The 57671-nt window shown below is 48.0% G+C and carries 53 protein-coding genes and 1 rRNA gene (2 of these 54 cut by a window edge); 11 read left to right on the forward strand and 43 right to left on the reverse strand.

The features are described 5' to 3' along the window. From AC0J5I_RS02330 to AC0J5I_RS02375, 10 genes are all read right to left on the reverse strand, one after another. Positions 1–428, reverse strand: a 16S ribosomal RNA gene (locus tag AC0J5I_RS02330) (it extends 1131 nt beyond the left edge of the window). A 534-nt stretch (positions 429–962) separates the two neighbouring features. After that, positions 963–1280, reverse strand: coding sequence for a PTS lactose/cellobiose transporter subunit IIA (locus AC0J5I_RS02335; RefSeq protein ID WP_068561593.1), 318 nt, complete (start codon positions 1278–1280; stop codon positions 963–965). Between the two features lie 25 nt (positions 1281–1305). Further along, positions 1306–1626: a PTS sugar transporter subunit IIB gene (locus AC0J5I_RS02340; RefSeq protein WP_086986658.1), complete on the reverse strand. Its 321-nt coding sequence runs from the start codon at positions 1624–1626 to the stop codon at positions 1306–1308. A 139-nt stretch (positions 1627–1765) separates the two neighbouring features. Beyond that, a complete protein-coding gene (locus AC0J5I_RS02345) occupies positions 1766–3202 on the reverse strand; it encodes a glycoside hydrolase family 1 protein (protein WP_475303112.1) in 1437 nt (478 codons plus the stop codon). Between the two features lie 105 nt (positions 3203–3307). After that, positions 3308–3625, reverse strand: a complete 318-nt coding sequence (locus tag AC0J5I_RS02350; protein WP_475303116.1) for a PTS lactose/cellobiose transporter subunit IIA — start codon at positions 3623–3625, stop codon at positions 3308–3310. Positions 3626–3650: 25 nt separating this feature from the next. Next, entirely contained in the window at positions 3651–3971 is a 321-nt protein-coding gene (locus AC0J5I_RS02355) for a PTS sugar transporter subunit IIB (RefSeq protein ID WP_106450372.1), read from the reverse strand. A 67-nt stretch (positions 3972–4038) separates the two neighbouring features. Then, the gene (locus AC0J5I_RS02360) at positions 4039–5349 is read right to left on the reverse strand and encodes a PTS sugar transporter subunit IIC (RefSeq protein WP_475303122.1); all 1311 of its coding nucleotides are present in this window, start codon (positions 5347–5349) and stop codon (positions 4039–4041) included. Between the two features lie 195 nt (positions 5350–5544). After that, a complete protein-coding gene (locus AC0J5I_RS02365) occupies positions 5545–6945 on the reverse strand; it encodes a glycoside hydrolase family 1 protein (RefSeq protein ID WP_475303125.1) in 1401 nt (466 codons plus the stop codon). Positions 6946–7200: 255 nt separating this feature from the next. Further along, positions 7201–7956, reverse strand: coding sequence for a MurR/RpiR family transcriptional regulator (locus AC0J5I_RS02370; protein ID WP_475303128.1), 756 nt, complete (start codon positions 7954–7956; stop codon positions 7201–7203). A 176-nt stretch (positions 7957–8132) separates the two neighbouring features. After that, positions 8133–9170 carry a DUF7309 domain-containing protein gene (locus AC0J5I_RS02375; RefSeq protein ID WP_475303131.1) on the reverse strand — a complete coding sequence of 346 codons (1038 nt, stop codon included), beginning with the start codon at positions 9168–9170 and terminating at the stop codon, positions 8133–8135. A gap of 195 nt (positions 9171–9365) precedes the next feature. On the opposite strand from AC0J5I_RS02375, the gene AC0J5I_RS02380 reads away from it, so the two are divergent. Continuing rightward, complete coding sequence (locus tag AC0J5I_RS02380; protein WP_475303134.1) at positions 9366–10127, forward strand: GNAT family N-acetyltransferase; 762 nt, start codon at positions 9366–9368, stop codon at positions 10125–10127. Positions 10128–10188: 61 nt separating this feature from the next. Here AC0J5I_RS02380 and AC0J5I_RS02385 read toward each other — a convergent pair whose 3' ends face one another. The 10 genes from AC0J5I_RS02385 to AC0J5I_RS02430 form a co-directional block, all read right to left on the reverse strand. After that, a complete protein-coding gene (locus tag AC0J5I_RS02385; protein WP_475303137.1) occupies positions 10189–10467 on the reverse strand; it encodes a DUF503 domain-containing protein in 279 nt (92 codons plus the stop codon). A 256-nt stretch (positions 10468–10723) separates the two neighbouring features. Beyond that, the gene (hisIE, locus tag AC0J5I_RS02390) at positions 10724–11365 is read right to left on the reverse strand and encodes a bifunctional phosphoribosyl-AMP cyclohydrolase/phosphoribosyl-ATP diphosphatase HisIE (RefSeq protein ID WP_475303141.1); all 642 of its coding nucleotides are present in this window, start codon (positions 11363–11365) and stop codon (positions 10724–10726) included. Further along, the gene (gene hisF, locus AC0J5I_RS02395) at positions 11358–12122 is read right to left on the reverse strand and encodes an imidazole glycerol phosphate synthase subunit HisF (RefSeq protein WP_475303144.1); all 765 of its coding nucleotides are present in this window, start codon (positions 12120–12122) and stop codon (positions 11358–11360) included. The genes hisIE and hisF overlap by 8 nt, the downstream gene beginning before the upstream one ends. Further along, the gene (gene hisA / locus AC0J5I_RS02400; RefSeq protein WP_475303149.1) at positions 12119–12823 is read right to left on the reverse strand and encodes a 1-(5-phosphoribosyl)-5-((5-phosphoribosylamino)methylideneamino)imidazole-4-carboxamide isomerase; all 705 of its coding nucleotides are present in this window, start codon (positions 12821–12823) and stop codon (positions 12119–12121) included. The genes hisF and hisA overlap by 4 nt, the downstream gene beginning before the upstream one ends. Next, a complete protein-coding gene (gene hisH / locus AC0J5I_RS02405; RefSeq protein WP_475303154.1) occupies positions 12824–13399 on the reverse strand; it encodes an imidazole glycerol phosphate synthase subunit HisH in 576 nt (191 codons plus the stop codon). Next, positions 13396–13974, reverse strand: a complete 579-nt coding sequence (gene hisB, locus AC0J5I_RS02410; protein WP_475303156.1) for an imidazoleglycerol-phosphate dehydratase HisB — start codon at positions 13972–13974, stop codon at positions 13396–13398. The genes hisH and hisB overlap by 4 nt, the downstream gene beginning before the upstream one ends. Next, complete coding sequence (locus AC0J5I_RS02415; RefSeq protein ID WP_475303158.1) at positions 13971–14969, reverse strand: pyridoxal phosphate-dependent aminotransferase; 999 nt, start codon at positions 14967–14969, stop codon at positions 13971–13973. The genes hisB and AC0J5I_RS02415 overlap by 4 nt, the downstream gene beginning before the upstream one ends. After that, positions 14966–16216, reverse strand: a complete 1251-nt coding sequence (gene hisD, locus AC0J5I_RS02420; RefSeq protein ID WP_475303160.1) for a histidinol dehydrogenase — start codon at positions 16214–16216, stop codon at positions 14966–14968. The genes AC0J5I_RS02415 and hisD overlap by 4 nt, the downstream gene beginning before the upstream one ends. Beyond that, positions 16203–16820 (reverse strand): ATP phosphoribosyltransferase, encoded by a 618-nt coding sequence (gene hisG / locus AC0J5I_RS02425; protein ID WP_475303162.1) that lies wholly within the window; start codon positions 16818–16820, stop codon positions 16203–16205. Before hisG ends, hisD begins: the two co-directional genes overlap by 14 nt. Positions 16821–16832: 12 nt before the next feature. Further along, positions 16833–17654 (reverse strand): ATP phosphoribosyltransferase regulatory subunit, encoded by an 822-nt coding sequence (locus tag AC0J5I_RS02430; protein WP_475305461.1) that lies wholly within the window; start codon positions 17652–17654, stop codon positions 16833–16835. A 159-nt stretch (positions 17655–17813) separates the two neighbouring features. On the opposite strand from AC0J5I_RS02430, the gene hisJ reads away from it, so the two are divergent. The 3 genes from hisJ (at position 17814) to AC0J5I_RS02445 (ending at position 20207) form a co-directional block, all read left to right on the forward strand. Beyond that, positions 17814–18620, forward strand: coding sequence for a histidinol-phosphatase HisJ (gene hisJ, locus AC0J5I_RS02435; RefSeq protein WP_475303167.1), 807 nt, complete (start codon positions 17814–17816; stop codon positions 18618–18620). Between the two features lie 161 nt (positions 18621–18781). After that, on the forward strand, positions 18782–19357 hold the full coding sequence (locus AC0J5I_RS02440; RefSeq protein ID WP_475303170.1) for a DUF1836 domain-containing protein: 576 nt from the start codon (positions 18782–18784) through the stop codon (positions 19355–19357). Next, complete coding sequence (locus tag AC0J5I_RS02445; protein WP_475303173.1) at positions 19344–20207, forward strand: DegV family protein; 864 nt, start codon at positions 19344–19346, stop codon at positions 20205–20207. The genes AC0J5I_RS02440 and AC0J5I_RS02445 overlap by 14 nt, the downstream gene beginning before the upstream one ends. A gap of 389 nt (positions 20208–20596) precedes the next feature. Here the strand turns inward: AC0J5I_RS02445 and AC0J5I_RS02450 are convergent, their stop codons facing one another. Next, complete coding sequence (locus AC0J5I_RS02450) at positions 20597–21994, reverse strand: 6-phospho-beta-glucosidase (protein ID WP_475303178.1); 1398 nt, start codon at positions 21992–21994, stop codon at positions 20597–20599. A gap of 271 nt (positions 21995–22265) precedes the next feature. Then, on the reverse strand, positions 22266–23165 hold the full coding sequence (locus tag AC0J5I_RS02455; protein ID WP_475303183.1) for an aldo/keto reductase: 900 nt from the start codon (positions 23163–23165) through the stop codon (positions 22266–22268). 230 nt (positions 23166–23395) lie between these two features. Between AC0J5I_RS02455 and AC0J5I_RS02460 the strand changes: the two genes are divergently transcribed. Beyond that, complete coding sequence (locus AC0J5I_RS02460; protein WP_475303187.1) at positions 23396–24373, forward strand: aldo/keto reductase family protein; 978 nt, start codon at positions 23396–23398, stop codon at positions 24371–24373. A 290-nt stretch (positions 24374–24663) separates the two neighbouring features. Here AC0J5I_RS02460 and aroD read toward each other — a convergent pair whose 3' ends face one another. The 12 genes from aroD to arfA form a co-directional block, all read right to left on the reverse strand. Further along, positions 24664–25443 (reverse strand): type I 3-dehydroquinate dehydratase, encoded by a 780-nt coding sequence (gene aroD / locus AC0J5I_RS02465; RefSeq protein WP_475303191.1) that lies wholly within the window; start codon positions 25441–25443, stop codon positions 24664–24666. A 145-nt stretch (positions 25444–25588) separates the two neighbouring features. Then, positions 25589–26860: an alpha-galactosidase gene (locus tag AC0J5I_RS02470; protein WP_475303195.1), complete on the reverse strand. Its 1272-nt coding sequence runs from the start codon at positions 26858–26860 to the stop codon at positions 25589–25591. Further along, entirely contained in the window at positions 26853–28841 is a 1989-nt protein-coding gene (locus AC0J5I_RS02475) for a glycoside hydrolase family 127 protein (protein WP_475303199.1), read from the reverse strand. The genes AC0J5I_RS02470 and AC0J5I_RS02475 overlap by 8 nt, the downstream gene beginning before the upstream one ends. A 131-nt stretch (positions 28842–28972) precedes the next feature. Then, positions 28973–29209, reverse strand: a complete 237-nt coding sequence (locus AC0J5I_RS02480) for a DUF6171 family protein (protein WP_475303202.1) — start codon at positions 29207–29209, stop codon at positions 28973–28975. 1 nt (position 29210) lies between these two features. Next, positions 29211–30662 carry an alpha-N-arabinofuranosidase gene (locus tag AC0J5I_RS02485; RefSeq protein WP_475303207.1) on the reverse strand — a complete coding sequence of 484 codons (1452 nt, stop codon included), beginning with the start codon at positions 30660–30662 and terminating at the stop codon, positions 29211–29213. A gap of 17 nt (positions 30663–30679) precedes the next feature. Further along, a complete protein-coding gene (locus tag AC0J5I_RS02490) occupies positions 30680–31633 on the reverse strand; it encodes a glycoside hydrolase family 43 protein (RefSeq protein ID WP_475305465.1) in 954 nt (317 codons plus the stop codon). A 37-nt stretch (positions 31634–31670) separates the two neighbouring features. After that, entirely contained in the window at positions 31671–33140 is a 1470-nt protein-coding gene (locus AC0J5I_RS02495; RefSeq protein WP_475303211.1) for a glycoside hydrolase family 43 protein, read from the reverse strand. Positions 33141–33166: 26 nt separating this feature from the next. Next, on the reverse strand, positions 33167–33583 hold the full coding sequence (locus AC0J5I_RS02500) for a hypothetical protein (RefSeq protein WP_475303216.1): 417 nt from the start codon (positions 33581–33583) through the stop codon (positions 33167–33169). A gap of 10 nt (positions 33584–33593) precedes the next feature. Next, entirely contained in the window at positions 33594–34433 is an 840-nt protein-coding gene (locus tag AC0J5I_RS02505) for a carbohydrate ABC transporter permease (protein ID WP_475303220.1), read from the reverse strand. Between the two features lie 5 nt (positions 34434–34438). Next, entirely contained in the window at positions 34439–35362 is a 924-nt protein-coding gene (locus AC0J5I_RS02510) for a carbohydrate ABC transporter permease (RefSeq protein ID WP_475303223.1), read from the reverse strand. 97 nt (positions 35363–35459) lie between these two features. Continuing rightward, positions 35460–36689, reverse strand: coding sequence for an extracellular solute-binding protein (locus tag AC0J5I_RS02515; RefSeq protein ID WP_475303226.1), 1230 nt, complete (start codon positions 36687–36689; stop codon positions 35460–35462). A 16-nt stretch (positions 36690–36705) separates the two neighbouring features. Next, positions 36706–38205, reverse strand: coding sequence for an arabinosylfuranosidase ArfA (arfA, locus tag AC0J5I_RS02520; RefSeq protein WP_475303231.1), 1500 nt, complete (start codon positions 38203–38205; stop codon positions 36706–36708). Positions 38206–38549: 344 nt separating this feature from the next. Between arfA and AC0J5I_RS02525 the strand changes: the two genes are divergently transcribed. After that, positions 38550–39452, forward strand: coding sequence for an ArsR/SmtB family transcription factor (locus AC0J5I_RS02525; protein WP_475303235.1), 903 nt, complete (start codon positions 38550–38552; stop codon positions 39450–39452). A 71-nt stretch (positions 39453–39523) separates the two neighbouring features. Here AC0J5I_RS02525 and tkt read toward each other — a convergent pair whose 3' ends face one another. The 3 genes from tkt to AC0J5I_RS02540 all read right to left on the reverse strand — a co-directional run bounded on the left by tkt (position 39524) and on the right by AC0J5I_RS02540 (position 44077). Further along, complete coding sequence (gene tkt / locus AC0J5I_RS02530; protein ID WP_475303240.1) at positions 39524–41527, reverse strand: transketolase; 2004 nt, start codon at positions 41525–41527, stop codon at positions 39524–39526. Between the two features lie 138 nt (positions 41528–41665). Continuing rightward, positions 41666–43051 carry an MATE family efflux transporter gene (locus AC0J5I_RS02535; RefSeq protein WP_475303243.1) on the reverse strand — a complete coding sequence of 462 codons (1386 nt, stop codon included), beginning with the start codon at positions 43049–43051 and terminating at the stop codon, positions 41666–41668. Between the two features lie 105 nt (positions 43052–43156). Beyond that, positions 43157–44077 (reverse strand): Gfo/Idh/MocA family protein, encoded by a 921-nt coding sequence (locus AC0J5I_RS02540; RefSeq protein WP_475303248.1) that lies wholly within the window; start codon positions 44075–44077, stop codon positions 43157–43159. A 189-nt stretch (positions 44078–44266) separates the two neighbouring features. Between AC0J5I_RS02540 and AC0J5I_RS02545 the strand changes: the two genes are divergently transcribed. The 4 genes from AC0J5I_RS02545 to manA all read left to right on the forward strand — a co-directional run bounded on the left by AC0J5I_RS02545 (position 44267) and on the right by manA (position 48883). Then, positions 44267–45661 carry a glycoside hydrolase family 1 protein gene (locus AC0J5I_RS02545; protein ID WP_475303252.1) on the forward strand — a complete coding sequence of 465 codons (1395 nt, stop codon included), beginning with the start codon at positions 44267–44269 and terminating at the stop codon, positions 45659–45661. A gap of 26 nt (positions 45662–45687) precedes the next feature. Continuing rightward, a complete protein-coding gene (celB, locus tag AC0J5I_RS02550) occupies positions 45688–47016 on the forward strand; it encodes a PTS cellobiose transporter subunit IIC (RefSeq protein ID WP_475303256.1) in 1329 nt (442 codons plus the stop codon). A 178-nt stretch (positions 47017–47194) separates the two neighbouring features. Continuing rightward, positions 47195–47908, forward strand: coding sequence for a GntR family transcriptional regulator (locus tag AC0J5I_RS02555; RefSeq protein WP_475303260.1), 714 nt, complete (start codon positions 47195–47197; stop codon positions 47906–47908). 15 nt (positions 47909–47923) lie between these two features. Continuing rightward, on the forward strand, positions 47924–48883 hold the full coding sequence (manA, locus tag AC0J5I_RS02560; protein WP_475303264.1) for a mannose-6-phosphate isomerase, class I: 960 nt from the start codon (positions 47924–47926) through the stop codon (positions 48881–48883). Between the two features lie 79 nt (positions 48884–48962). Here manA and AC0J5I_RS02565 read toward each other — a convergent pair whose 3' ends face one another. Further along, positions 48963–49823, reverse strand: a complete 861-nt coding sequence (locus tag AC0J5I_RS02565) for an ROK family protein (RefSeq protein ID WP_475303268.1) — start codon at positions 49821–49823, stop codon at positions 48963–48965. 352 nt (positions 49824–50175) lie between these two features. On the opposite strand from AC0J5I_RS02565, the gene AC0J5I_RS02570 reads away from it, so the two are divergent. Next, positions 50176–51225, forward strand: coding sequence for an aldose epimerase family protein (locus AC0J5I_RS02570; protein WP_475303271.1), 1050 nt, complete (start codon positions 50176–50178; stop codon positions 51223–51225). 118 nt (positions 51226–51343) lie between these two features. Here AC0J5I_RS02570 and AC0J5I_RS02575 read toward each other — a convergent pair whose 3' ends face one another. The 5 genes from AC0J5I_RS02575 to AC0J5I_RS02595 all read right to left on the reverse strand — a co-directional run. Next, positions 51344–53401: a beta-galactosidase gene (locus AC0J5I_RS02575; RefSeq protein WP_475303276.1), complete on the reverse strand. Its 2058-nt coding sequence runs from the start codon at positions 53399–53401 to the stop codon at positions 51344–51346. 23 nt (positions 53402–53424) lie between these two features. Beyond that, the gene (locus AC0J5I_RS02580) at positions 53425–54273 is read right to left on the reverse strand and encodes a sugar ABC transporter permease (protein ID WP_475303280.1); all 849 of its coding nucleotides are present in this window, start codon (positions 54271–54273) and stop codon (positions 53425–53427) included. A 2-nt stretch (positions 54274–54275) separates the two neighbouring features. After that, positions 54276–55535 (reverse strand): ABC transporter permease subunit, encoded by a 1260-nt coding sequence (locus AC0J5I_RS02585; RefSeq protein WP_475303282.1) that lies wholly within the window; start codon positions 55533–55535, stop codon positions 54276–54278. 36 nt (positions 55536–55571) lie between these two features. Beyond that, positions 55572–56864, reverse strand: coding sequence for an extracellular solute-binding protein (locus AC0J5I_RS02590; protein ID WP_475303286.1), 1293 nt, complete (start codon positions 56862–56864; stop codon positions 55572–55574). A 179-nt stretch (positions 56865–57043) separates the two neighbouring features. After that, positions 57044–57671: the 3' portion of a LacI family DNA-binding transcriptional regulator gene (locus AC0J5I_RS02595; RefSeq protein WP_475303289.1), read on the reverse strand. Its footprint extends 359 nt past the window's final position; the window shows 628 of its 987 coding nt (coding positions 360–987); the start codon falls outside the window, past its right edge; it ends in the stop codon at positions 57044–57046.

The raw sequence follows: 57671 nt of genomic DNA on the forward strand, positions 1-57671 counted from the left end.
TTCACTCACGCGGCGTTGCTCCGTCAGACTTTCGTCCATTGCGGAAGATTCCCTACTGCTGCCTCCCGTAGGAGTTTGGGCCGTGTCTCAGTCCCAATGTGGCCGATCACCCTCTCAGGTCGGCTACGTATCATCGTCTTGGTGAGCCATTACCTCACCAACTAACTAATACGCCGCGGGTCCATCCATAAGCGACAGCACAAAGGCCGTCTTTCCTTTCTCGATCATGCGATCAAGAAAACTATGCGGTATTAGCACCCGTTTCCGGATGTTATCCCCCTCTTATGGGCAGGTTACCCACGTGTTACTCACCCGTCCGCCACTATCTTCTCAGTGGAAGCAAGCTTCCATAGAAAAGACCGTTCGACTTGCATGTATTAGGCACGCCGCCAGCGTTCGTCCTGAGCCAGGATCAAACTCTCATGTAAATGTGGACTCTTGTACAGAAATCCTACACGTTAAGCTGATTGCTCTTGTTGTTTTGCTGACTTTATGTTTGCGATACTAAGTATCGTCTTCGTTTGCTTCGACCGAAGTCTAAGCTCCTTGCACATTTGGTTCGTTCATTCTTTATTCAGTTTTCAAAGGTCAATCGTGTATCACGTATTACGTGATTGCTTATTCATATTAGCACGGCTTCGTTTATCCGTCAAGCTATTTTTTTGAAATATTTTTTAAAAAAAATTCACTGACGGCCGCTCGAAGCAGCAACTTTCATATCTTATCACCATCACGATTGCATGTCAACAATTTTTTAAAATTATTTTCTTTGCTCTCGTGGACAACTTCTAAATACTACCACCCGGCACCTCTTGTTGTCAACACTTTTTAGCAGAGAAAAGTCCGGACGGCCGAATAAATGATTTCATTTATGCATTCCTTCATTAGAGTCCAAAGCAAATAAACACGAATAAAAAAGCGGATATCCGGTTTTTGCCGAATATCCGCTTGTGTTTGATTTGTTATTTACTGATTTTTTCGTAGATTTCGACGATTTCTTTCGCCAAGTCTTTGAATGCGATCGAAGTCATCAAATGATCTTGTCCATGGACCATCAATAATGACAGCTCCACTGCATCGCCTGATGCTTCTTGTGTCAAAAGGCCGGTCTGCGCATGGTGGGCTTCCACCAAAGCTTTTTCCGATTCGCCGATTTTTTCGTTTGCTAATGCAAAGTCTCCTGCTTTTGCAGCTTCGATCGCTTCAATCGCATTTCCTTTTGCATCGCCCCCATGCATGATCAACTGCATGATGACATCCAGGTTTTTTGGTTCTGCCATGTTAGTAACTCCTTCAGTCTTCTTATTATTCGCCCATCAAAGTTAGAGCTGTTTTCAATACTTTTTCGCCGTTCATCATGCCGTAGTCCTGCATGTTGATGACATCCATTTTTGTATCTGTGCCGGCTACTTTATCTTCGAATTGTTTCTTCATGTATTTAACTTGAGGTCCCAACATCAGAACGTCGATTTTTTTCTTAGCCAAGTGTGCATCTGCTTCTGAAGCGGATACTGCGAAAATATCAGCGTCCAATCCTTGTGCCACCGCCGCTTTTTGCATTTTTGATACAAGTAAGCTGGTGCTCATTCCAGCTGCACATACTAACATGATTGTTTTATCTGCCATATTCATTCTCTCCATCCATAAATATAATTTAATATGCAATTATTATAACACACATGATAGCGTTTGTCGCAAGCACTTACATAAATTTTCAAACGTTTTCAGCAAATCGCTTTCTTTTTGCTTCCGCGAAGGAAAAGCTCTACTTCAGGTTCTTGCCGTTTTGCTCTATGACCTCTTTATACCAGTGATAACTGGCTTTTTTGTAACGTTTCAATTCTTTCGGACTGTCTTCATCCCGGTCCACATATACAAAACCATAGCGTTTTTGATAGCCATTCAACCAACTCAAAAGATCGGTGTAGCTCCAAGTGCAGTAGCCCAGCACCGTGACTCCATCCGTGATGGCTTCCTGGACGGCTTTGGCGTGGTCGTTCAAATAGTCGATCCGGTACTGGTCATGGATCTCACCGTCTTCGAGCTTGTCGTACTCACCCAAGCCATTTTCGGTTATCAATATCGGCAATCCGTAGCGGCTGTTGACCCGGCGCAAAGCAATCCGAAGGCCCACAGGATCGATATCCCAATCCCAATTGGTTTTTTCAACGAATGGATTCAGCACTTCTTTGAAGACGCCTGGAGTCCCGCCTCTTTCCGTACTGCCCTTTTCTCCGGAATAATTCGGCGTTCCCAAGCCGATACCATCCAATGGATTCGCGGCAACAGTTGATGTCTGATAATAATTCACACCCATGAAATCCGGTTTGCCGGCTTTCAATACCTCAAAATCTTCCGGGAGCGTTTCAGGCAACAGATCATTCTCTTTCAACCAATTCCAAATGACGGAAGGGTACTCACCTTTGGCATAGACATCCATCCAAAAATAAGCATTCAGTTCATCGAAATTCTCAGCTGCCAAAACATTCTCCGGCCGGGCATCAATAGGATAGCCTGGCGAATAAGCGAAACTCGGACCGATCTTTCCTTCCAAGCCGAGCAAACGGTATTTTTTGATGGCTGCCGCATTCGCAACATTCGCATGATGGTTGGCTTGGTACATCCGTTTCGGATCTTTCACTGCCGGCGGGTGGGTCGCCATCAAGTAGCCATGGGAAATGAAGACATTTTGTTCGTTCAAGGATACCCAATAGTTTACCCGGTCTCCGTACCTACGGAACACAGCCTCTGCATATATTGTAAAGTCTTCGATTATCTGGCGGGATTCCCATCCCAGATAATCGTCCTGCAGATATTGCGGGATATCCCAATGATACAACGTGACAACTGGTTCAATATGATTCGCCAGCAACTCATCGATCAAATCATCATAAAATTGCAAGCCTTTTTCGTTCACTTCCTGCATGTTGTTCGGGAAGATGCGACTCCATGCAATCGAGAAACGATAAGCCTTCAGCCCTTGTTCGGCCATCAGCGCGACATCCTCTTTGAACCGGTGGTAGTGATCCACCGCGACATCCCCATTCGTTCCTTTAAAAGTCTTACCGGGAATCCTGACAAAGGTATCCCAGACAGATGCACCTTTCCCATCTTCATCCCAAGCCCCTTCGACTTGATAGGCGGCCGAGGCAGAGCCCCATAAGAAGCCTTCCGGAAAATCCTTCAGTTTTTTGTGTTGCATATTATGACCCGCTTTCTGTTTAGTTTGTTTCTGCTTCCCAAAATACAAAATGGACCATAAATCATATGAGCGATTTATGGTCCATCTATGTTTGGTACTCAATGATTAGTTTGCGATTTTCTCATAGATTTCGACGATTTCTTTCGCCAAGTCTTTGAATGCGATCGAAGTCATCAAATGATCTTGTCCGTGGACCATCAATAACGACAGCTCCACTGCATCGCCTGATGCTTCTTGTGTCAAAAGGCCGGTCTGCGCATGGTGGGCTTCCACCAAAGCTTTTTCCGATTCGCCGATTTTTTCGTTTGCTAATGCAAAGTCTCCTGCTTTTGCAGCTTCGATCGCTTCAATCGCATTTCCTTTTGCATCGCCTCCATGCATGATCAATTGCATGATGACATCTAAATTTTTTGGTTCTGCCATGTTAGTAACTCCTTCAGTCTTTTTATTATTCGCCCATTAAAGTAAGAGCTGTTTTCAATACTTTTTCGCCGTTCATCATGCCGTAGTCCTGCATGTTGATGACATCCATTTTTGTATCCGTGCCGGCAACTTTATCTTCGAATTGTTTCTTCATGTATTTGACTTGAGGGCCCAACATCAGAACATCGATTTTTTTCTTAGCTAAGTGTGCATCGGCTTCTGAAGCGGATACTGCGAAAATGTCAGCATCCAATCCTTGCGCTGCCGCCGCTTTTTGCATTTTTGATACAAGTAAGCTGGTGCTCATTCCAGCTGCACATACTAACATGATTGTTTTGTCTGCCATAATATTTTCTCCACCCTTATATCTAATTTGAGCCCCTATAAAAGGGGCTCATTGTGAGGCTATTTGATTATGCTACTACGTTTCCTGAAGCATCAGCTTCAAGTTCACCGATTTCAACTCTGTATGCTTTGTTGTCTTCGATTTTGAAGAATGGGTAGAAGATTACTCCACTGATGACTGTTTCGATGATTTGCCATACAGCACCTCTCCATCCGCTGATCAAGAAACCAGAGAATACTGGAGGAGTTGTCCAAGGAATGTTTACCCCGTTTGTAAGAGGAACCAGACCGATGCTCATCACGATGTAAGTAAGGATAGCCAAGATTACTGGAGTCAAGATGAATGGAATCATCAAGATTGGGTTCAATACGATTGGCATACCGAAGATCAATGGCTCATTGATGTTGAACAATCCAGGTCCGATTGCTAATTTTCCGAGTGTTTTGAATTGAGTCGATCTGGCTGCGAATAAGCAAAGCAATGCTAAACCTAATGTTGAACCAGCACCACCAATTTTAATGAAGTTTGCATAGAATTGGTAGTTGACGATGTTCGGCAATTCCAAACCAGCAGCGTAAGCATCTGCATTTTCTGCAGTCAGAGTCAACCAGATTGGTTGCATTACAGCACCCAAGATGTTTGGACCGTGAAGACCGAATGAGAACAAAAGTGTTTCCAAAATCAGTACCAAGACAGTTGCAGGTAACGTTGCGCCTAAACTTGTCAGTGGTGCTTGGATGATTTCGAAGATGAAAGATTGAGCTGTTTCGTAAGGTGTCAAAGCGAATACCATGCGCAAGATGTTGAAGATCAGGATGACGAACAATCCAGGGATCAATGCGTCAAATGATTTTGCAACGTTTGATGGTACGGAATCAGGCATGCTTAATTTCCAGCCACGAGCCAATACCCAACGGATGATTTCGACTGCGAATACAGCACTCATCATACCTAGGAACAATCCGCTTGCACTCAAGTTACCCATTGGGATTCCTGATGCATCGTCTGCGCTCAATAATGTTGGAGTCAAGATAAGGAATCCAACGATACCGTAGATGATTCCTGCCAAATCATCCAAGCCGTAGTGTTTTGACAAGTCCTGGGAAATCCCGATCATAACGAATAATGTCATGATGTTCATTGTCATGTTGTAAGGAACCATGAAGAATTCTGTCCAGTTAGCGCCGAAGACGCCTGCCATCATATCTGCGTAACCAGGAATCGGTAAGTTAGCGAACAATAGGAAAATCGATCCGATGATCAGTAGGGACATTGCTCCGAAGAACCCGCTCTTGATTGCTGAAAGGTAACGGTTTTCGTTTAATTTGTAAGCAATTGGTCCTAATTTTTCTTGTAATGTATCTAAGAATTTATCCATAATAAAATCCTCCTCTGTTAGAACACGTGTGAAGACGGCGTGCCGTCTTCGAAAACAGTAAAATAAATTGATATAATTGCTTGTCCGGATTCTGCCAGTCAGTCTCAGAACAATGGGCCATCGCCTTCCGCATTCACTTGCCGCTGTTCTTTATCAACAACGGATGGTGCGAAAAACTTTTCTTGCTGTCTACCACTAACCTTCCAATTTCTCCCCGTTTGACGCGATCACTCCTTTATACCAATAGAAACTATCTTTCCGGTATCTCTTCAGATCTTTGAGATCGAAGTCTTCCCGGTTGACGTAAACAAAGCCATAACGCTTGCGGAACCCTTGGTGGGTGCTGATGAGGTCGATCGCACTCCAGGTGCAATAGCCGAACACATCTGCTCCATCCGTAACAGCCAGGTTCATCTGTTCAATATGGTTGCGGAGATAGTCGATCCGATAGTGATCATGGACCTTCCCATCTTCCAGCTTATCAATACCGCCTAAACCGTTTTCAGTAACGATCAGGGGTTTACGATAACGAGAGTAAATTTGGTTAATCGTCGTGCGGAATCCAGTAGGGTCGATCTGCCAACCGAATTCTGTATAAGGAAGATGCTCATTGTCGGATCCTGCGAAGAATCCTTCTTGGCTATCTGATAACTGCTGATCTTTTTTGCCTGTGGAGCGTTCAGTTCCGGCCGGATAGGCTTGAACAGTCGAGCTGTTGTAGTAATTGAAGGCGATGAAATCACATTCCGCAGATTTCAGTATCTCCAAATCACCCGGTTCCATATCAGGCAAAGCTTCATTTTCTTCCAGGTAAGCCCACACTTGGTGATTGTATACACCATACACGGCGATATCAAGATAAAGCCAGTTACGGATTGCGGTATACAGATCGGCTGCTTGGACATCCGCTGGGTTGTTCGATTTCGGATAGACGGCCGAGATGTTCGGTGCCGGTCCGATTTTCACATGCGGTAACTTTTCGTGGCAGCTGTTCATTACCAGCGCCTGTGCGACAAGCATATGGTGGTTTTGTTGATACAAGGATTTCAAGGTGCTTTCACCTGTACCGACTGCTGCGCCGTGAAGAATCATCATGTTCTGTTCATTGATCGTCAGCCATAATTTGACGCGGTCTCCTAAATTATCGAAGAGGACATCGCAGTAGCGGACAAATGCATCGATTGTGGCGCGGTTTTCCCAGCCACCTTTTTCAGCAAGTCCTTGCGGCAAGTCAAAGTGGTAGACAGTCACTAACGGTTCGATACCGTATTTCAGACATTCATCAATCAAATCGCTATAGAACTGAAGGCCTTTTGGATTGACTTCTCCATCACCGTCCGGAATGACCCGTGACCACGAAATTGAGAAGCGATAGGTTTTGAAGCCCATCTCAGCTAACAATGCGATATCTTCCTGCATGTGGTGGTAATGGTCAGTAGCTACTTTAAAATCGGAAGTATCGGGAACGATTTCCTTCGCGTCCTGAACAGATGGTCCTTTTCCGTCTTCGTTCCAAGCGCCTTCAACTTGATAGGCGCTGGTAGCGGACCCCCATAAAAAATCTTCTTTAAACGGTTTCAATTTCTTATGATACATACTTTCATTCCTTCCCTATCGATTTCCATTCCGGAAGCCGACTACCATTAAGCGGTTACATGATTTTAAAAAGCGAACTCTCTTTTTTAAAAAAGAGTCGTTTCCAGATTGCGAATACGCTTTCTGTTTTTCAATATAAGCTTATTATAGAGTTTGTGAACGAAATGTAAACAGTTTCACATCGTAAAGGAACAACAATCAGCTTTTGGAATGACGTTTCAGAAAAGAAACAGTTTGTTTCAGTTCAAGACTCTGCTAAAGCTTGTTGTTATGCATTTGTTGCATGTAGTTATAATTGCGTCTTGCCAGTGTTTCAATCAAAAACACGGCCGGTAATTGGGAAGTCACGTTTACCTCTTCATCGACATATTCAGGAGTCAGGTGATAAGCGAGGTTGATCTCTGATTGCCTTGCCAATGAATTGGTGGAGGAATTTGTGATGCTGATGATTTTGCTCCCCAGACTCTTCAAATCGCCCACTTTTCTTAACATGATTTCTGTTTCTCCGGAAACGGAACAAACAATCGCTACTGTGTTTGTATATTGTCGGCTGATCAAATGGAATGGATAATAGGGATCTTGGATATGGAAAGTGCTTTGACCCAGGTTTGAAAACTGTCGGGATGCATAGGCAGCAACCAATCCAGATGTGCCGATGCCAAAGAAAACGGCAACATCGGAATTTGCTATCAACTCAACTGCGGAGTGGATTTTTTCCTCATATTCGGATTGCATGGAACGACTGAAAAACTCTTCAACGATTTCGGAAGTTTCAAACACCTTCTTATTGTGCTTGCGGTTGTCCATTTCCTTCAGGTGCAATTTGCACTCCCAGATATTTTCGAAACCCAACTTGCTGATTGTCCGCGTAACCGTCGCCGGCGATACATGGGTCTCGGATGCGATCTCACGAACGCTCATACGGATGACTTTTTGGGTATGCTGCACGATGTATTCGTATACCTTTAACTCTGTATTCGTCAATAACTTCACATTCTCTTGGTTGAACACATAAAAACCCCTTTATCTGGAACAAAATAAGCTCTGAGGCGTGCATTAGTTCGTTGTCTTTTCTTCTTAACCATTTTACCATTTATTTTGAAAAAAACAAAAAACAAAACAATTTTCGGAACGCAAAATTGTTTTGTTTTTTTGTGATGCTTATTTCAGAAAAACGGGCTGTTTCATTAGAAGATATCTTCTGAGATGCTTTCGCGGAATGCCTCGATTTTCCGCAATCTGCTCTTTTCACTGTGTGCAATGTCCAACTCATCCAGCAGAGGAACCAACATTTCGTAGGTTTCCAACACACTGTCGCCGCGCATTTCGATTTTTGCGGGGAAGACTTTCGCTTCAAACAGGTATTTGTACAGTTCGAATTGGATATCGCGGGATTTATCAGAAGTCAGCACAGTCGCCAGCAGCACTTCCCCTGATTTTTTATCCGCAACGGCCATCATCTTCACAAAACGCGGCCGTTCTCCTTCTTTGAAGGTGATTGGTTGCGGCAAATAGAACAAGTCCACTTCGAAGGTGTTTCTTAGGAAGTTTTTCTTTTCCATCATCAGACGGCGGATTTCGAACTGGGAAAGCATCAGATCGTATGGACCTTTCGTCAATTCACCGCCAGTCAGGAACGCCAATATGTGTTCTTCTTTCAATTTCCAGACGCTATCCTTTGTACCGGCTTGGTAATAGTAGCGCGTCGGTACGTCATCAGCAGCAAAAGACTTGTCAAAATCCAGTTTGCTGTAGAGGGGGAACATTTCCAAAAAGCTCTCCAACACCCGTTCGAAAAGCGCGATGTCCTCTTCGGTGGCCGACCAAGGAACAAAGCCTGGCGTAAAATCCAGCAGTTCCGGCCAAGCTTTCTTGCCGCGGAATTTGACATCCGTTGTGCGGATGCGGTTATAGTCGATCTCTTCCAGTTTGCTTCGGTCGACGAATTCCAGCCTGATGTTTTTTAGCTTTTCGGTGTATTCCCCGACGCCATCAGCTTCCGTGAACTCCGACTCCAGCAGATCCAAATAGAGGATGTATTCCGAAACGTCCCTGAATACACTCAAACCGATACTGTCCTCATCCAGTCCATCCAAAGCAAAGAATACGGGCTCCTTGCGATCGGAATATTTGATTCCGACGACGTCCGTGTCTTTCATTTTGTCCCAAGGCTTCAATTTATGGAAAGCCTTTATGTTCTCGTACAATTTTTGATAATCTCTCATTTATATCTCCTATCTACTAAAAAACATAAGCGCAACACTTGATAATGGTCAAACGAGGAGCACACGCCGCTGCTTTTGGCATGTGTTTCCAGCGATTCCGCCGCTTATCCTGTTTCGGCTTATTGTAACAAATTCCTTTCCTATGCTATCATATCTTGGAGCGTGCATCAATTTTTCTTTTTAAGGAGTCCAAAAATGACCTTTTCTTTCAAGGATATCGAACACTGCAAGTCCGTGGCCAAAAAAACATCTCTGTACACGCAGTATCACAATGAAGAAGCCCTTTTTATGCATATCGAAAATTATGTTATTTTCCATCGCATTCCGACCTTCGCTGAATTTTTGGAAACAGAAAACTATTTGAAATCAGAGCATCAAAAATATGGACAGGATTTCATAAAATTTATCTGGCCCGAAGATTGCGAAATTCCGCAGCCGATCATTTCCTATCTGGGATCGAACGACTTCAGCCTGGATGTCCTTGAGCTGTACGCGGCTCCGCCCGGAACCTTTGTGCCGACGCGGATTAATGAAACACCTTCCGACGTCAAAGTGGAATGGGTGAACGCCAACAACCGCAATGCCTATCTGGCTTTGTCCGCACGGGCAGACAAGGCAGTCAGCGAGGAATTCGCGAAACAGAAGCAACCCTACACCCAAGCTAAATTCGACAATCCGGCCTTCCGTCCCATCGTGGCCCTGTGCTCCGATGAAGCGGTCGGTTCCATCGACCTTTATCTGAAAGAGGACAGCATTGAAATCGACAATTTCTACGTCGGCAGAGATTCCCGGTGCAAAGGGATTGGAACGGCGCTGCAACAATTCGTGATGGAACATGCCGACGGGAAGACCGTCCTTTTGGTGGCTGATGCAGCAGATACGGCGCGCGAGATGTACAATCGTCAAAATTACACGTATATTTCTTTCCGCTACGAGCTTCTGAAAGTCTTCAAATAACGAATCAACGCACTTCCACCCACTCGGCTAATTGCCGGATGGCTGGAAGTGCGTTGTTTTTTCATTCGATTTCGTTGATTTGGTAGATTTCCACAGGATAATTCGATTCGATTTCCTCAATGATTTTATCCACGATTTGTTGGCATAGGACCCGTGAATTGTTGACAACCGCCAATCCGATGACGGCTTGGTTCAACATATCCTGTGCCGATACTTCCGCAATGCTGACATTGTAGCGTTGGTGCATCTTGGCAAGGATGCTTTTCACAACGCTGCGCTTGTCCTTCAGAGAATTGGAATCAAAAAGCCGCATAGACAGTTCAACAGCCAACACGTTCATCGTAATCGCCCCATTTTTGTTTAATATGGAAACATTATCTCTTCAAGACAAAAAATAACCGAAACTGCCCCTTCTGTCAAGAGGTAGCTCCGGTTATCGGATAAAGCAAGACGGGATGAGTCGTATCCTAGAACGGTTCTGAATCCTAGAGTTCTCCGTCTAACGCTGTTCATGCCCACTCAGCCAAAAAAAACGGGCTGTTTGGTCCTGAACCTCGTTAGTGCTCAAACTCTGAGCTTAGGGTTCATCACACTCTTTAGTATTCTTCTACATTTTTTCGTTCGCCTTTGAAGTTGTTTTTCTTATGGTGGCGTTCGATTAGGACTTTGGTCACATCGGCTACGTCGACGCCTTGGTCGTACAGGAGTACGCCGAGGTGATAAAGCAGGTCTGCCGTTTCGTTGGCTACCTCTTCTTTGTCGTGGTTTTTTGCGCCGATGACGACTTCGAAGGCTTCCTCGCCGAATTTCTTGGCGATTTTATCTGTTCCCTTGTCCAACAAGTAGTTGGTGTAGGACTTTTCATCATGTCCGACAGCGCGTTGGCGGATGGTCTCTTCCAGATCATCCAGACCAAAAGCAACCGGGACATCGAAACAGCTCTCCGTGTTGCGGTGGCAAGTCGGACCGGCCGGATCGATCATGATCAGCAACGCGTCCTGATCGCAGTCCAGGTACATGTCCTTCACGAACTGATAATGCTCGCTGGACTCTCCTTTTTTCCAGAGTCTGTCCTTGCTTCGGGAAAAGAACCAGACAACCTCATCTCGTTTCGTCAATTCGAAGGCCTCTTCATTCATGAAGCCGACCATCAAAACATTTTTGTTCGTAAAGTGCTGAAGAACGACAGTCAATAACCCTTTCGAAAAATCAGGCACTAGTGCATCGTATTTAGACATTGCGCATATCCACTCCATTCTCCGTGCAGCATTCTTTCACTTCGGCGATCGACACTTCTTCATCATGGAAGATGGAAGCTGCCAACCCGGCCGAAACATCCGTTTCCTTGAACAAGTCGGCGAAATGTTGGGCATTGCCGCCGCCTCCGGAAGCGATGACCGGGATCGATACCAAGGCTTGGATCTTATTCAACAGACGGTGATCGAAGCCTTGCTTCATGCCGTCATAATCCATGCTGGTGACCAACAATTCGCCGGCCCCCAGCGCTTCCACATGCTGCACCCAGTCCAACGTCTTGATGTCGGTCCGTTTTTTGCCGCCGTGGGTATAGCAATACCATTCCTCTTTATCGGCTTCCCATTTCGCATCGACAGCGATGCAGATGCATTGGCTGCCGAACTTGTCGCTCGCTTCCTTGATCAACTGCGGATTCGCCAACGCCGATGAGTTCAAGCTCACTTTATCCGCTCCAGCGTTCAGCAGGCGGGAAATGTCATCCGTCGACTTGATTCCGCCGCCGATCGTCATCGGGATGAACAGCTGTTGCGCCGTTTTGCGGATGACATCAATCATCAGGTTGTGTCCGGTTTCGGTTGCTGAGATGTCCAGAAAGACCAGTTCATCTGCACCCAAAGCATTGTAGCGCTTGGCAAGTTCGACCGGATCGCCGATTTCGCGCAATCCCTTGAATTGGATCCCTTTTACAACGGTACCGTCCTTCACATCCAGGCAGGGAATGATCCGTTTCTTTATCATGCCAAGCCCTCCCAGAAGGCATCCGTATTGGCCGCTTTGCCGACGATTGCTGCCGCCACACCCAAAGCTTCCAATTTTTTGATGTCTTCGATGTTGCGGACGCCGCCCGATGCGGTGATGGGATGGGTCGAGATTTCGACAAGCTTGCCCGTCAACTCAAAGTTCGGTCCAGCCATCTTGCCGTCTTTCGAGATATCCGTATAGATGATGCCGCCCAAGGACATCGGATTCGTCGCTTCCACGACATCATAGATGGTCTGGCGGCCCGTTTCAGTCCAACCGTTCACAGCGACCAGTTCGCCTTTCGCATCCAGACCCAAGTAGATCTTACCGGGATATTTCGCCGTCATCTCAGCCAGCCATGGCAGATCCTGCAGCCCTTTCGTCCCGACGATCACGTAGCTGGCGCCTTTTTCGAAATAGTGCTTGATGATTTCTTCGGAGCGGATGCCCCCGCCGATTTCGACAGGCAACGCGCTCTGCTGCAAAAGCTGTTCAATAAACGGCGTTTCTTCCGGTTTTTGGTTCAAAGCGCCCATCAGGTCCACGATATGGATTCGTTTCACTTGCTCATATTGCGCATAAAAAGCGATGGCTTCCTGAGGTGTGCGCTGCATTTCTTCTTTCGTGCCGTAGTCCCCTTCGGTCAGACGGACACTCTTGTTGTCGATCAAGTCGATTGCCGGCCAAATCTCTATCATTTATTTCCATCCCCCTTGCAAAGCTTGGTTCAAAATTTCCAGACCGTAATCCCCGCTTTTTTCCGGGTGGAACTGGATGCCGATGACATTATCCTTTTGGACGATGGCCACAATTTCCTGACCATAATCCGCTGTTGCCACAACATTTTTGTCAGTCACTACCTTGTAGGAATGGATGAAATAAACATCCCGGTCCAAACCTGGTTGGCTTGAATGCAGATTGTTCCAGCCCAGATGCGGAACCGGCAAGTCGCTGACGATGTATTTCACTTCCCCCGGCAAAAAGGCCAACCCATCGACATCGCCTTCTTCGCTGTGTTCGAACAGGAGTTGCATCCCGAGGCAGATACCGATGAACGGTTTCGTCTGCTCCAATTCCGTCAGGAGTTCCCGCAAACCGATTGCATCGATCCGTTCGATGGCATCCTTGAAATGCCCAACGCCTGGCAGGACGATGACGTCCGCCTTGCGCAATTCCGCTTCATCATGCGTTAGGACCGTTTCATAGCCAAGAAAACGGATGGCGTTCGTCAGGTTCGCGATGTTCCCCAAACCATAATCAACGATTGCTATCATTCGATCACTCCTTTTGACGAAGGCAAGCGCTGCACATCTGAATCGGCCATCGCGATGCGCAAGCTTTGCGCAAAAGCTTTGAAGATAGCTTCGATTTCATGGTGCGTGTTGCCTCCGCGGATTAGATCGATATGGGCCGTGTAACGGGCATTGATGACCAATCCATGGAAAAATTCTTCAACCAACTCCACGTCGAAGCTGCCCACTTTTTCTTTCGAAAACACGGCATTGAAGCTCAGATAAGGGCGGCCGCTGATGTCGATGACGGAACGGGCCAAAGTTTCATCCATCGGCACATAGGCACTCCCGTAGCGATTGATGGCCCCTTTGTCCTGACCCAATTCAGCCAACAGCTGACCCAAGACGATACCGACATCCTCGGTTGTGTGGTGATCGTCCACATCGGTGTCGCCGTCCACCTGTATATCCAAAACGAAGTGGCCATGGAAAGCGAACAAATCCAACATATGATTCAAGAAGCCCACGCCTGTATTGATGACGGAAGGTTCCAATCCTCGTTTCAAGGTGATGGCGATTTTCGTTTCTTTGGTAATGCGCTCTTTTGATACGCTCACAGCTGTTCTCTCCATTCTCTGATGATTTCGGCTAAGGCATCCAACTGTTCATCCGTGGCGATCGAGTAACGGACAGCCGTTTCGATGCACGCGATGCCTGATTTTTCATAAGTGCGCGGCTGATAGCCGTGGTCGATGATCCATTGGCCCAAAGCAGGTGCCAATTCGCCGTAAGTGAAGACGAAATTCGTTTCGCTTGGAAGCACGGAAAGAATATCCCCTGCGCCTTCATTGAAGATTCCCTTCAATTTGGCGGAAAGCCGGCGCTGGTCAGCCATGAAGGCCCGCAGCCGTTCCGGATGCTCCAACAGGAAGGCCGCGATGCTCAAGGATAAGGTATTGAGTGGATACGGATGGGCAATGGAGTTCAACAACTGCATCGTTTTCGCCGTCGAACTGGCGATGCCGATGCGCAAACCGGCCAAGCCGTAGATTTTTGACAAGGTACGCAAAAGGATGACATGATCCCCTACCGGCCGTGCCGGCGGATTGTCCACGAAATCCATATAAGCCTCATCCAAAATCAGATAGCCGCCGGATGCAGCCAGCAGATCCGCCGTCTTTTCGATGAAGGCGGCCGGATGCAGCACGCCCAGCGGATTGTTCGGTTGTGAAACGATGAAATAGGAAGGCTTTTCCTTCTCGATGACCGCATACACCTGGTCATAGTCAAAGGAATAATCCGCTCTGCACGGCACTTTGATTATTTCGCGTTGGAATTGCGCGGCGTACTCTTCGTACATCACGAAATCCGGCTCCAGCATCAGGATCGGACCATCCCCCAAAAGGATCGTGCACTTCTGGATCCATTCATCCGATCCGTTGGCAAAAGCAATCAGAGCTGGATCTTCTCCGTGGAAAGCGGCGTACGCTTCCGTCAGGCGGTCGATGGCATCGTCCGTATACTCCTGGAAGCGCGTCGCTACAGCTATTTCGGCAATTTCTTCATTTGTCAGCGCCCGGATGGGACTTTCATTTTTGTTGATGCGGATCATTTGTCGTCCCCCATTCTGACAGCCAAGGAATCGTGGTGGGCCTGCAGTGACTCTTCGGTCGCAATCAGCATCCCGGCAGGAGCCATTTTGCGGAACGTTTCTTTCTTCAGGTTCAAAACAGAGTTCGGGCGCAGGAAGTCATTGACGGACAAGCCGTTCGCAAAACGGGCATTGCCTCCGGTCGGCAGCACGTGGCTAGGGCCGGCTACGTAATCCCCGATTGCTTCAGGCGAATATTCGCCTATGAAAATCGCTCCGGCTGTTTCGATGGCATCTATGTAGTCCTCTGCGTCTTTTGTCTGGATCGAGACGTGCTCTCCCGCAATCAGATTCACGACTTCGATGTTCTCGTCTTTGCCGTTCGTCAAAATCGGAAAGTGGTTATGCTTCAAACTCTCCTCGATGACTTCGATGCGGCTTTGTTTCGCTTTCTGGACTAGCAGCTCGGCTTCGATGGCGGCCAATTTCTCTTCGTTGGCGCAGACAAGGAAGGTGCGGGCCAATTCATCATGCTCGGCTTGCGCCAGCAGATCGATGGCGACCCATTCGTTGTTCGCCGTTTCGTCGACGACTACGACGATTTCGGATGGTCCTGCGATCGAATCGATCCCGACATCTCCGTAGACCAATTTTTTGGCCAAGGCGACATATTGGTTCCCGGGTCCGACGATTTTGTCGACGCGCGGTATGGTTTCCGTCCCGTAAGCCAAAGCAGCGACGGCTTGGGCGCCGCCCACTTGATAAACGTGCGTCACGCCGCAGATATAGCAAGCGGCCAAGGTCGCTTGGTTGATGGCGGTCTTTTGCGGCGGGGTCACGACAATCGTTTCCTTTACGCCGGCTACATTGGCCAATACCGCAGTCATCAGGACTGTGGAAGGGTAACTCGCTTTGCCGCCCGGCACATAGATGCCGACTTTGTTCAGCGGATGGATTTTTTGGTACAGTTCCCCAGCCGGAGACTGTTGCCACTTGATGCTTTCCTGATAGACCGTGATGTTGTCGCGGGCTTCCTCCAAAGCAGCACGCAAGTTCGCATCCAAGGTGTCATAGGCTTCCTTGATGACGCTCTGCGGTACTTCCAATTCCGTGATATCAGCCCCATCAAAGCGTTTTGCGTATTCGAACAGAGCTACGTCGCCTTTTTCCTGAACCGTCTGGATGATCTCCATCACGGCCTGAGTCTTTGAAAAGTCGATTGTGTTTTTGGTTTTGTATGCTTCCTTGAATGTTTTAGTTGTGTACATTATTTTTCACCTTCAATTGGTTGATTATTGTTTGGATTTCATCATATTTGGAAAAATAAGCATGCTTGTTCGAAATCAGGCGGGCGTTGATTTCATCAAGCCGGACTTGCTCACTTAAACCATTATCATGCAGCGTTTTTCCGGATTGAACGATATCCATGATGGCATCCGCCATATCGATGGTCGCAGCCAATTCTACGGACCCGTTCAGCTTGATGATCTTCACGGGCTGCTTGATGGAATCAAAATATTGTCTGGTATAGTTCACGTACTTCGTCGCAACGACTGGATAAATGTCCTTCTTCTCTTTGCTTGCGATGGCGAAATGGCAATAGCCGAATGGCAAGTCCATCAGATTGTTGATGTTGCAGTTCTGCTCGATCAGAATATCGCTTCCGGTGATGCCCAGATCCGCGATCCCTTCTTCCACATATACGGGTACATCTTCCCCTTTGACCAAGATGAAGCGGGTGTCCTTTGTCTGAATGACCAATTCTCTAGAAACGGACTTCAATGCTGTCGACCATTCCGTCAGTTTGATTTCATCCAAGTATTGGATAAAATCCTTAAGCTGTCTGCCTTTTGATAGCGCGATAGTAATCATTTTTCCCCTCCGTTAATTGTTGATTGCCATTCCGAATGCTTTGGAAGAGCTTGTATATTGACCGCCCGATGCTACGGGTTCCGTTTGATTTTCTCCGTAAAGTTGGATAAAGATTCCTTTGTAATAGGATTGGTTCGGCAACGCCAGCATATCCGCGTAAACGTAATCCACGTTCTTGCTTTTCAGCGTCGCCTCCCATTCCGCGAGCTCATTCAAATGTCCGGTCAGTTCCGGATAGTTTTCCTTCAAATAGCTGGCTTGTTCCGTAGGTGCTTGATCCATCAAACCGATCAGCGGATGATCCGCACCCAAGCGATGCTTCAGAGCATCCTGGTTTCTTTCGCAGATGAACTTGCGGACGGAAGGATCTTCCAACTCCCGCGGGCTCAGAATTTTTTTCAGTAATTTATTATGGCTGACTACCGCAACCGATAAGGAGAGGTCCAATTCCTTCTCCATGAAGGTGATCATATCGCCCAGAACTTCGATCTGTTTCGGGATCGAGTCGGTAAATGTTTCCACACCCAATTGGTGACGCTCTTTCAGCAGCGAATATACCGGGCCGGAATAGGCTATTTTATCGGCGTGTAAATGGTACTGCTTGCGGTATCTCACGATGGCATTCGTCCAGTCACTGCGCAGGGCGAAAAGTTTATCGCCGCTTTGCCATTTATGCCGGTTCAGCATCAGATGCAAGTCATCATGAGACAGTTGTGTCCACTCAAATTTCTCTACGACTCCCAGGTCGATCAAATCGTACCCTAAGTGGTGGAAATGATGGAGAAACCCCATCTCTCTTTGTTTCTTCGCTAGCAACGATTCATTCGTCATCATTTCGTCCAAACTGTCTCACTCCCATTTCTTTTTGATAGGCCATCTGTTATCCTTAGAATATCGTTAGAATACCATTAGACGTTGGTGTTATCATACCATAGAAAGTTGCTACATTGTATCCTAAAATGATGACACTTTACGAAGGAAGGAAGATGTAAGATGCACAGCGACAGACACGTCCATACCCCCTATTGCCTGCACGGTTCATCCGACGCAATGGAAAATTATGTGAAGGTTGCCATCGAAGCTGGACTTGAATCGCTCACATTCACGGAACACGCCCCTTTACCGATGGAAGATCCACTTCCGGACAAAGACAGTTCGATGCGCCCTGAAGATGTCGATACCTACTTGTCCGATGTCCGTTCACTTGCCAAGAAGTATGAAGGCAGCATTGAAATCCATGCCGGTTTTGAATTGGATTATCTGGAAGGAAAGGAGACGGAAACGCGCGCCTTCCTGGAAAAATACCCAGAGACCGTTCCCCATTCGATTCTGAGTGTGCATTTCGTGCAGCTCGCTCCCGAAGAATACTTCTGCATCGATCTGGACCGCGAATCCTTTACGCAAAAAGGCGCGGAGATCGGCTACGAAACGCTCTACCTCCTTTACGAAGCGGCTATCAAAAAAGCTTTGGCGCTTCCGTATGGAGCATTGACCCCGAAAAAGATCGGGCACATCAATCTGATCCACAAGTTCCAAAAAGCTTACAGCGTCAGCGATCCGATTGACTGGAAGCTGCTGTTGGATAAGGTGAAGGAGAGCGGATACACGCTTGATTACAATTTTGCCGGAATCGACAAGCCGGACTACGGCAAAACGTACCCGGATCCGGAAATGATGGCTTACGCGATAAAAATCGGCCTCTCGTATGAGAAGGGTTCCGACGCCCACGCCTCCCATGAAGTCGCCCGCTATTTCGGTACGGCAACAGCAACGGAATACGATGACTGGAAAGAAGCCTGAAAATGGCTTCTTTTTTGATTGGTCTTATATTTTCGGTGCTGAGCCTTCGGAATTGAATTTTCCGTCGAATACTGGTACATTTATCTAGTAATCAAAAACATTACATCTAGTATCGATAACTAGGTTAAAAATTTTATTTAGTTCAGAAAGCAGGTTGTGCCGTGAAGCTTAAACCAGAATTGGAAGAGTATCAGCAGCAGCTGCTCGATTTGACGTTCATCCGATTTGACGAGCTGCCTGATTTCGGCCTCTACAGCGATCAAGTAATCGTCAGCATCGAAAAGCAATTGGGTTTCCTGAATGCTACGCAGGAAGAACGCATCATCACGCCGGCTATGATCAATAATTACGTGAAACTGCAGCTGATTGATAAACCCGAGAAAAAAAAATATTTCAAGACTCATATCGCCCAACTGATTGTCATCACACTGCTTAAACAAGTATTGCCGTTGTCGGAGGTGAAAAAAGGACTGGAATTGCAAGTATCGATACGCGGATTCCAGATTGCTTACGACACCTTCTGTCAAGAATTGGAGTATGCCTTCTGGATGCTCTTCCGTGATCTCGACAAGAAAGAGCATTTCACCTATACATTGGAGGATATCCACAGCGAAAACTTCGCACTGAAGATGATCACGCTATCGCTTGCTTCGAAATTATTGACACAAAAAATCATATTGGTCGATGGCGTCAGTCACGCATCCCAAAAAGGAGAGAATACTAATGATGAAATCTAATTCCATTGCCGTTTTGGCCGATTCGTGCAACGATATTCCGCAGGAGCTGCTCGCCAAATACCATATCTACACCTTACCGTTGATGATTAATTATAAAGACGCGAGCTATCGCGATCGGGTGGACATCACACCGGAGCAAGTCTATGCAAGATTCCAGGAAGAGATACCGAAGACAAGCTTGCCTTTGCCGGAAACGATTGCCGACACTTTCGCCAAGATTAAAGCGGACGGCTTCGATCAAGTGATCGTATCCGCCATTTCCAGCGGCTTGAGCGGCACCTGTCAAGCCATCAAATTGTTGGCGGAGGATATCCAGGACATGCAGATTGTCGTCATCGATACACTGAACATCGCCATCGCCTCTGGGTTTGTGGCGCTTTATGCTGCGGAGCAGATCGAAGCGGGACTTCCGTTCGATGAAGTCGTTTCAAAAACACAAGCAGCCGTGAAAAAGTCCACCATCCTGTTCGGGGTCGGTACCTTGGAATACCTGATGAAAGGCGGCCGCATCGGTAAAGTATCCGGGATTCTGGGAAGCGCCTTAAACATCAAACCGATCATCTCCTGCAACGAAGAGGGCATCTACGATACGGTCGCAAAAGTGCGCGGTCGCAAGCAGAGCATTCAGAAACTGATCGATATGACCCGCGAAAAACTGGGTCAGCACCCAAATTACTACCTGTCGATCTGCCATGGAGATGCCTACGATGAGATGCTCGTTATGAAAGAACAGCTGAAAGATCTGGTTGCCGGCGCCAAAATCTACGCAGAAGGCCAAATTTCACCAGTATTGGGTGTCCACACCGGACCCGGATTGCTGGGAATCGGCATTATGGTGCTAGAAGATTAAAAAGAAGAGTGTGATGATTCTCGTGAGGGGATGAGCATCAAGAGGACTAACCCAAAGAGGATGCTTTTTGTCCTCGTGGGTTAGTCCTCGTGGGTTAGTCAGCTTAGGCGGAGCCCCCTGTGAATCAGAACACGTTTAGAGTGTGATGAATCCCGGGAAGGGAACGGCGACGGAATGCGAACCCACCTCCGGCCAGGCCACCGTCGCCGGAGGACACCGAGTATGATCTTCCGCAACTCCGGCGAGAGTCCCCTACTCGGAGAACGCAACTAGAATGGTGGGCGAACTCCATCGAAGCCTTTGTTCACCGGAGTTTAACGATAACAAAAAAGAGTGGCTGCCTTTTCGGGCAACCACTCTTTTTTGCGCGCATCTTCGCGCTGTTTTTTTTAGTTGGATTTCATCAATTCATCGACGTAAGCAACTGTTTCCGGTTGGTTTGCTTCGATTTCAGCGATTTTCTCTGCGAATTGTGGCAAGTGCTCTTTGTGTGCATACAATAATTCATCCAACAAAGTCTTGGCTGTTGTACCGCCCGGCACAAGCGGGTTGATTGTGAATGCTTGCAATGCCGCACCGTAGCTGCCTGTGATGGCTGCGCGGATGACTGTTTCTTCCATCGCTTTCATGCCTTGCAATAAGCCACGGGCCGCTGAAGGCATTTCGCCCCAGTTGTATGGTTCAGCGCCATGGGCTGTGATCAAGGCGGAAACTTCTACGACGCAATCATAAGGCATATCTTGGATCGTACCGTTGTTCGCTGTTGATACGACCATATCCGTGCGTTTGTCGTTTTGGATCGACGCGATCACTTCGCAGGCTGCATCGCTGTAGTGCGTACCGCCGCGTTGCGATAACTCTTCCGGTTTGTAGTTCAAAGCAGGATCTTTGTAAAGTTCGAACAAGCGCGTTTCTGTTGCCTTGACGACTTGCGCACGCGTTTCGCCTTTTTCGAACTCTTCGATGGAATGCTTCAACATTTCATCTTCGATATAGTAATAACGGTGGTATCCACATGGAAGCAATCCTAAGTCCTTCAATTGCTCGTAGTGGAATTGCGCACTGTGGATGTTCTTCAGATGGTTTTCATCTTCAGTTTTTTGTGGTCCGTAAACCATATCGATCACTTCATCTGTGCGTTCAGCGCCCTTGTCATCCCAGACACGGTGCCAGTGGAAGTGGTTGATTCCGGCAAATTTGAATAATAATTCATCTTCAGGAATCGCTAATTTTTCTGCTGCGACTTTGCGGTGTCCGATCGGAACATTGCATAGGCCGATTGTTTTCTTCCAACCGAAATGTTTGATGGCTGCTTCAGTCACCATACCTGCAGGGTTAGTAAAGTTGATCAACCATGCGTCCGGACATTGCACTCTCATATCCGCAATGATTTGGCCGATAATCGGAATCGTACGGAAAGCTTTGAACATTCCGCCTGCACCATTGGTTTCTTGGCCTAAAACACCATGGGACAATGGAATGCGCTCATCTTTGATACGAGCATTCAGTAAACCTACACGGAATTGCGTCGTTACGAAATCCGCATCTTTCAAAGCATTGAAACGATCCAATGTTAAGTGGACTTCCCAGTCCAATCCAGCCGCCTCGACTTGGCGTTTCGCCATCGCGCCGACGATTTCCAGTTTTTCCTTACCTGCTTCGATATCTACCAACCAAATTTCTTTGATAGGCAATTCATCTTTTCTTAAGATGTATCCTTCAATCAATTCCGGAGTATAACTGGAACCTCCACCAATCGTAACAATCTTCAAAGCTTCTTTCGACATGCATGCTTCCTCCTATTTTTGGTTTCTTTTTGCTTTCCGGCTCATCCGGCTCAAAAATTCTGTCGTGACAATGCATTCTCTGACACAAGCGAATAAAATCCCGAACGTCCGGCCAGGAAAGGCTTTCATTCCGGCCGTCCGTGAAAGGGCTTTTTGCTTTCATGATTTCATTTTAGCACAACCGCGACGCACAGTGAGAATCCCCTTACATTTTGATTATAGGTTCTCTATAATGATTTTTGTTTCAGAAATGAAACAGTTTGTTTCATTCTCAAAGAATATCCAACGCAGTCTTGAAGGTGGGCGCCGGAAACTTTCTATCCAGCAGTTTCAGATCTTCATCATCCAGACGGATTTTGGACGCCTGGGCATTGAGATACGTGTGCTCTGGATTGGAAGAGCGCGGTATCGCGGCCACGGCCGGATGAATGATGCACCATGCCAGAATGATCTGAATTGCTTCGACATCGTGTTTCTTGGCAATCTTTTGCACTTCCTCACTCTCCAATAGCTGCTCGCGCAACCGGCCTCCTTGGGCTAATGGCGAATAGGCCATGATCGGAATGTTACGCTCCCGTTGCCATTTCAACAGATCGTACTCTATCCCGCGGGAGCCCAAATGATACAAGACTTGGTTGACTTGGCACTGGTTCCCGTGTTCCATCGACAAAAGATCCTGCATATCATGGATGTCGAAGTTGGAAACGCCCCATCTACCTATCTTTCCTTCCGCCTTCAACTGCTCCATTCCGGCTATCGTTTGGGACAAAGGCACATTTCCGCGCCAATGCAGCAGATAGAGATCCAAATGGTCCGTATCCAATCTGCGCAAGCTTTCGGCACAGGCAGCCAAAATTTCATTCCGGCTCGCCCGATGAGGATACACTTTGGAAACAAGATAGACCTGATCACGGATGCCTTTGATCGCTTCCCCCACCAAGCTTTCCGACTTCCCATCCCCGTACATTTCGGCTGTATCAATAAGGGTCATGCCCAGTTGCACGCCTAAGCGCAAAGCCTCAATTTCCTCTTGCCTTTTTGCGGGATCCTCACCCAAGTACCAGGTTCCTTGCCCCACTTGCGGCATGACGCTTCCGTCCGGCAACGCCACCATCCGATTGGCATTCTCTCTCCGCAGAGACACCATGATGTTTTCGTCTATGTTCGTCATTTACAGACACCATCCTTTCTGTTTTCGACACCGTTCCTTACATCAAGTATACCTTTTTTTTTCGTTAACACAAAAAAAATCACAGCGCTTCCATTTTTCCGATTTGTTGGCCTTTTCCTTTGGCGATTTCGATTTTGTGGCTTATGATAAGGATATAAAGCTATTTTGCCTATCATCATAGTCGGATTAACGGATCAAAGGATGGCATCAAAATCAAGGAGGACGAGTGGATGAAATACAGGAATCTAGGGAAAAGTGGTTTGCGCGTCAGCGAAATCGCACTGGGCAGTTGGTTGACGTACGGAAAATCAGTAGCGGATCAAACAGCGGAGGAATGCATCCGGACCGCGTACGAAGCAGGCATCAACTTTTTCGACACAGCCAACGTTTATGAAAAGGGTGTTGCTGAGACCGTGCTCGGTAAAGCGCTGAAAGACTATCGGCGCTCTAGTTTGGTCGTCGCCAGCAAAGTCTATTTCCCGATGGGGGACGGGCCGAACGACAGGGGCTTGTCGCGCAAGCACATCATCGAATCCTGCGATGCCAGCCTGAAACGCCTGAATATGGATTATCTGGACCTCTATCAATGCCACCGTTACGATCCGAGCGTACCGATAGAGGAAACGCTCTGGGCACTCGACGATCTGCAGCGTCAAGGCAAGATCCTTTATGCCGGCGTCAGCGAATGGCCAGCCGACAAAATTCAGGAAGCCCACCAGATTGCAAAACAACATAATTTCCGGCCGCTCATTTCCAACCAACCGATCTACAATATGATTGAGCGCTACATCGAGGTCGATGTGCTGCCTGTCTCCGTCGCCAACGGCATGGGCCAAGTCGTCTTTTCCCCATTGGGACAAGGCATCCTGACCGGCAAGTACAAATCCGGCCAGCAAGTTCCGGAAGGCAGCCGTGCCGCCAACAGCAAGCTCAATAGCACGATGCAAAAATATCTGGAAAACGAATCCCTTTTGGAAGCAGTCGGGGAAATCGAAGCCATCGCCCACGAACTGGAAATAACCATGCCGCAACTGGCTTTGGCCTGGATTTTGCGTCAACCCGGCGTCAGCTCAGCCATCATCGGCGCTAGCCGTCCGGAACAGATCGAGGATAATATCAAGTCGGTTGATATCGAATTGACGGACGAACTGCTGCTTGGCATCAACCAAATTTTATTGAAAGTGAGCAGCTTCAAACCGAGAAGTTGAACGCGTGATGAATCAATCTGGAAAGCGTACACAGAAAAGGCCACCTTGATCGATAAGGATGGCCTTTTTGGTGTTCTTCTTAATATTTTTTTCCTGAACGAATATATATGGGAACTCCGGTGAACGGAGGCTTCGCAGGAGTTCGGCATACATTCTTGTTGCGTTTTCCGAGGAGGGAACCCTCGCCGGAGTTGCGGTCGATGGCGGCCGGTGAGCTCCGGCAAGCGAAGCTTCACCTGAGCTGAGTGGAAATCCGAAAGTTTCGAACCACTCTGCTCGCCCGACGGCTCTTAATCCAACGCCAGTATTTCCAGTATCGAACGGACATCGCGGACAGACACCTGACCGGGCGCGGAAACTTCTTTAGCCGCCGCAAAAGTCAGGCACGATCCGAATAGTTCTCCTGCCAACCGCGAAATGACGCCGTATTTTCCCATCGACATCGTAATGCACGGGCGGTCAGCTTTCGCTTTTTTCATTTCCAACGTCGCCGCCAGCAGCGTCAGGACATCTTCCTCGCTCTGCGGCATGACCGCGATCTTCGTGATATCCGCCCCGAGTTGTTGCATTTTCACCAATCTTGCGACGATTTCCTCTTTAGGGGGCGTACGGAAGAAATCGTGGCTCGACAGAACGACTTTCACGTTTTTTTCGTTCGCTTCGTCAATCAAATTGATCACGTCTTCTTCCGAACTGAACAGCTCGAGATCGATCATGTCCACCAGCCCACTCCTGATCGCGAAACGGTTTAGTTCAAAATAGCGATCCAAGCTCAGTTCGCGCTCTCCGCCTTCTTTTTTGGTGCGAAACGTAAACAACAAAGGCTTTTTGTAAAGGCTATTGATTTCGGCCAACAATGCTTCGAGTTGCTCCGGGTGCTCTACCCCTTCGAAAAAATCGATGCGCAGCTCAGCCAGGTCAAAAGCGACGTTTTCCAGCATTTTGACTGCCGCGATGATTTCCTGTTTTGTTTTGCCTACCAACGGCACGCAGATTTTAGGCCTGCCTTCGTTGAAGACGACATCTTTAACTTGAACGGTTTTCACTGGTGTATCCCCTCCATGGCGCATTTTCACCCCTCTTCCTTGAACCTGTCCGGCCAAAAGAGGAGGAACTTCCGATTATTTGATACTTCCCATTTTATCGTTAATCGCGCCAAAAGCATAGGAGCACTTTACGGAACTTTTCGGATCCACTCACTTTTCCATTCCTTCCCTACTTGGAAACATAGAGAACGACACCGTGCGGAGCGATAAAAACTGATTCCGCGTCCGCCACCGATACTGCCCAGTTTGCCCAAACTTCATGCATTTCCACGCCAAGCGACTGCAGCCATTCCCCGGCGGCGGCCGGCAAGCGGGCCAGGTTATCCGAGAGATTGAAGCAAGCGACATATTTCCTGGCGTCACTTTCCGAAACCCAGACCACCAAATCATCCTTCCGGTACACTTCCCTTGCATCGCGCCCGTTCTGATGCGCATCGATCAGATACGGATCGGTCAACAGCGAACGTGTCCAATCATCAAGCTCCCGCAGATCGCCGCCGAACAGTAGCGGTGAACGGAAAATCGACCACAGTGTCATCAAGGAGCGCTGCTCGGCCTTCGTGAACCGCGTCATGCGCGCCTCGGATCCGTCAGCGGCGGTCCGGGTCCCGATATGGCCCAGCGGCAGCATGTCGCAATCCGGCCAGGAACCGGCGCCGACAAAAGCCGACCATTTCCCGCAGCGTGCGAACATGTCATAAAGCTGATGCCAGTTGTCCCACAGATCGTCCGTCAGCCGCCACATGTTGGCATGCCGCTGGAAAAAGGTGCCTGACTCGATCGGGGCGGGCCCGGGCGAGAGGCTCAGCACCATCGGCCTGCCGCAGCCGTCGATGGCTTTCCGAATCAGCTCGATTTCACCCGTGTGCGTTCCGTATAATTTCGAATCGGCGATGTCATCCACTTTCAGGAAGTCAACGCCCCAGGAAGCATACAAAGCCAACAGCGAATCATAATAGTCCTGTGCGCCTTCCTTCGACGCATCCACGCCGTACATATCGGTGTTCCAAGGGCAGATGGAGTTCGCATCCGCAATATCCCGGGCCGTTCTCTGCGTGCCCCAAATTTTTGTGTTGCTGTGCACCGCCTGTCTGGAGATGCCGCGCATGATATGGATGCCGAACTTCAGCCCCAGTGCGTGCACCGCATCCGCCAACGGTTTGAACCCTTGTCCCACGGTGCTCGAAGGAAACCGGTTTTCGGCAGGGATCAGTCGGCTGTATTCGTCCAGACGAAGCTCTGTGAACGGATGATAGGCACAGGAATCCGCGCGGGGTTCGTACCACTGGATATCCACGACAACGTATTCCCAACCGTAATCCTTCAAATTTTTCGCCATCACTTCGGCGTTGCCCAACACTTCCTCTTCCGTCACGCTTGCCCCGAAAGAATCCCAACTGTTCCAGCCTTTTGGCGGTGTCTGTGTGTAATCCTTAAACATGAGCGTCCTCCTTGTCGATCCATACCTGCATTTCCCCCAACGAGCGATTACCCCAACTGTAGTAAGGGGTGAATGTCAGTTTTTTGGGAACGGATTGCGGTTTCCGACGGATGCGGTACAGCGTATCCTGCCAGCCAGCTTCCACCACTCGCAACTCCCCTTCCGCTTCCAGGCAGACAATATCGCCGAGTACTTTATCCGATCGGAAACGCGGCCGGATCGATCCGTTCAGCGCCAGCAGATGCAGTTGTTTGCCGTTATCCTGTTCCTCCAGGCAGTAAATGAACGGCCCCCGTTGCAGGGCGACTTTGCCTTTATCCGCTTTGACGAGCGGGTGCGCCTCGAGTTCGTTGATTGCGATGGTGTAGGTCAATTCGATAGCCGTCGCATCGGCCTTTACCGTCACATAAGTGTAGCCCTTGCCTATGTCAGTAATCGTTTCTTCACCATCCACAACCAGAACGGGATGCTCCGCCCAGTAGGGGATGCGGATGCCCAATCGCAGCCGTTCGTCGGATGCTTTTTCGACCGTGATGAGGGTCCGGCCCTTTTCGGAAAACGTATGGCTTTGGCGAATCGAATACGCTTTGCCATCTTGCTCCCCGGTCAACTCGCTGTCGATGAATAGATTCAGCAGCACCTCATCTGTCTTTTGCATGAAGGCGTATCTTCCGACAGCGGGCAGTGTGCGCGCCAAATTCGGTGGACAGCAGGCGCAGCCGAACCAGGAAGGACGCGTCTCCTTCACATGGCTCTTATCTGGATTCAGGGCGCTCGCTTGGGGATCCACCTCCAACGGATTGACGTAAAAGAAGTGCTTCCCGTCCAAGGCCATGCCGCTGATGATGCCGTTGTAGAGCACCCTTTCCATGATATCCGCATACCGGCTGTCGGTTTCGGCCTTCAGCAATTCATGCGAAAAATTCAGCAGCCCGATCGCCGCGCATGTTTCGCAGTACATCAGATCGTTCGGCAAGTCATAATCATAGGTGAAGGCTTCCCCACGTACGGTCGAGCCGATGCCGCCTGTGACGTACATGCGTTTTTGGACGATATTATCCCAGATTTTTTTCGCAGCGACGATCAGCTTTTCATCTTGCTTGTGGTGCCCGGCACCCGCCATCGCCTGCGCCATATAGACCAGCCGGACAGCGTGCCCTCTGGCCGTATCCTGTTCGATGACCGGTTTATCCGCTTGATGATAGACGGTGTTGATGACAGGCTTGGGTCCTTGCTGCAATCCCAAGCGGTCATTTTCTTCCAGTTGCTCCGCAAAGAAATGCGGATTCTCTCCGCGCACCTCCAGGAAGTAGGCGCTCAAATCCAAGTATTTCCGGTTGCCTGTCAACTCATACAGACGCACAAGCGCCAGCTCGATTTCCTGATGGCCATCCATGCCGTCGATTTTGCCTTCCGCTTTGCCGAAATGTGCTTCGACACAGGCGATCGCTTTGTCGGCGATCTGAAGCAGCCGATCGGAACCGGTCGCTTCCTTATAGGCGATGGCGGCTTCAATCAGGTGGCCGATGCAATACAGCTCATGGCTTTCGAACAGCCTTCTGAACTTCAGTTGCGGGGCATCGATCTGGTAATAGGTGCTCAAATACCCGTCATCGTCCTGCGCCGCTTCCAGGAGGTCGATCGTTCCCTCCACTTGGGCGACCAGAGCTTCATCCTTTTCCAGTGCGAGCGTGTTGGCTGCCGCTTCGATCCATTTGTACAGATCGCTGTCCTGGAACAGCCAGCCGTAATGGTTGCCTTCCTTCAGCCCAGCCGCAATCTTGAAATTTTCAATCACATGGCTTTTTTCTGTCGGGATGGTCGCATCGTCCCTTTCGCTTTCGATGATGATGTTCCCTCTGTCGTTGAGGACAGCCCATTGGAATGGGATCATTTCCTCCTTCACCAGTTGCATATACTTCAGCCAGAAGCTGTCTGATACTGTCACTTTCGGGTTTTGCTGCAGCGATGGTTTGATCATTCTGAATCCTCATTTCATCCAATTATTTATCATGATTTCATGCCAAGATACAAGAAAAGCCGCCGGCAAGCCGGCAGCTATTCCTGTTGATATGAGCGTTGATGCAAAAGCGGTGCCTGAGCTGGATGGACTTACCACTTACCCAATGGGCAACGTTTGTCCTGCAGACTGGCACGGAAACGCACGAAGCAGCCGCAATGCTTGCACGTATGCTCCGAAAGCGCCGGGCAGGCACTGCAGACAGCCAGCCGTTGCTCCCGCAGCGCTTCGGAAGCATGGTTCAGCTCCATCGACAGTTGCTCATCGATGGCGCTTTCGATATCCATCTCCATCATCTGGTTGTGGCGTTCGCAGCCTTTGCAGGTCATGTCAATTTTCCTTTGCGTATAAAGAAACGATGCTCATCGGAGGCAGCGTGATCGTCACTTCGTTGCCATCCACTGCGAAATCAGTGAACGCTTGTTTCGAAACGGCTTCAGGATTTTCGAACGAATTGTGGTCATCCGTCTTGTTTCCGAAGATGCCCTCTGCCGTTGCTTCCCCGAAGGCACCGTCAACCCGGCTCAACGTGACGGTTTCTGCGTCAGTCAGACTGTAGTTGCAGAAGGATGCCGTCATGACGCCGTCTTTTTTGGATACCGTATAACTGGTCGTGCCGGAAACAGAACCATCCGCGTCCACGAGTGTGGCGTCCTGGTGATTTTTGTAGAGATCGAACACATGGTAGGTAGGGGTCTTGATCATTTCTGCGCCTTCGGTCAGGATCATGGCCTGCAGCACGTTGACCATTTGGGCGATGTTCGCCATCTGCACGCGACCCGCATGTTTGTGGAAAATGTTCAGCGTCAGGCTTGCGATCATCGCATCCCGGATCGTGTTCTGTTGGTAAAGGAAGCCTGGGTTTGTGCCCGGCTCCACAGCCAGCCAAGAGCCCCATTCATCCACGATTAGACCGACACGTTTGTCAGGATCATATTTATCCATAATCGTGCTGTGCCGCGTGATCAATTCATCCATCTTCAAGGCGCTGTCGATCAACGAGAACCATTCTTTTTCAGGGAAACCCAACGCCGGGCGCTTGTCTTCCCATACGGAAGCCAACGCATAATGGTGCAGGCTGATGCCGTCCATGAAAGGTGCCGCATTCTTCATCAGCACATCCATCCAATTGTAATCGTCGATGTTCGGGCCGCAGGCAATTTTGTAAAGCGGTTCTTTGGTGTACTGTCTGACGTAGGTTTGGTAACGGCGGTAAAGATCGGCGTAGTATTCCGGACGCATGTTGCCGCCGCAGCCCCAGCTCTCATTGCCGACGCCAAAGAATTTGACTTTCCAAGGTTCGTCCTGGCCGTTTTCGCGCCGCAACTTCGACATCGGCGAAATGCCGTCCATTGTCATGTACTCGACCCATTCCTGCATTTCCTGGACCGTGCCGCTGCCGACGTTGCCGTTGATGTAGGCTTCAGCCCCGACCTGTTTGCATAATTCAAAGAACTCATGCGTACCGAAATGGTTGTTTTCCGTCACGCCGCCCCAGTGCGTATTCACGATGGTGGCGCGCTCTTCGGTAGGGCCAATGCCGTCTTTCCAATGGTATTCGTCCGCAAAGCAGCCGCCCGGCCATCTGATGACCGGAACTTGGATGGCTTTGAGGGCCTCCACAACATCCTGTCTGATGCCGTTGACATTCGGGATTTCCGAATCGGTTCCCACCCAGACGCCTTCATAGATGCATCTGCCCAAATGCTCCGCAAATTGACCATATATATATCGACTGATCGTCCCTGTTTCTCTGTTTAAGGTTACTTGTATCTTATTCAAATTTATATCCTTCCCTTCTAGTCATTGTCTGTCCCGGGTTCACCGAAAATCGGAAAGCCGGAATCGCTCCAGGAAAACACTTGCGCATGCGCATGGCGGTCCGGCACATCCAAGGGATCGCCTTCCGTCACGATTTTCGGACGCGCGTGGTAGATCAGCACATCGTTCTCCCCATCTTCGCTGCGGGTGAAGCTGTTGTGCCCCGGCCCGAACAGCTGATTCTTAGCGGAACTCCGGAAGACCGGTTCCGCCAGTTTGTGCCAGTTGTAGCCGTCCAGCAGATCGGTTTCGGCATCCGCCCACAACAGGCCCATGCAATAATTTTCATCGGTGGCGCTGCCGGAATAGGTGATGAAGACTTTGCCGTTGCGGATAATGACCGCCGGCCCTTCGTTCACCAGGAAACCTACTTTTTCCCAATCGTGTTCCGGAATGCTCAGGAGCGTCTGCTTGCCGCAGAGGGTCCAAGGGTTCTGCATTTCGGAAATATAGAGATTGGAGTTGCCCGGAATGGCCGGATCTTTCTGGGCCCAGACGTAATAGAGTTTGTTGCCCAATTCGAAAACAGTCGCATCCAGGCTGAAGCTTTCGAAGGCCGTTGTGACCTGGCCTTTTTCGATCCAATTGCCGGTCAGCGGGTTTTCGCTGTCGCATTCCAGCACATACATGCGGTGCTGGAATGTGCCTTTGGCGACTTCATCCGTTCCTGCCGCGGCGAAATAGATGTACCAGCGGCCTTGGATCAGATGGATTTCCGGCGCCCAGATCAGGCTGCTCATAGAGCCTGTTGCATGCGCGTGCCAGACGCTGGCGCGCTCCCCGTTTTCGAGATCCTTGAGGCTTTTCGCGCGGCGCACTTCGATCTCCTGATAGCCCGGAACCGAGCCGGTGAAATAATAATAGCCGTCCGTATTTTTGTAGACCCATGGATCCGCTCTTTCGATCACGATCGGGTTTTTGTATGTTGTCATAGTCTTAACCAAAGCATCCACCTCTTTATTCTTTACTCTAATCTTCCGTTTTTTTGATGCCGAACAGAGCTTCCCCTTCATCGGACATGCCTGAAAAAGTCGTCGTTTCGACGCCGTTCACTTCATCCCATTGTCTGATGAAATAGCCGTTGTATTCGGTGAAATTCACGGCCAAACTGGACTCGTTCGGCAATTCCGACCCTTTCCAGTAGCCGCCGCCTTGACCGTAGACAAGATGCGCAGCCGTCAAAGTCAGCGCGAGTTCCTCTTCATATTCGGCATCGATCGCTTTGTCCATTTTGTAGAAGCGGTAATCCCCTGCTATCTCCTCTGTTTCCAAAGCAGCGAGGGACTCCCCGGCATATCTCATCGGCGCGATCACCGGCCACCCATCCGAATTGAAGAACAATTGATGTACCCGCACTTCATTATGTTCACCCTTGTTCGGAAAACGGGCGTGGAAAATGATGTAGTACTTATCTTCAACTTCATCATAGTAGGCTGAATTATGCCCAGGCGACACATAGCCTCCGACCGGGATATCCTGTTCATTTGTGATCTCAAAATTACCGATAAGCTTGGTTCCGTAGTCTTCTATCGCCTTATCATCGAAGAAGCTGCCTTCTTCACCTTTGGCTTCCATCATCGCCTTGCCGCTTGCGTCCTCATACGGCCCATCGGGATTCTTCGATCGCGCGACCCTTATGTTGTAGCCGCCGCTTGCGTCCAAACCGCCAAAGGACAGGAACAGGTAATAGTACTCCGTGTCTTTATTGTATAAAATGTAGGGGGCTTCAATCCTGCTGTGGTTGCCGCCCAACAACTTTTTGCCATAGCCTTGATCTTCTTTCGGAAACCCGGTTGCGGAGTCCATCTCAAGAATAAAAATACCTCCTGAGTAAGAGCCGTAAACCATCCACAGCCTATCTTCCTCGTCGTAAAAAACGTGGGGATCAATGACGTTCGGCTCTTCCGTCGCATCGAAGGCTGCACCGGTGACGCTCTCGGTGCCCGATGTCAAAAAGATGCCTTTGTCCTCGTAAGGTCCTTCGATCGAATCCGCGACTGCCACTCCCAGCGTCGACTGAGGGCTGCTGCCTTCACAGAAACAATAGTAAAGATAGTATTTCCCGTCCTTCAGTTGGGTTATGTCGCTTGCCCACAACGTATCCGTTCTGGCATAATCGAAACTTTCCGCCAACGAAATGGTGACGTCCTCGAACAACTCGCTTGTCGACACACTCGTCGCCAGTTGTTCCCAGTTCATCAAGTCCGGACTCTTCGCGAATGCCAGATGGGACCCGATGACATAGTATTGATTCTCCGCAAAAATGATGGAAGGGTCGTGGACGGAGGCTTCCTTAAAATTTTGATTCAGGCTGACCTCTTGGTTCGGTACTGCTGTTGCATTTTTTGCTTCTTCCCCGCAGCCGGCCAACAATGCCACAGCCGACAGACTAAACAATATTTTTTTCCGCACAGGCACAACCTCGACTTTTCTCTTCATTTCTGTTCATTTCTAATTTTTTAAAATCAAATGGACATTTGGTTTGCCAATCGGATCGCTTTATTGCGCGATTGATAAATGACGAATAGCACTGAGTAGATGATGATACCGATGACATCCAGTGTGCTGATGGAGAAGAGGAGCAATCCGCCCAACCAAACAACGACCCTTTTCTGTATTTGATTATTCCTGAGGCGGCGTACAATAATGATATTAAATACACCGATGATCAACTGCAGAATGCCGTACCCGACTGCAATGGTGTAGACGGAGTCGATCAAAGAACCGTCGAAATTGATATCGGATGACATACCGGAAGACAGCGCACCGATTCCGGATGTTTTGATCCATGTTGCATATCCCAGTATTGTGACCATCCCATTGATGAGATTCCAGATGGCACCGCCTCTTAATAGGTTTCTTTCTAAAGTTCTTTTCATCATGAACACCCCGTTACTTAATACCTACATTTAGATTCAATGAATCAATGAAATACTTCTGCGCAAAAACGAACAGCAATACTGTTGGGATCATGGCGATAACCGCAGCCGACATCAGTTGTCCGATCATCACATAGTTGCCGTACAAGTCCTGCAACAATTGCAGACCTGCTGTGATCGTCATTTTTTTGACGTCGCTCAAAACGATTGTTGGCCATAAGAAGTCATTCCATGAGCCTACAAACGAGAACATTCCTGCAACAATCAGGACGGGCTTCACTAAAGGAAGGATGATGTTTTTGTAAATCACGAAATCTGATGCGCCATCCATTCTTGCGGACTCGTCATATTCTTTCGGAATATTTTGCATGAATTGGCGGACCAGAAATACATTTCCGACTCCGCCCAAGCCTGGGATGATCACCGCCAAGTAAGTGTTCACCCAGCCCAGAGAATCCACTATTTTATAGGAAGGAATGATGTTCACAGCGGAAGGGAACATCGAGATGGCAAGCACGCCATAGAACAAAGCATCCCGCCCTTTGAAATTGACCCTTGTGTAGCCGAATGCAGCCAATGAAACGACTACCACAACCAATAAGGCATGCGTGGTCGAAACGAACAGCGAATTGAAGAACCACGTGATGATCGGTGCGCTCGATGTATTCTGCAGCAATTTCAGGTAATTCGTGACGATCCAGTTGGCCGGGAACATCTTGAAGCCCACGTCCATGATGTCACCTTGGGATTTGAAGGACGTGAACAGCCCGAAAAGAGCCGGGAACAACCAGACAAGCGCCAACAGAATCAGGAACGCATAGGCTAAATATTTTGAAACATTGTTTTTTCTCATCGTTTTCACCCCTTCGATCTTTTCGTCATGACATAGAATTGCAAGGCTGATACTGCCAGAATGACCAGCCCCAACAGGACCGCCATTGCGGAAGCCATACCCGCAACCGACTCTCCCGAGCCGAATGCCAAATTTCGGATATACATCATCAGAACGGTGGTGGACTGGTTAGGTCCTCCGTTGGTTGCCATCAGCGGCTGAACGTACACATTGAATGCACCTGCAGTGGACATGACGAATGTATAGAACAGCGGGAAACGGATGGAAGGAAGCGTGATGCTGATGAATTTCCGGAACGAACCCGCACCATCAATTTCTGCGGCTTCGTAAAGGTCTTCCGATACCCCGGCCATAGCGGAACGGTAAATGATCAGGTTGCCGCCGATAGCTCCCCACATCGACATCACGAAGATGACAATCCAGGCATACGGTTGCTGGGCGGTCCAAACGACATCCGAACTGACCAAGTTGTTCATGGGTCCCAATCTCGGATTAAAGATCAATAGCCAAATCAAGGCACCTGCCGAGGCGGAAACAAGTCCTGGAACATAAAAGATGGCTTGGAATAAGCCTTTGAATTTCAAGCCTTTATGCTGCATGACGGTTGCGATTATCAGCGGGAATAAAATTTGGAAAGGGATCGTGTAGAGCACAAAGAGCAAAGTGTTCTTCAGACCATTCCGGAATTGAAAATAGAACGTCGACTCCTGGTCCAATAAAATCGTTTTGTAGTTGTTCAAACCTACCCAAGTTTGGTCGGAAATTAGGTTCCACTGTGTGAATGAAGAATAAATACCGTATATAATTGGCAACAGTACAAATACAAGGAACAGAATCAAATGTGGACCTATGAAATAGAGAAATTTAAAGTTTTTTTTCTTGTTGTCTTTAACATTTACTTTGGTGGATACAGCTTCAGATGTTTGCATATTATCTTCCTTTCAAAAAAATTCATACAGACATTCCGATTAAGAATGCCGTATGAATTTTTAAATTACTTCCTGTCACTCCATTGCGCTTGGATAATCAGCTTGCATTTTCAGCAATCAAATCTTCGACTGTTTTTTGTGCTTGATCCAGACCTTCATCAATTGTGATGTTGCCATAGATCATGTCAGATAAAACGGTACCCAAAGCCGATTCGACATAGCTGTAATATTTGTACTCAAAGATATAGGAAGCCTCTTTTTCAGCATCTGAACTTGTGAAGAAGGATTGTGGGTATTTTTGATATTCTTCGCTTTCGAATACTTCTTTACTTGCTACGATTTGGCCGGCACCTGCCCAGTCAATCGAATTTTCACGCATCCAGCTCAAGAAATCTGCAACTCCTTGTTCTTTTTCATCAGTTCTGTCTTCGTTGCTTAGCAATGAGAATAAGTGGGCAGAGGATCTGTTTGTGAATTTGTCAGGCGTCACGGAATAAACGTTAGTCACTCCGAAGTTCAATCCTTCAACAGACCCATGAGCTGTGGATGTCCACGTTCCGTCAGTAGAGAACAACACGTCTCCTGATTGGAACATCGCATAGCCATCTTCTCCGTAAGGTGACATCAAGCCTGCATCCGCTACCGACTTCAATTGTTCAACTACAGTTTTCATTGCATCTGTATTGATGGTAGGATTCCCCGCTTCATCAGAAATATCCCCACCTATATTGACGACGTTCGCTAATGCAACCCATTCGATCAAGGCATTATTGATAGCATACTGTCCTTCCTCCAGTTTCCCATCCAAAGATAGGATTTCATCAATCGTCACAACATCATCATCAAGGAAAGTGTTTGCGTCATATTTATCCAACAAATCGGTATTGTAATACATCGCATTTCCATGGATATCCAACGGAACAGTATATTGCGTTCCTTCGTAAGTGCCTGCATTCCAGGCTACTTCAAGGTAGTTGTCAGCTGTCAGATCGGTATTCGTTGCCATCAGACCTTCGACAGGCTCCAGCATATCCAAATCAGCGAATTGAGGTACGCGGTCCGCGTGAATCAAGGTCAAATCTGGGATGTCCTTGCCGGAGTTCATGACTGTGTAAATTTTGGTGTACATATCCGCTGTGATGACGCTTTCGACAGGGAATTCAGGGTCTGTCTCGTTGTACTCGGCAACCAACGCATCCATGTAGGCACCATCGTCACCGGTCAACGGATTCCAGAAGGTGATCGTATTTGCGTTCCCGCAACCTGCCAATAAGGTGATGCCTGCCAAAGTCGCTGCTGATAAAAACTTTCTATGTGCATTTTTCATTTTTTATGCCTCCAATTTATTTTGTTTTTATTCTGATGACATTCCACGATAACGGTTTCAAAACAGTGGACAACTTACCCTCCTTCAGTTGTACATCCGACTTTTCTTTTAGTTTGACCAAATTATGATCGGTTGCATTTGTGTCCTTTTTATCATAACCAGCCAACTCAGTAGCGTCGGTGATGCTCTCCAATCCGAACCCGTCTTCTTTGAAGCTAAAGTCGATGTCCGTATCTTCTGATCGGTTCACTGCAAAAATCACCAGTTCATCTGTTTCATCATTGTGGACTGCGATCGTTTCGATATACGGCACTTCGGCAAAATCCTTCGACTGGTAGGTTTCCGTCTCGACATGCGGAGTCAGCACCACGCCTCTTCCATAATTGGAAACTTGCATGAACGGATAGAAAATGGTTTGTTTCCAGGTGTCCCCGTTCTTTTCCGTCATGATCGGTGCGATGACATTCACCAATTGGGCCAAGCAAGCGATCTTGACGCGATCGGCATTTTTCAACAGCGTAATGAGCAAGCACCCAACCATCAAGGCATCTTCAAAATTGTAAATATCCTCCAATAGTGGGGGCGCGACTTGCCAGGGTTCCAATTCCTTATCCTGATCATTTGAGTGATACCAAACGTTCCATTCGTCAAACGACAGATTGATCTGTTTGTCGCTGCCTTTTTTGACCTTCACGAAATCACAGATGGAAACGACTGTCTTGATGAAGCGATCCATGTCCAAAGATTGCGCCAGATAATTGCCTATATCATTTTCCTTATTTCCATAATAGCAATGCAAGGAAAGATAGTCGACATAATCATAGGTATGTTCCAAAACGATTCGTTCCCAATCACCGAAAGTAGGCATTTTACTGGTCGAACTTCCGCAAACAACCAATTCGATGCTGTCATCGACCAACTTCATCGCTTTAGCCGTTTCTGCCGCCAAGCGTCCGTATTCTTCCGCGGTCTTATGACCGATCTGCCACGGCCCATCCATTTCATTGCCGAGCGACCAAGTCTTGATTCCGAAAGGTTCTGCCGATCCGTTTTGCTTGCGCAAGTCGCTCCAGTGGGTTCCACCTTCAAAGTTGCAGTATTCTAAGCATTCCACAGCTTCCTGGATACCGCGCGTGCCTAAATTGACTGCCATATTCACTTCCGCATTGACTTCTTTTGCCCATTTGGCAAATTCGTGGATGCCGACCTGGTTTGTCTCCAGAGAGCGCCACGCCAAATCCAATTTCTTGGGACGCATCTCTTTTGGCCCGATCCCATCCTCCCATTTGTATCCTGAAACAAAATTTCCTCCAGGATAACGAATCAGTGGTACATTCAGTTCTGCAACTACCTCTTTGACGTCCATCCGAAAGCCGTCTACGTCTGCATTTTTGTGTTCGGGTTCGTAAATGCCGTCATAGACGGCCCTTCCCAAGTGTTCTATGAACGAACCATACAAACGCTTATCTATCTTGCTGATGGTATTCTGCCTGTTGACCGATAATTTCGCTTCCATTTGTCCTCCTCACTAACTTAGTTAACTTTTTTGTTTACTAAGATTAATAAAATTAACTTATGAGGTAATAATATCGAACTATGCAAACGTTGTCAACACTATTAATGCCATTTTTACAAAAATATTCCTAACTTAATAAACTAATTTGTTAACCATGTCCATATTCACTGCCAAAAATGGCTTTTTACTCATCTTTCCAATAAAAATATGATGAATTAATCTTTTTCCATTAACTTAAATATTAATGTAACTCAACCTATTGACAGAGAAGTGATAAACTTTTATATTTATCACATACAGTGATGAACAATATCATTAACATAAATGAAAAATGAGGTGAGCTTATGCAATTGGACATATCCGAATCATCTTTGGCTGTATATGAGGCCTTGGCCAGCGATATACGCTTAAAGATCATCCAATTATTATCCAAACAGAAAATGAATGTGAAAGATATCGCCCTTGAACTGAATCTAAGCAGTGCCATCATTTCAAAGCACATCAAAAAACTTGAAGCCGTAGGTATCATCAAAACCGAAAGGATTCCTGGCATATCCGGTCTCCAAAAGGTGTCAATCCTGAAAGTCGATCATATCGACATCCATTTTCCGAAGAAAATTTACCACTCCTTTGAAACATTTGATACCGCCATCCCTATCGGGCACTACACAGATTATCACGTCACTCCGACATGCGGATTGGCTGACTCCAAAGATTTCATCGGCAATGTGGATGAACCGAAATACTTCATGGACTCCGGGCGGATGGACGCCAGTATCCTCTGGTTCACTGCGGGCTACGTGGAATACAAAACCCCCAATTTCCTGACGCCTGATGATACACTGGAACAGATCGACATCAGCATGGAAATCAGCTCGGAATTCCCATTTTCGAATGATGTTTGGCCATCCGACATCACGTTCACCCTGAACGGAACAGAGTTAGGCACTTGGACGAGCCCAGGCGACTTCGCTGATACGCGCGGGAAGCTGAATCCATCTTGGTGGCCTTCTAATTTGAACCAATACGGTTTGTTGAAAACCCTGAGGGTTACCCATCACGGTACTTACATGGATGGAGACCCCCTTTCCCAAGTCAGCATCGGTGACCTGAATAAGACATCCGAAACATGGGAGATCCGAATCGAAGTGAAGCCGGATGCTGAAAATGTCGGGGGCGTAACCCTATTCGGCAAAAAATTCGGAAATCATGATCAGGATATCAACTTCAAAGCCTACTATTCCTGAAACGAGAAAAAAAGCTGCGACCCACTCCTATCGGAGCGGATCGCAGCTTTTTTGGTTCCTTAAATTGAAGTTTATTTTGCGAATTTTGCTTGATAGGCTGCAACCACTTTTTCAGTAGTGAAGCCATATTCCGCCATTACAACGTTGCCGTTGCCGCTTGCGCCGTAAGTATTGATGCCGTAAGCTAGGCCATCCAGGCCGACATAACGTTCCCAACCGAAGGTCGCGCCCATTTCGATGGACATGCGGTTGCGGACTGCGCCAGGCAAGACTGTTTCTTTGTAGGCTGCATCCTGCGCTTCGAACAGATCGAAACTCGGCATGGAGACAACAGAGACGTCCACTCCGGCTTCACGCAATTGTTGCTGCGCTTCCATAGCCAGGCTCACTTCCGAACCGGTTGCGATCAGGATGCCGGCAGGCGTTTCGCCTTGTTGCGGCGAAAGCACGTAAGCACCCTTCTTCACGCCTTCGCGGGCCAAAGTTGGCGTTCCTTCAAGGACAGGCAAGTTTTGGCGCGTCAACACCAACATCGTTGGTTTGTCTGTTGAAGACACGGCGATTTCCCATGCTGCGCTGACTTCGTTGCCGTCAGCCGGACGAAGAACTGTCAGGTTTGGCATGCCGCGGTAGCTGGACAAGTGTTCAACTGGCTCGTGTGTCGGGCCGTCTTCGCCGACTGCGATCGAGTCATGCGTCATCACGTAAGTGCCAGGCAAGTGCGAAATGGCAGCCAAACGCATCGCTGGACGCAGATAATCTGTGAAGACGAAGAATGTCCCTACATACGTTCTGGTTCCGCCATGCAATACGATTCCGTTCATGATAGCGGCCATCGCGAATTCGCGCACGCCGTACCAGATATTGCGGCCGGCATAGTTGCCCGGCTCAAAGTCGGATGCTGCTTTGATCATTGTGTTGTTTGATGACGATAGGTCCGCAGAACCGCCCCAGAAGTATGGTACAGCTTCACCCAATGCTTGGATAGATTCTGCGCTGGTCACACGGCTTGCTTTGGCTGCGCTGCCCACTTCATAAGTAGGTAACTTGTCTTGCCAGCCTTCAGGCAATTTACCGGCGATGGCAGCTTCAAATTGTTGCGCCAATTCCGGATAAGCCGCTTTGTAGTCATTGAACATGGCTGTCCATGCTGCTTCAGACTGTTGGCCTTCAGTAACCATTTTTTCATTGAATCGCGCTGTGACTTCAGCCGGTACGCAGAAAGCTTCATCCACACATCCGTATGCCGCTTTAGCAAAAGCGACGCCTTCCGCTCCTAATGGAGCGCCATGCACTTTGTGCGTTCCAGCGTCAGGAGCGCCAAAGCCGATGATGGTTTTGATTTCGATCAAAGTCGGTTTTTCGGTTTCGGCTTTCGCTTCTTCGATGGCTTTCGAGATGGCTTCCAGATCATTGCCGTCTTTCACCAAGATATGTTGCCAGCCGTAAGCTTCGAAACGGGCAGCTACATCTTCCGTAAAGGATTTGGATGTCGGGCCGTCAAGGGAAATGTCGTTGGAGTCATACAAACCGATCAGTTTGCCCAATTTCAGGTGCCCTGCCAAGCTGGCTGCTTCATGGGAGATACCTTCCATCAAATCGCCGTCGCCATTCAGGAAGTAGGTATAGTGATCCACAACCGGGAAGTTTTCTTTGTTGTAGGTAGCAGCTAAATGCGCTTCCGCCATCGCGAAACCGACCGCATTCGCAATCCCTTGTCCCAAAGGACCAGTCGTTGCTTCCACGCCGTCCGTGTCATGCACTTCCGGGTGTCCAGGTGTTTTGCTGCCGAATTGACGGAAGTTCTTCACGTCATCCATGCTTATATCGAAGCCGGATAAGTGCAACAAGCTGTACAACATGGATGACCCATGTCCAGCCGATAATACGAAACGGTCACGGTCTGCCCACAAACTGTTCTTAGGGTTAACTTTCAAATGTTTTGTCCAAAGCGCGTAGGCCATCGGAGCCGCTCCCATCGGTAAACCGGGGTGCCCTGAATTGGCCTTCTGTACGGCGTCTATGCTAAGTGTACGTACTGCATTAACTGCTAACTCATCAATTTGATCAAACATTTTTTTCCTCCTCAAGATAGTGAATCTAGTATTGAACTCCTCAACAAACTTTTGTAATCATGATTTAATCTTATTATAACATATTCCGAATCGGTTTATATCAGTTTATTAACTTAGATATGCAGCAATAATGGGTTATCAATCCGACAATTCAATCAATCGCTCACCATCGGTTTCCTTGCGTCTTCTCTCTTCCAATAAAGTCAATTTCCTTTTCAATTGACGATACGCGTACATCATGGGAATGGCAGCCCCCACCCATGCAACGGGATTAGCGAAGGCGACAGCCTGGTAGCCTAACAGACCGGAAAATCCCAACGGAACGAGGACGCGCGCGACCATCTCCATCACACCCCCAAAGGTAGGCGCAGCATTGTCCCCCACCCCTTGAAGGGTATACCGCAAGATGATCAACGTCGTCAACACAAGATAGAAGCTAGCTGTGGCAACAAAATACGTATACGCATACGCCAAAACGGCCGGATCATTCTGATTGAACAACAGCCGGATGAGATCCGTACCGAAGAACAACAGCGCCCCTCCCAAAAGAATACTGTAGACAAAGGACAGCAGCAAACTGATGCGCACGCCTGCCCAAATACGCGAATACAATCCGGCCCCGTAGTTTTGGGCTGCGAAAGTGGCCATCGCGATACCGATCGAGGCTATCGGCAAGGTTGCCATGATGTCCAATTTTTGGGCGATGGCATATCCACCTACCGCTTCCGGGCCATAGCCATTCAGACTTTTCTGCAATACAATCAAACCGATCGAAATGATGGAGGCTTGCAGGCCGATTGGGAGCGAAATTTTCAACGGCAACGAGAAGTCCGTAGGCTGCATGTGCCAATCTTCTCTGGAGAAACGCAGAATCGCCATTTTCTTACTTATGTATACGAAACAGAGAAAACTGGCGAATAATTGCGCCACAACAGTCGCCAGCGCTGCTCCTGCGACCCCCATAGAAAACCAGACAATGAACACATAGTCCAACACAACATTCAATAGGGAAGAAATCACCAGGATGACCAGCGGCAGTTTGCTGTCACCCAACGAACGCAGGATGTTGCTCAACAAATTGAACACCATGATTGCCACCGAACCCCACATCAAGGTCAAAAAGTAGGCTTCGGCTTCATGGCTTATTTCAGCCGGTGTATCCATGAACAACAGGATATCCTCAGCCAGCCAAACGCTCAGGATGGTGATGAGTACCGTTATGGCAAGCGTGATCCAGACACTTACTGTGATGCTCTTCCGGATCCGCTCCTCATTTTTCGTGCCAAAACGTTGCGCGATGACGATCCCTAAACCCGAAGTGACCCCGACTCCGAATCCATGGATGAAAAAGAGCACCCCGCCTACCGAACCGATGGCCGCCAGTCCGTCCACCCCCAACGTCCTGCCGATGATGATTGTATCCGCTAAGCTGTATACTTGTTGGAATATGTTCCCTATCAGCATCGGAACCGCAAACAGCACGAGCAGCTTCAGAGGACTGCCGGCAGTCATATCTTTTGTCATCCTTCACCTCCATTTGATGATCCTAGGCCTTGCTGATTACATTATACCAGATATGTACGAACAAATTAACAAAAATATATAATTTGTACCTACAAAAATTCTATTCTATTCGTTTGGCTTGTTTCCGAATCCACTGTCGGCGAGAATTTTCTCGCATAGCGAATGGCTCAGGTAGCTTGATTCCGTGGAGACGGGATTGGTATGTTCCTTTACACCCGCGACGAACGAACCGATCAACGGCGCGAATCCTCTTTTGCGGAGCGTCCCTTCCCAATCGCCGAAAGCAATTTGCTGTTTGCTGTTTTTTTGTTCGATGGTCATTTCGGTCAAATTCAGGATGCGCGCAATCCCCTCAGGACTTTGGACTTCCATGACTTCCTGATTGGCTCCCGCTTCATAGTTCATCGAGACGAAACAGGTGGTGCTCTTCGTTTCGAGCATCAGCCAGAGCCGTTTCAGTTCCCCTTCGTTTTCAACCAGATGCGATTGCACCGAAACCACTTCATCATCCAACAAATACAAAGCGGTATCCGCGATATGGATAAAGAGATCGTAGACAGCGACGCGGACCGGTTCGACGTTCTTCACGCGATCCTTCTGAATCAGGATCATCTTTTTATCAGGAATCCCTTTCAGACGTTCCACCATCGGAGCAAAACGGCGATTGAAGCCCGCGGTAAGCAGCAAGCCCTTGGCGTCCGCCAACTCGATCAGTTCCTTTGTTTCTTCCAGATCATCACTGATGGGCTTGTCCACATAGACTGAAATGCCGCGCTCCAGTAGCTTGCGGATGATTTCCGCATGGGCAACGGTCGCTACGTGCACAAAGGCAGCCTCGATCCCGCTGTCCAACCATTCCTCAATCGAAGTGTACAAATGCCGGAAGCCGAATTTTTTTCCTACAGTTTCCAGTGTCTCCCTGTTTCGCGAGCACAGATGCCATTCCACCTCATCCTGCATCTCGACCATGACCGGAAGATACGCCTTTTGCGCAATGTTCCCTAACCCGATGACTCCAATTTTCATCACCTATCGCCTCCAAACCTGTTTGTTCTCTTTATACCATAATCAACTCCCCAATTCTCGTAAGAACTTGAAATTAATAGAGAAATAATAAAAATATATATTTTTCGTTGAAATCGATTGCATTTTCTTTTTCTATTTTGTATAATTCTATTTGAAGTTATGTATAGACATAGAAATGGAGTTGTTTAGATGAAATACGAATTTCCTGCAGGTTTCTGGTGGGGATCAGCAGCAAGCGGACCGCAGACAGAGGGCACGGTTGCCGGAGACGGCAAGGGAGAGAGCATCTGGGATCATTGGTACAAGCAGAACCCGGAACTGTTCTTCAATCAAATCGGTCCTGAAGACACATCCTACGTATACAATCGCTACAAAGAAGATATAGCACTCATGAAAAAAACGGGACACACTACGTACCGAACCTCCATTCAATGGAGCCGTCTGATTCCGGATGGGATCGGCGCAGTGAATCCGGAAGCGGTGGCATTTTACAACAGCTACATAGACGAGCTGTTGGCCAATGGCATCGAACCTTTCATGAATCTTTATCACTTTGATATGCCGTTGTCATTACAACAGAAAGGAGGCTGGGAAAGCAAAGAAGTCGTGGATGCCTATGCGGATTACGCGCGCATCTGCTTCGAGCTGTTCGGCGACCGCGTAAAAAAATGGTTCACCCACAATGAACCGATCGTTCCGGTCGAAGGCGGCTATCTCTACCAATTCCACTACCCTAGTGTCGTGGATTTGAAAAAAGCCGTTCAAGTCGCTTATCACGAAACTTTGGCAAGCGCGAAAGCCATCAAAATTTATCATGAAATGAACCTTGACGGGCAAATCGGTATCATCCTCAATCTGACGCCTAGTTACCCGCGCAATGAGAATGATCCGGAAGACGTCAAGGCAGCCCATCTGGCTGATGCCTTCTTCAACCGTTCCTTCTTGGATCCTGCCATCAAAGGCACCTTCCCTAAAGATTTGGTTTCGCTGTTGAAGGAATTGAATTACCTACCGGAATATACGCAATCGGAATTAGAACTCATCAAACATAATACCATCGACATTCTGGGGATCAATTACTATCAGCCAAGGCGCATCATGAAAAAAGAAAGCACGGAACGCTTGTCCGATAAGCCGATGCCGGATGATTACTTCGACAATTACATCTGGCCGGAACGCAAAATGAATCCATACCGCGGCTGGGAAATCTACGAAAAAGGCATTTACGATTGCCTGATCAATGTCCGGGACAACTACGGCAACCTGCCGTGCTTCATCTCCGAAAATGGTATGGGTGTGGAAGGTGAAGAGCGCTACATCAACGAGGATGGCAGGATTGATGATGATTACCGTATCGAATTTGTCCAAGATCATCTGAAATATGTCCATCAGGCGTTGCAGGAGGGCTGCAATGTGAAAGGCTACCACATGTGGACATGCATGGATAACTGGTCCTGGACCAACGCCTACAAAAACCGCTATGGCTTCATAGCAGTGGATCTGGCGGAAGAAGGAAAACGCACAATCAAGAAAAGTGGCTACTGGTTCAAAGAGGTTTCTGACAATAATGGTTTTGACGCATAAGGTTTCTTAGGAAAGGAAAATGATTAATGAATAATTTTATTGATAATTTAGCCGAAAAATTGACTCCCCTTGCCGGCAAACTCGGCTCAAACAGATACTTAGCAGTATTGCGTGACGCTTTTATGCTTTCTTTCCCACTGACGATGTTCGGTTCCATCGTAGTGGTCCTGAACAACTTGCCCTTCTGGAGCGATGACTTGAAAGGCACTTTGGGCGGTCTCTTCGGAAACGGCCAAAACGCGACCATGTCCATCATGACGATCTTCATCACGTTCGGTATTGGGTATTACCTGACCCGTTCCTATGATGAGGACGGCATCTTCGGCGGAGCGGTTTCGCTGGCTTCTTATCTGATTTTGACGCCTTTCAGCTTCACGACTGCAGACGGCGCTGAAGTAAGCGGCGCGTTGTCCCTGGATCGTTTGGGCGCAAAAGGGATGTTCATCGGGATGTTGGCTGCTTTCCTTGCAGCTGAAATCTATGTGCGTATCACGAAAAAAGGCATTGTCATCAAAATGCCTGAAGGTGTTCCTGATGCCGTCGCCCGCTCTTTCGCTTCCCTGATTCCTGCCATTTCGACATTGACGATCTTTTTGTTTGTGAATGCCTTGGTTTCAGGCGTGTTCACGACAAACCTGCATGATGTGGTATACACCGTCATCCAAAAACCATTGGTAGGTTTAGGCAGCGGCTTGCCTGCCACCTTAGTTTCCTTGTTCTTTGTCCAAATCCTGTGGTTCTTCGGTCTTCACGGCCAAATCATCGTCAACTCCGTTATGGATCCAATCTGGAACACCTTGGCTCTGGAAAATCTCGATGCTTTTAAAGCAGGCGAAGCACTGCCGCACATCATCACGAAACCTTTCATGGAGACATTCACTGTCGGCCTCGGCGGTTCCGGAATGACGTTGATGGTAGTCATCTTGATGGCTTTCGTCATGAAGAGCAGACAAATGAAAGACATCGGTCGTCTGGCAATCGGACCCGGCATATTCAACGTAAACGAGCCTGTCATCTTCGGCTTGCCGATCGTATTGAATGCCTCCATCCTGATCCCTTGGGTATTGACGCCGCTGCTCGTAACGACTGTCAATTACTTGTCGATGGCATCCGGTTTGTTCCCTACCCCGACAGGCGTAACGGTTCCTTGGACTGTTCCGTTGTTCTTCAGTGGCATGATGGCCACCAACTCGGTTATGGGCGGCGTGCTGCAGCTGATTGACTTCGCAATCGTCGGAGTGATGTGGTATCCGTTCCTCAAGGTTGTCGATAAAGCGAATTTGGCACTCACTGTCGAGGATAATGAGCAAGCACCTGACCGCACTTCCTTGCAAGGCGCGCAATCAAAAAACTAAGCTGACCAATTCCGGAAACTGCATTCTCTGATTTTTCGAGCAAATGGCCCGAGGCAACCTGCTTCGGGCCATTTGCATTTCCTTAATCAGCCAAATGTAAAGGTTAACTTGTTTCAAGTCTAGCCATTACGGTATAATGAGTATTGAAATCGTGTAATTTCCGGGAGGATCGACTGTAATGAAAAAATATGAAGAAATCGCGGATGAACTGCGGCGCCGCATCGCTGAAGGCGAATACGCGGAAGATGAAATGCTCCCGGACCAGATCGCCCTGGCGGAAGAATTTGGCGTCAGCCGCATGACCCTAAAGAAAGCAATCGACATGATTGCGATGGAAGGGCTGATTTTCCGCAAACGGGGCGTCGGCACCTTTGTCATCAAGAGCGCCCTCTGGAACAGCGGAGATTCCAAAGCAGATGAATACGCAGGCTTGTCCAAACAGTTCCCGAATAAAACTGTAAAGAGCAAAATCATCCTTTTTGATATCCTGTTCCCTCCCAAAAATATCCAAACCTTGCTGATGCTCGAAGATAATCAGCCTGTCTATCATCTGCAGCGCTTACGAATCATCGACGACAAACCTTATATACTTGAAAATACCTACTTTGTGGCTGGCTTGGTCAAGGACCTGACGGAGGACATCATCCACCGTTCCATCTACGACCATATCCGCGATACCTTAGGGCTGAAAATCGGCGGTGCCTACCGAAAAATCCACGCCGATCGATCCAATGAACTGGATTGGGAGGAATTGGAGTGCGATCAACATACGCCGATTCTTGAAGTGGAACAAGTCGTTTATCTCACGAACGGGACTCCTTTCGAATACTCGACTTCCCGCAGCCGCTTCGATACGCGTTCCTACACGATCACCGATATCATCAAACAATAAGAAAAGAGGGAAAATATGCAAGAGCCATTGTTTATCCAACCTGTCCTGCAAGAAAAAATCTGGGGCGGCACAAAGCTGCGCGACATCTACGGTTACGACATTCCCAGCGACCATACTGGGGAATGCTGGGCGATCAGCGCCCATCCTGACGGCACCGGAGCCGTGGAAAACGGCCAATATGCCGGTACCAAACTGGATGTCCTTTACGCGGAGCATCCTGAGCTGTTCGAAAATCCGGTTTCGCCCGTCTTCCCGTTGCTGACCAAAATCATCGATGCTGCCGAAGCCTTATCCGTCCAGGTTCATCCCGATGACGCTTACGGTCTGAAGCATGAAGGCGAGTTGGGGAAAACGGAATGCTGGTACATCATCGATGCAGATGACGATTCCGAAATCATCTACGGACACAATGCCCAAACAAAAGAGCAGTTTTCCGAAATGATTGCGGAAGGAAACTGGGATACCTTGCTGCGCCATGTCAAAGTGAAGAAAGGCGACTTTTTCTTTGTACCGAGTGGCACCATCCATGCCATTGGTGGCGGCATCACGATTCTGGAGACGCAGCAGAGCAGCAACACGACTTACCGCGTCTACGACTTCGACCGCAAGGACGATCAAGGCAACACCCGCGACTTGCACATCCAACAATCGATTGATGTGTCGATGATCCCGCACAAGGATCCGTCGAACCACTTCGAAACAACTACAGTGGACGGCAATACCGTGACGACTTTCATCGAAAGCGACTATTTCACTGTCTATAAATGGGACATCCTTTCGGAAATGGCCTTCAGCAAGACCGCTCCCTACACTTTGGGAAGCGTCATCGAGGGTACCGGCAGCCTGACTGTCGCCGAAAAAGCCTATCCATTGAATAAAGGAGACCACTTCATCCTGCCTGCGACCGTTTCGGCTTGGTCCCTATCCGGCAGCATGGAACTGATAGCTTCCACTCCCGGACCGAAAAACAGTTAAGAAAAATAATAAACGACCCGTTCCCGACGAATCTATCGTCGGGAACGGGTCGCTTTTTCTGTTGCTTATCCTATATTTTTTATGCTTTTACTTCATTAGCCAGGATGATCGCACCGGTAATGCCGGCATCATCGCCCAAGCCCGGCAGCACCAGGTAATCATCCACAGCAGGGACCGGCACATAGTCGGCAAGCAGCTTCGTAAATTTCGCTTTGATATTATCAAGCATACCAGGAACCTTCATGACGCCACCGCCCAAGACAATGCGCTCCGGACGCAGGATGACCGTGTAGGCTTCCAAAGCTTGCGCGATATAATAAGCGATGTAATCCCAGACTGCATCTGTAGGTTCCACATCTTTGCCGGCTTTGCCCAATCGTCCGTCGATTGAAGGACCGGCAGCCATACCTTCAAGGCAATTGCCGTGGTATGGGCAGAAACCTTCATAGTGGTCATGTTCGTGCGGACGCACAAGCATATGTCCCATTTCCGGATGTCCGATGCCCTGCAGGATTTTTCCGTCGACGATTGCACCGGCTCCAACACCTGTGCCGATCGTGATGTACATGATGTTCTTCATCCCTTTTGCAGCGCCCAGAGCTGATTCACCTAAGGCAGCCCCGTTCACATCAGTCGTCCACCCCATCGGCACAGCATATCTTGCTTTCATGGCACCCAGGAAATCAAAATCTTTCCAGGCCAACTTTGGCGTGGAGAGAATATGGCCATATGTTTCCGAGTCTTTATTGACGTCGATTGGCCCAAAGGAACCGATTCCGATTGCAGCTAAATCAAAACGATTAAAGAAAGCAAACACCTGCTCCAATGTTTCTTCCGGCGTAGTCGTTGGGAAAGCGACCCGCTCCAACAACTCATTTTTTTCATTACCGACGGCGCACACAAATTTTGTTCCGCCTGCTTCAATTCCACCTACTAGCATAGATATCTCACTCCAATTGGTTAGTTTTCGCGTGCGTTGCTACCCTCGGAACGAACATGAAAAGACGTCCGATTTGTCATGAACCAGCAGACGCGCACCTCTTCCTATTATACCGCTTTCAGTTGTCGGAATCATGTTTTTCAGGCATTTTCTGCTGAAATCCGGCACTTTTTTTGATGCCGTTATCAACATCAGTAAATATTTACTTAAATTATAATATATTTTACTATTTTTGTTGCTTTGTGTTTTTCAAACGCTTACAATAGAATGGAAACTTATCTACATTTTCAGAGAAAATACAGCGGATGTGTGCATTCGCTCAAATCTAAGCAACCACGAGAGGGGCAACAAAATGAAAGTATCTGAAGCAATAATCGGGCAAGCCAACGGAAAGGATGTCGTAGCTTACACCTTGACGAATCCGAACGGCATATCCCTTACAGCGATGACCTACGGCGCCACCATAACGGAACTATTGATGCCGGATAAAAACGGAAAGACGGAGAACGTTATTTTGGCAATGGATTCATTGGATGATTACGTGACGCATCGCCCGTATTACGGAGCCACCATCGGCCGGATCGCCGGACGCATCTCCAAAGGGGCTTTTGAACTGGACGGAACGGCGCACCAATTGGTCGTGAATGAGGGGGGCAATCAGCTACACGGCGGTCCGGCTGGATTGGATACGCACATATGGGACGCCGAGATCCAGGCTTCCGCGGATGAAGCCAGCATCCATTTCACAACGACCGATGCGGACGGCGCGAACGGCTATCCCGGAACACTTTCGGTAACAGTCAGCTACACGCTCACTGCCGATAACGAATGGAAAGTCACTTATCGGGCAACGACGGATCAGGCGACTTTGTTCAATCCGACCAATCATGTGTATTTCAACCTGAGCGGCGACATCAACAAACCGATCCTGCAGCACAATCTGCAACTGAACAGCAAATTTTTTGCCGAATTGGGCGACGGCAACCTCCCTACCGGGGCCTTATTGCCTGCAGAAGGGACCGCTTTTGACTTCCGCAACGGAGGAAAACTTGCAGTTGCCGCTGAACAGAACCATCCGCAGACAAAAAAAGTCGCCGGCTTCGACCATCCTTTCCTGCTACAACATGATGATGGAAAACCTGATGCGATCCTCAGCGATGCGGAATCCGGCCGAACCGTCAAAATGTATACGGATCAGGATTGCGTCGTGATTTATATGCACAACGCCGCCATCGATAAGTACACGATTGCCGGCAGACCGGTCATCCAATATGCCGGCATCACCTTGGAGACGCAAGCTTTCCCTGACGCCATCAATCAAGAAGGCTTCGGCGACATCACGCTCCGACCGGATGAAGTCTATTCGGCTGAAACGATCTACAAATTCGAAATCCAGGACTGATTGCTACGCAAGGTTTTTTGAAGAATTTATTTCAGGCTATGCTGTCATTTGGAACATGTCTAAACTCTACTATTAGGAAATGAGAAAGAGGCTGGGATGCATCCCAGCCTCTTTCAATTTATATAATTTGATGAACGTATACCCTTACAGCATATTTTTCCAATCTGACTTGTCCATCTTCTTTCTGCTGCGTAAGCATGTTTTCGAGCTCGAAAGGCAAACGGATCGTCTGTTCCTCTTCCGTAAAGTTCATCACGAATACATAAGCTGCTTCATCGGCAGTACGCACCTGCACAGAAACGCCCTTCTCATGTTCAATCGCGAAAGGTGCCACAATTCCTGCTTCTTCGGTAATTTCCTCATAAAGCATTTCATGAAACGCTTGCTCTGTACGTGCGCCTATCACGTAGGTTCGACCTTTTCCAAAGCTATGTCTCGTCACAGCTGGAGTATCCTTATAAAAATCATCCAGATAGGCCGCAAGCACTTTCCCATTCGTTACCGTAAGCAAAGAAGCGTAATCTTTCACTTCAAAAGTCTGCCCTTGATAAGTTATCCGATTGGTATCGGATGGGTAAAATGTATCCGTTTCGCCCATTTTCACTCCGCAGATTTCTTGCATTATCTCCGGCCAACCGCCTAAGTAGGTCAAATCGTTTTCATCCACAATCCCCGTAATGTATGTAGTCACCAGCGTTCCGCCGGCATCCACGAAAGCTTTTAAACGCTCCTGCATGGCTAGCGGCAACATATAAAGCATCGGCGCAACCAGCACTTTATAGTTTGAAAAATCTTGTTTCTCGGTGATCACGTCCACAGGAATATCATGTTCCCAGAAATAGCGGTAATGTTCTTGCGCCGTTTGCGGATAGCGCAGTGTTTCCTTGCTGAAGCCCTGAATTTCCTGCAAAGCCCAATGGTTGTTCCAATCATAAAGAATGGCCACATCTGCTTCACGGAAACTGCCGACAACAGCCTGGAGCCGCTCCAGCACTTCCCCTACCTCCGTCACATCCTGGAAAACACGATTGTGCGGATCACGGTCATGATCCACTACCGCACCGTGCAATTTTTCTGATGAGCCGCGCGATTTTCGCCATTGGAAATACAAGATGCTGTCCGATCCGTGCGCAAGCATCTGCATGGACGACAAGAGGTGCATGCCGGGACGTTTCGTTTTGTTTACGCCATGCCAATTGACTCCGCTGGGTGTTGATTCCATCAAGAGGAAGGGCTGTTGTTTCAACGAACGATATAAATCATCAATAAAACCGACACGCATCGCCAAATCGGCTGTCGTAACGCCTTCTTTATGCCAAGCCGGATAGGCATCCCAGCTGATGACGTCCACATGCTCAGCAAATTTACTGTAATCCAAAGCCTGGAATGGAAGCAGCTCATCGGTATCGGCCATAAAATTGACCGTGATCGGCACTTCCGGCGTCAACTCGCGGAGAGGGGCCGCTTCGTTCTCATAGAACGCTATCGTCTGATCCGTCACAAATCGTTTCCAATCCAGAACCAAGCCGTGCATTTCGTGTTCCCCTAAAGGAGAAGGGGATTCGATTTCATCCCATTCCTCGTAACGATGGCTCCAAAAACTGGTCCACCAAGCTTGGTTCAATTTTTCCAGATCGTTTCCGTATTTCTCTTTCAGCCAGCCTTGGAAAGCTGTTTGGCAGTGATTGCAATGGCATTCCCCACCGTACTCATTCGAAACGTGCCACATCAATAAAGCTGGGTGTTGCCCATAACGCTCAGCCAGTTTCCGGTTCATTTGGGCAGTCTTTTCGCGATAGACAGGCGATGTGAAACAATGATTATGCCTCCGTCCCTGAAGTTCCTGTTCCCTCTTGCTTGTGACCCGGCGAATTTCCGGATATTTTTTGGCCATCCAGGTTGGTTTCGCTCCGCTTGGTGTGGCCAAAATGATGTTGCCGCCATTCTTATGGATCGTTTCGAAAAGATCATCCAGCCAACCAAAATCATATTCGCCTTCACGCGGTTCCAATGCGCTCCATGCAAAGATGCCTAGGGAAAAGGTGTTGGTTTTGGAAAGACGCATAAACTCCAAATCTTCCGCCAGTATATCCGGTCGATCCAGCCATTGATCGGGATTGTAATCACCACCGTGAAGAAAATGGCTCTTCTTGGTGACGTATTTTCTTATTGCCATAGTCGAAAACTCCTTTAATTAAATTAACCTTTCGTCCCACCTGCAGTCAAACCAGACACAAAGTTCTTTTGCAGCAGTATGAAGATGATTGCAACGGGTAAGCTGATCAAAATGGCGCCGGCCGCAAAAGTTGTGTAACTGGCACCCATCACGTCGTTGACCAAATTGTAAAGTCCAATCGGCAACGTATAAGCTTCCGTCTTCCTTAATATCGTTGAAGAAATGACGAAATCCCCCAACGGTCCAGTAAATCCGTTCATGGCAGCCACTGCAATCATCGGTTTGGATAGCGGCAGAATGATATCGATAAATATTTTTGTGTGACTCGCACCGTCGATCCGGGCGCTCTCATCCAAATCATAAGGGATGGTGTCCATGTAGCCTTTCATCAAATACGTGTTCATGGGAATCTGGCCGCCGATATACAACAGAATGAGCAACACATGACTGTTGACGAGCCCCAACAATTGCGCCAACACGAATATCGCCACTAAGGCCGAAAATTGTGGAATCATCTGCAACAGCAGAAAGAGCGTCAGCCCATTCTTCCTTCCTTTGAAACGGAATCTTGAAAATGCATATCCCGTCAAGCTCACGCTGACGACTGTCCCGATCATCGTGAAAAGACTGATTTTAAGGGAATTCAAATACCAGGTCCCATAAGGCAAGCTTTGTTTTCCGGAGAAAAGTTCCCGATAATGATCCAATGTCGGATTTTTCGGAAACATGCTTGTGCTGATCAGACTGTTCCCAGGATTAAAACTTGCACCGACCGTCCACAAAAGAGGGTACGCAATGATCCCAACAAAGAATGCAATGATCAGGTAGGAAAAGAATAATCGTGCATATCTGCGATTTTTTGTCGTTTTCATACTTATCTCCTCTCTTGGTTAAACGAATTAGATTTTCGGAACTGCCACATGGCAATCGCGATGACAAAAACAGACAATAGGATCGTGAGGGCTGCAGCTAAAGCGTATTGACTGGACTGCATTGTCAATTTGTAGATCCAAGACACCAGAATGTCCGTCCCTCCTGCTGTAGAGCCTGGAGTTGCTGGACCTCCGCCATTGAACAGATAAATGATGTTGAAGTTATTAAAGTTGAAAGTATATTGCGTAATCAATGTCGGTGCCATCGAGGTCATTATCACCGGCAGTGTGATGTTCATGAATTTATCCCATGATGTTGCTCCATCAATGACTGCTGCTTCATACAGATCCTCCGGAATCGACTGCAGAATACCGGTTGTGACGATGAATATATACGGAAAACCCAGCCAGCCTTGGATAGTGATCAGAGCTACCCTTGTCCACAACGCATCAGTCATCCACGGTATCGGACTGAGGTTGAAGAACGCCAAAATATCGTTGTTGATTGCTCCGAAACTATCATTGAACATGCCAGCAAATACCAAGATCGTCACAAACCCAGGTACAGCCCAGGGCAAAACGAACATGGTCCGGATGAAGCGTTTCAACTTCAAATCTTTTTGATTCACCACTACAGCCAAAAACACTCCGATAGTGATCTGCAATGTAGAAGCCAGCAATGTCCAGACAACGGTCCAACCCAACACATCAAAGAAGGTGGAGCGCCAAATATCGACAGTGAAGATATTTGCGAAAGTCTTGAATCCTACCCAATCAAACAAATGCGCCGGTGGACTGTGGTATAGATCATAATTGGTGAAAGCCAACGCAAAGCTGAACATGATCGGAAAGATGACCGCAAAAATAAGCAACAGGATTGCCGGACCACTGATGACATAGGGATAACCTTGTTCGACCAAGTTGAAATAGCTTTCTTTTAATGAGGTAACCGGTAAGTGACGGTCCCTTCTTTCACCATTCTTGTAGGCGTCGCGTATGTTCAACCAGTAAAGAGTCACTCCAAAGAAAAGAATGATGATTGCCAAAATACCCTCTGCCAACAAAAAGACCGAGTTATCGCGCGGGATTTGTTCTCCCAGGGTAATGATGCCCCATAATCCCATATTCATTAGGTCTCCAAAAGCAAACGCGAAACTTACTGTTGCAATCAGATAGAGCAGGCCTTTCAGCCACTGTTTATTGTAAAACTGCCCCCCTCCCGGTAAGAGAGAGAGGACAGCTGCCGTTTTACTATGGTTCAATTTTTCTCACCCCATATTCTTTATGTGTTGCGTTACTTATTGTCCACCATGATTCGCCAAAATTTGGCTTTCGATAGTTTCAACGGCCTGATCCAAAGCTTCCTTCGGTGTTGCTTTTCCGGTAGCGATGGTTTGTAGCGCTGCATCCGCAGGAGACCAGACTTCATTCATCTCAGGCACGTTTGGTGTCAATTCTGAATGTAGACTTTGCTGTGCGACTGCTTGCGCTGCAGGGTCATCCGCCAAGGCATCCCCTTCAGCCAAAGATTTCACGGCTGGGACTTCTTTTGTGGTTTGGTAGCGGCGAAGCGAATTTTCTTCATTTGTGATGAATTCAATGAACAATTCCGCCAATTCCGAATTTTTTGAATAACTGCTCACGTTGTAACTCTTCACGCCCACAAACGCACTCATAGGGTTTCCGTTCGGCAATTCAGGCAAAGGCAGGATACCGTAATCAATGCCGGCGCTGGAGAATGGTTCCAAATTCCAAGGGCCCGAAATCACAGCCGCCGCTTTTCCTTCACTGAATAGGGAATCCAACACATTGATGGCTTGCTCTCCGATCATACCGGATGGGAATAGCCCTTCTTCATACCATTTTTGTATATAGGATGCGGCTTCGATTGCACCATCGGTATTCAAGCCGATATCGGTTGTGTCATATTTCCCGTCTGTATCTTTTGCAAAAATATAGCCTTCATAACCGCCGATTACGCTTTGTGCATAATAGATCTGATCCCATAATGCCAACAAGCCGTATTGTCCATCATCCTTCGCTGTTTTCGAAAGCTCATACCAGCCTTCGATAGTCGTAGGCACTTCCGCTTCAGAAATGATGTCTTTGTTGTAATACAGAATGGTCGTTTCGACGACTTTCGGCAATCCGTAAAGTTTTCCGTCCACCATCTGCGATTCCAAAGCTACATCCGTATACAGATCCAGAACATCTTCTTCTACTGTCATCTCCTTAAGCAACCCTTCGACTACAGCAGTTCCGACTTGGTCTCCTGGTATCGTGAATACATCAGGTCCCGTTCCAGCAGGTCCATCCAAGCGCAGATCTTCCAGTTGACCACCATATGCTTTTTCAGTCACTTCCACAGTAACGCCGTATTCACTTTCGAACTCGGCAATGGCCTCCTCGATACCGACTGATTTATCAATATCTTCCCACACGACTAAGGTTTGACCCTCAAAATCCCCATCCTGGCTAGTAACCGAATCAGCTGCATTGGCGGAATCCGAATTACTGTCGGTCGGACCGCACGCTGCCAATGATAATAAAACTACACTGCTGAGTGATAACAATAAGGCTCTCTTCTTCATATCCGAAACACTCCTCTATTAGATGTAATCGCTTTACTAAAAATATAATACCAAACCAGATAAATAAAGTAAACAAATTTTCACTGATTATTTGGTAAAACTTTTTACTAGTTTATCCGAAAAGAAAAAGCACTTCCGCCCATCTGTTTAGATGTTCAAAAATGCCTTTATTTATCAGACTATGTACTTTTCCTTTCGATGAGAAAGGCATTCAATAGTACTTTTTTGGTGATGCCTCTTTTGTCTATCAGCTGCTCCAACAGTAATGAGACTGCAGTCTGGCACAGTTCCTTCATATCGATGGCGTATGTGCTCAGCGGAGGTGAAACATAATTCGCAACCGAGATATTATTGATGCTGAGGACACTAACATCCTGTGGAATGCGGACATGATGCTCATTCAAAGCCTGTAGCACACCGACGGCAATGGGATCCGAAGCGGCAAAGATGGCACTAGGCAGCTTTTTCCCGGACTTCAAGGCCGCATCCATCAACTGATACCCGGTTTCCAGCGAAAACCCGCGCCGGATATAGATATGCGCTTCATCCAACAAATTCTGTTGTTGCATCTCATCACGGAAAGACCGTTCACGTATATCCATTTCGTCCAAATGAGTATCGGGATTCACATAGGTACCGCCCACAAAACCGATTTCCTTATGTCCTTTCTCCAGGAAAAAACGGACTGCTTTCCGGGTGATGTAATCCAAGTCCGGACGAACGGCATCATAAATGTCTGAATACGGCGAACTGTCCAAAAACACCCCGTTTTTTGTCAGTGTTTCAAGATAAGTGATTTCCTCGCTA

The organism is Trichococcus sp. TS_SC_9 (assembly GCF_056156325.1).

Bases quoted from the DNA above. Each gene is read 5' to 3' on its own strand.
- hisH (WP_475303154.1), bottom strand. From the start codon at position 13,399: ATGATAGCAATCGTTGATTATGGTTTGGGGAACATCGCGAACCTGACG.
- tkt (WP_475303240.1), bottom strand. From the start codon at position 41,527: ATGTTTGATCAAATTGATGAGTTAGCAGTTAATGCAGTACGTACACTT.
- aroD (WP_475303191.1), bottom strand. From the start codon at position 25,443: ATGCGCCATGGAGGGGATACACCAGTGAAAACCGTTCAAGTTAAAGAT.
- AC0J5I_RS02345 (WP_475303112.1), bottom strand. From the start codon at position 3,202: ATGCAACACAAAAAACTGAAGGATTTTCCGGAAGGCTTCTTATGGGGC.
- AC0J5I_RS02540 (WP_475303248.1), bottom strand. From the start codon at position 44,077: ATGAAAATTGGAGTCATCGGGTTAGGGAACATTGCGCAAAAGGCGTAT.
- AC0J5I_RS02500 (WP_475303216.1), bottom strand. From the start codon at position 33,583: ATGATGAAAAGAACTTTAGAAAGAAACCTATTAAGAGGCGGTGCCATC.
- AC0J5I_RS02335 (WP_068561593.1), bottom strand. From the start codon at position 1,280: ATGGCAGAACCAAAAAACCTGGATGTCATCATGCAGTTGATCATGCAT.
- AC0J5I_RS02565 (WP_475303268.1), bottom strand. From the start codon at position 49,823: ATGCTAGTAGGTGGAATTGAAGCAGGCGGAACAAAATTTGTGTGCGCC.
- manA (WP_475303264.1), top strand. From the start codon at position 47,924: ATGCAAGAGCCATTGTTTATCCAACCTGTCCTGCAAGAAAAAATCTGG.
- AC0J5I_RS02365 (WP_475303125.1), bottom strand. From the start codon at position 6,945: ATGTATCATAAGAAATTGAAACCGTTTAAAGAAGATTTTTTATGGGGG.
- arfA (WP_475303231.1), bottom strand. From the start codon at position 38,205: ATGGAAGCGAAATTATCGGTCAACAGGCAGAATACCATCAGCAAGATA.
- AC0J5I_RS02340 (WP_086986658.1), bottom strand. From the start codon at position 1,626: ATGGCAGATAAAACAATCATGTTAGTATGTGCAGCTGGAATGAGCACC.
- AC0J5I_RS02480 (WP_475303202.1), bottom strand. From the start codon at position 29,209: ATGACCTGCAAAGGCTGCGAACGCCACAACCAGATGATGGAGATGGAT.
- AC0J5I_RS02495 (WP_475303211.1), bottom strand. From the start codon at position 33,140: ATGAAGAGAAAAGTCGAGGTTGTGCCTGTGCGGAAAAAAATATTGTTT.
- AC0J5I_RS02475 (WP_475303199.1), bottom strand. From the start codon at position 28,841: ATGATCAAACCATCGCTGCAGCAAAACCCGAAAGTGACAGTATCAGAC.
- celB (WP_475303256.1), top strand. From the start codon at position 45,688: ATGAATAATTTTATTGATAATTTAGCCGAAAAATTGACTCCCCTTGCC.
- AC0J5I_RS02470 (WP_475303195.1), bottom strand. From the start codon at position 26,860: ATGTTTAAGGATTACACACAGACACCGCCAAAAGGCTGGAACAGTTGG.
- AC0J5I_RS02590 (WP_475303286.1), bottom strand. From the start codon at position 56,864: ATGAAGAAGAGAGCCTTATTGTTATCACTCAGCAGTGTAGTTTTATTA.
- hisF (WP_475303144.1), bottom strand. From the start codon at position 12,122: ATGATAAAGAAACGGATCATTCCCTGCCTGGATGTGAAGGACGGTACC.
- AC0J5I_RS02580 (WP_475303280.1), bottom strand. From the start codon at position 54,273: ATGAAAACGACAAAAAATCGCAGATATGCACGATTATTCTTTTCCTAC.
- AC0J5I_RS02460 (WP_475303187.1), top strand. From the start codon at position 23,396: ATGAAATACAGGAATCTAGGGAAAAGTGGTTTGCGCGTCAGCGAAATC.
- hisD (WP_475303160.1), bottom strand. From the start codon at position 16,216: ATGTACACAACTAAAACATTCAAGGAAGCATACAAAACCAAAAACACA.
- hisIE (WP_475303141.1), bottom strand. From the start codon at position 11,365: ATGTCTAAATACGATGCACTAGTGCCTGATTTTTCGAAAGGGTTATTG.
- AC0J5I_RS02385 (WP_475303137.1), bottom strand. From the start codon at position 10,467: ATGAACGTGTTGGCTGTTGAACTGTCTATGCGGCTTTTTGATTCCAAT.
- AC0J5I_RS02355 (WP_106450372.1), bottom strand. From the start codon at position 3,971: ATGGCAGACAAAACAATCATGTTAGTATGTGCAGCTGGAATGAGCACC.
- AC0J5I_RS02360 (WP_475303122.1), bottom strand. From the start codon at position 5,349: ATGGATAAATTCTTAGATACATTACAAGAAAAATTAGGACCAATTGCT.
- hisG (WP_475303162.1), bottom strand. From the start codon at position 16,820: ATGATTACTATCGCGCTATCAAAAGGCAGACAGCTTAAGGATTTTATC.
- AC0J5I_RS02490 (WP_475305465.1), bottom strand. From the start codon at position 31,633: ATGACAACATACAAAAACCCGATCGTGATCGAAAGAGCGGATCCATGG.
- AC0J5I_RS02555 (WP_475303260.1), top strand. From the start codon at position 47,195: ATGAAAAAATATGAAGAAATCGCGGATGAACTGCGGCGCCGCATCGCT.
- AC0J5I_RS02415 (WP_475303158.1), bottom strand. From the start codon at position 14,969: ATGATCCGCATCAACAAAAATGAAAGTCCCATCCGGGCGCTGACAAAT.
- AC0J5I_RS02505 (WP_475303220.1), bottom strand. From the start codon at position 34,433: ATGAGAAAAAACAATGTTTCAAAATATTTAGCCTATGCGTTCCTGATT.
- AC0J5I_RS02510 (WP_475303223.1), bottom strand. From the start codon at position 35,362: ATGCAAACATCTGAAGCTGTATCCACCAAAGTAAATGTTAAAGACAAC.
- AC0J5I_RS02375 (WP_475303131.1), bottom strand. From the start codon at position 9,170: ATGAGAGATTATCAAAAATTGTACGAGAACATAAAGGCTTTCCATAAA.
- AC0J5I_RS02350 (WP_475303116.1), bottom strand. From the start codon at position 3,625: ATGGCAGAACCAAAAAATTTAGATGTCATCATGCAATTGATCATGCAT.
- AC0J5I_RS02575 (WP_475303276.1), bottom strand. From the start codon at position 53,401: ATGGCAATAAGAAAATACGTCACCAAGAAGAGCCATTTTCTTCACGGT.
- AC0J5I_RS02525 (WP_475303235.1), top strand. From the start codon at position 38,550: ATGCAATTGGACATATCCGAATCATCTTTGGCTGTATATGAGGCCTTG.
- AC0J5I_RS02455 (WP_475303183.1), bottom strand. From the start codon at position 23,165: ATGACGAACATAGACGAAAACATCATGGTGTCTCTGCGGAGAGAGAAT.
- hisA (WP_475303149.1), bottom strand. From the start codon at position 12,823: ATGATAGAGATTTGGCCGGCAATCGACTTGATCGACAACAAGAGTGTC.
- hisJ (WP_475303167.1), top strand. From the start codon at position 17,814: ATGCACAGCGACAGACACGTCCATACCCCCTATTGCCTGCACGGTTCA.
- AC0J5I_RS02570 (WP_475303271.1), top strand. From the start codon at position 50,176: ATGAAAGTATCTGAAGCAATAATCGGGCAAGCCAACGGAAAGGATGTC.
- AC0J5I_RS02445 (WP_475303173.1), top strand. From the start codon at position 19,344: ATGATGAAATCTAATTCCATTGCCGTTTTGGCCGATTCGTGCAACGAT.
- AC0J5I_RS02535 (WP_475303243.1), bottom strand. From the start codon at position 43,051: ATGACAAAAGATATGACTGCCGGCAGTCCTCTGAAGCTGCTCGTGCTG.
- AC0J5I_RS02380 (WP_475303134.1), top strand. From the start codon at position 9,366: ATGACCTTTTCTTTCAAGGATATCGAACACTGCAAGTCCGTGGCCAAA.
- AC0J5I_RS02545 (WP_475303252.1), top strand. From the start codon at position 44,267: ATGAAATACGAATTTCCTGCAGGTTTCTGGTGGGGATCAGCAGCAAGC.
- AC0J5I_RS02430 (WP_475305461.1), bottom strand. From the start codon at position 17,654: ATGATGACGAATGAATCGTTGCTAGCGAAGAAACAAAGAGAGATGGGG.
- AC0J5I_RS02515 (WP_475303226.1), bottom strand. From the start codon at position 36,689: ATGAAAAATGCACATAGAAAGTTTTTATCAGCAGCGACTTTGGCAGGC.
- AC0J5I_RS02450 (WP_475303178.1), bottom strand. From the start codon at position 21,994: ATGTCGAAAGAAGCTTTGAAGATTGTTACGATTGGTGGAGGTTCCAGT.